Origin of the sequence: Streptomyces sp. NPDC058632, assembly GCF_042717095.1 — a bacterium.
Lineage (GTDB): Bacteria > Actinomycetota > Actinomycetes > Streptomycetales > Streptomycetaceae > Streptomyces.
In genome coordinates, this window is record NZ_JBHXQZ010000065.1 from 1 (window position 1) to 46,790 (window position 46,790).

Annotated in this window: 36 protein-coding genes and 4 pseudogenes; 16 read left to right on the forward strand and 24 right to left on the reverse strand. The window is 72.1% G+C overall.

The window, feature by feature from the left end; all coding sequences use genetic code 11:
• The 4 genes and pseudogenes from ACFWVE_RS23495 to ACFWVE_RS23510 form a co-directional block, all read right to left on the reverse strand.
• Nucleotides 1–188, reverse strand: a pseudogene (locus tag ACFWVE_RS23495) (IS1380 family transposase); the annotation flags it as partial.
• Nucleotides 189–1,595: 1,407 nt separating this feature from the next.
• Nucleotides 1,596–2,030: pseudogene (locus tag ACFWVE_RS23500) on the reverse strand (DUF4158 domain-containing protein); the annotation flags it as partial.
• Between the two features lie 65 nt (nucleotides 2,031–2,095).
• Nucleotides 2,096–2,527 (reverse strand): annotated as a pseudogene (locus ACFWVE_RS23505) (MBL fold metallo-hydrolase); the annotation flags it as partial.
• Nucleotides 2,528–2,630: 103 nt separating this feature from the next.
• Nucleotides 2,631–3,602 (reverse strand): serine hydrolase, encoded by a 972-nt coding sequence (locus ACFWVE_RS23510; RefSeq protein WP_384017216.1) that lies wholly within the window; start codon nucleotides 3,600–3,602, stop codon nucleotides 2,631–2,633.
• Between the two features lie 114 nt (nucleotides 3,603–3,716).
• On the opposite strand from ACFWVE_RS23510, the gene ACFWVE_RS23515 reads away from it, so the two are divergent.
• The gene (locus tag ACFWVE_RS23515) at nucleotides 3,717–4,691 is read left to right on the forward strand and encodes a LysR family transcriptional regulator (RefSeq protein WP_384017219.1); all 975 of its coding nucleotides are present in this window, start codon (nucleotides 3,717–3,719) and stop codon (nucleotides 4,689–4,691) included.
• A gap of 46 nt (nucleotides 4,692–4,737) precedes the next feature.
• Here ACFWVE_RS23515 and ACFWVE_RS23520 read toward each other — a convergent pair whose 3' ends face one another.
• Both ACFWVE_RS23520 and ACFWVE_RS23525 read right to left on the reverse strand, forming a co-directional pair.
• Nucleotides 4,738–5,157, reverse strand: a complete 420-nt coding sequence (locus tag ACFWVE_RS23520) for a hypothetical protein (RefSeq protein WP_384017222.1) — start codon at nucleotides 5,155–5,157, stop codon at nucleotides 4,738–4,740.
• A 596-nt stretch (nucleotides 5,158–5,753) separates the two neighbouring features.
• Nucleotides 5,754–8,927 (reverse strand): BTAD domain-containing putative transcriptional regulator, encoded by a 3,174-nt coding sequence (locus ACFWVE_RS23525; protein ID WP_384017226.1) that lies wholly within the window; start codon nucleotides 8,925–8,927, stop codon nucleotides 5,754–5,756.
• Between the two features lie 229 nt (nucleotides 8,928–9,156).
• Between ACFWVE_RS23525 and ACFWVE_RS23530 the strand changes: the two genes are divergently transcribed.
• Nucleotides 9,157–11,670: a tetratricopeptide repeat protein gene (locus ACFWVE_RS23530; RefSeq protein WP_384017229.1), complete on the forward strand. Its 2,514-nt coding sequence runs from the start codon at nucleotides 9,157–9,159 to the stop codon at nucleotides 11,668–11,670.
• A 716-nt stretch (nucleotides 11,671–12,386) separates the two neighbouring features.
• On the opposite strand, the gene ACFWVE_RS23535 is transcribed toward ACFWVE_RS23530, so the two are convergent.
• The 4 genes from ACFWVE_RS23535 to ACFWVE_RS23550 form a co-directional block, all read right to left on the reverse strand.
• Nucleotides 12,387–13,625 carry a hypothetical protein gene (locus ACFWVE_RS23535; protein WP_384017232.1) on the reverse strand — a complete coding sequence of 413 codons (1,239 nt, stop codon included), beginning with the start codon at nucleotides 13,623–13,625 and terminating at the stop codon, nucleotides 12,387–12,389.
• A gap of 151 nt (nucleotides 13,626–13,776) precedes the next feature.
• Nucleotides 13,777–14,697, reverse strand: a complete 921-nt coding sequence (locus tag ACFWVE_RS23540; protein ID WP_384017235.1) for a CPBP family intramembrane glutamic endopeptidase — start codon at nucleotides 14,695–14,697, stop codon at nucleotides 13,777–13,779.
• A 152-nt stretch (nucleotides 14,698–14,849) separates the two neighbouring features.
• Nucleotides 14,850–15,548 (reverse strand): response regulator, encoded by a 699-nt coding sequence (locus ACFWVE_RS23545; protein WP_384017238.1) that lies wholly within the window; start codon nucleotides 15,546–15,548, stop codon nucleotides 14,850–14,852.
• Complete coding sequence (locus tag ACFWVE_RS23550; RefSeq protein ID WP_384017241.1) at nucleotides 15,545–16,864, reverse strand: sensor histidine kinase; 1,320 nt, start codon at nucleotides 16,862–16,864, stop codon at nucleotides 15,545–15,547. The genes ACFWVE_RS23545 and ACFWVE_RS23550 overlap by 4 nt, the downstream gene beginning before the upstream one ends.
• A gap of 370 nt (nucleotides 16,865–17,234) precedes the next feature.
• Between ACFWVE_RS23550 and ACFWVE_RS23555 the strand changes: the two genes are divergently transcribed.
• Nucleotides 17,235–18,566 (forward strand): lipase family protein, encoded by a 1,332-nt coding sequence (locus ACFWVE_RS23555; RefSeq protein ID WP_384017244.1) that lies wholly within the window; start codon nucleotides 17,235–17,237, stop codon nucleotides 18,564–18,566.
• A gap of 156 nt (nucleotides 18,567–18,722) precedes the next feature.
• Nucleotides 18,723–19,091, forward strand: coding sequence for a hypothetical protein (locus tag ACFWVE_RS23560; protein ID WP_384017247.1), 369 nt, complete (start codon nucleotides 18,723–18,725; stop codon nucleotides 19,089–19,091).
• Between the two features lie 47 nt (nucleotides 19,092–19,138).
• Here the strand turns inward: ACFWVE_RS23560 and ACFWVE_RS23565 are convergent, their stop codons facing one another.
• Nucleotides 19,139–20,281 (reverse strand): sugar ABC transporter substrate-binding protein, encoded by a 1,143-nt coding sequence (locus ACFWVE_RS23565; protein ID WP_384017319.1) that lies wholly within the window; start codon nucleotides 20,279–20,281, stop codon nucleotides 19,139–19,141.
• A gap of 498 nt (nucleotides 20,282–20,779) precedes the next feature.
• Between ACFWVE_RS23565 and ACFWVE_RS23570 the strand changes: the two genes are divergently transcribed.
• Nucleotides 20,780–21,730 (forward strand): hypothetical protein, encoded by a 951-nt coding sequence (locus ACFWVE_RS23570; protein ID WP_384017250.1) that lies wholly within the window; start codon nucleotides 20,780–20,782, stop codon nucleotides 21,728–21,730.
• Nucleotides 21,731–22,060: 330 nt separating this feature from the next.
• Nucleotides 22,061–22,390, forward strand: a complete 330-nt coding sequence (locus ACFWVE_RS23575) for an antibiotic biosynthesis monooxygenase family protein (RefSeq protein ID WP_384017253.1) — start codon at nucleotides 22,061–22,063, stop codon at nucleotides 22,388–22,390.
• Nucleotides 22,391–22,477: 87 nt separating this feature from the next.
• Here ACFWVE_RS23575 and ACFWVE_RS23580 read toward each other — a convergent pair whose 3' ends face one another.
• Nucleotides 22,478–22,681 (reverse strand): cold-shock protein, encoded by a 204-nt coding sequence (locus ACFWVE_RS23580; protein WP_004985680.1) that lies wholly within the window; start codon nucleotides 22,679–22,681, stop codon nucleotides 22,478–22,480.
• A 211-nt stretch (nucleotides 22,682–22,892) separates the two neighbouring features.
• Nucleotides 22,893–23,327, reverse strand: coding sequence for a MerR family transcriptional regulator (locus ACFWVE_RS23585; RefSeq protein ID WP_384017257.1), 435 nt, complete (start codon nucleotides 23,325–23,327; stop codon nucleotides 22,893–22,895).
• Nucleotides 23,328–23,764: 437 nt separating this feature from the next.
• Between ACFWVE_RS23585 and ACFWVE_RS23590 the strand changes: the two genes are divergently transcribed.
• A complete protein-coding gene (locus ACFWVE_RS23590) occupies nucleotides 23,765–24,136 on the forward strand; it encodes a DUF6479 family protein (RefSeq protein WP_384017260.1) in 372 nt (123 codons plus the stop codon).
• Between the two features lie 226 nt (nucleotides 24,137–24,362).
• On the opposite strand, the gene ACFWVE_RS23595 is transcribed toward ACFWVE_RS23590, so the two are convergent.
• The gene (locus ACFWVE_RS23595) at nucleotides 24,363–25,391 is read right to left on the reverse strand and encodes a nucleoside hydrolase (RefSeq protein WP_384017263.1); all 1,029 of its coding nucleotides are present in this window, start codon (nucleotides 25,389–25,391) and stop codon (nucleotides 24,363–24,365) included.
• A gap of 263 nt (nucleotides 25,392–25,654) precedes the next feature.
• On the opposite strand from ACFWVE_RS23595, the gene ACFWVE_RS23600 reads away from it, so the two are divergent.
• Nucleotides 25,655–26,464, forward strand: coding sequence for a hypothetical protein (locus tag ACFWVE_RS23600; protein WP_384017266.1), 810 nt, complete (start codon nucleotides 25,655–25,657; stop codon nucleotides 26,462–26,464).
• 33 nt (nucleotides 26,465–26,497) lie between these two features.
• On the opposite strand, the gene ACFWVE_RS23605 is transcribed toward ACFWVE_RS23600, so the two are convergent.
• Nucleotides 26,498–26,773 (reverse strand): hypothetical protein, encoded by a 276-nt coding sequence (locus ACFWVE_RS23605; protein ID WP_384017268.1) that lies wholly within the window; start codon nucleotides 26,771–26,773, stop codon nucleotides 26,498–26,500.
• Nucleotides 26,774–26,931: 158 nt separating this feature from the next.
• Between ACFWVE_RS23605 and ACFWVE_RS23610 the strand changes: the two genes are divergently transcribed.
• Nucleotides 26,932–27,099, forward strand: coding sequence for a hypothetical protein (locus ACFWVE_RS23610; protein WP_384017271.1), 168 nt, complete (start codon nucleotides 26,932–26,934; stop codon nucleotides 27,097–27,099).
• A gap of 222 nt (nucleotides 27,100–27,321) precedes the next feature.
• Here ACFWVE_RS23610 and ACFWVE_RS23615 read toward each other — a convergent pair whose 3' ends face one another.
• From ACFWVE_RS23615 to ACFWVE_RS23635, 5 genes are all read right to left on the reverse strand, one after another.
• On the reverse strand, nucleotides 27,322–28,764 hold the full coding sequence (locus ACFWVE_RS23615) for an extracellular solute-binding protein (protein ID WP_384017274.1): 1,443 nt from the start codon (nucleotides 28,762–28,764) through the stop codon (nucleotides 27,322–27,324).
• Complete coding sequence (locus tag ACFWVE_RS23620; protein ID WP_384017277.1) at nucleotides 28,764–31,496, reverse strand: caspase family protein; 2,733 nt, start codon at nucleotides 31,494–31,496, stop codon at nucleotides 28,764–28,766. The genes ACFWVE_RS23615 and ACFWVE_RS23620 overlap by 1 nt, the downstream gene beginning before the upstream one ends.
• Before the next feature lie 4 nt (nucleotides 31,497–31,500).
• Nucleotides 31,501–31,863 (reverse strand): hypothetical protein, encoded by a 363-nt coding sequence (locus ACFWVE_RS23625; RefSeq protein WP_384017280.1) that lies wholly within the window; start codon nucleotides 31,861–31,863, stop codon nucleotides 31,501–31,503.
• Between the two features lie 134 nt (nucleotides 31,864–31,997).
• Nucleotides 31,998–33,140, reverse strand: coding sequence for a hypothetical protein (locus tag ACFWVE_RS23630; RefSeq protein ID WP_384017283.1), 1,143 nt, complete (start codon nucleotides 33,138–33,140; stop codon nucleotides 31,998–32,000).
• Between the two features lie 70 nt (nucleotides 33,141–33,210).
• Nucleotides 33,211–34,464: a PP2C family protein-serine/threonine phosphatase gene (locus ACFWVE_RS23635; RefSeq protein WP_384017286.1), complete on the reverse strand. Its 1,254-nt coding sequence runs from the start codon at nucleotides 34,462–34,464 to the stop codon at nucleotides 33,211–33,213.
• A gap of 239 nt (nucleotides 34,465–34,703) precedes the next feature.
• On the opposite strand from ACFWVE_RS23635, the gene ACFWVE_RS23640 reads away from it, so the two are divergent.
• The 3 genes from ACFWVE_RS23640 to ACFWVE_RS23650 all read left to right on the forward strand — a co-directional run bounded on the left by ACFWVE_RS23640 (nucleotide 34,704) and on the right by ACFWVE_RS23650 (nucleotide 37,393).
• On the forward strand, nucleotides 34,704–35,144 hold the full coding sequence (locus tag ACFWVE_RS23640; RefSeq protein ID WP_384017289.1) for a hypothetical protein: 441 nt from the start codon (nucleotides 34,704–34,706) through the stop codon (nucleotides 35,142–35,144).
• A gap of 124 nt (nucleotides 35,145–35,268) precedes the next feature.
• Entirely contained in the window at nucleotides 35,269–36,333 is a 1,065-nt protein-coding gene (locus tag ACFWVE_RS23645; protein WP_384017292.1) for a hypothetical protein, read from the forward strand.
• A 46-nt stretch (nucleotides 36,334–36,379) separates the two neighbouring features.
• The gene (locus ACFWVE_RS23650; protein ID WP_384017295.1) at nucleotides 36,380–37,393 is read left to right on the forward strand and encodes an endonuclease/exonuclease/phosphatase family protein; all 1,014 of its coding nucleotides are present in this window, start codon (nucleotides 36,380–36,382) and stop codon (nucleotides 37,391–37,393) included.
• 146 nt (nucleotides 37,394–37,539) lie between these two features.
• Here the strand turns inward: ACFWVE_RS23650 and ACFWVE_RS23655 are convergent, their stop codons facing one another.
• Nucleotides 37,540–39,636, reverse strand: coding sequence for a PhoX family protein (locus ACFWVE_RS23655; RefSeq protein WP_384017298.1), 2,097 nt, complete (start codon nucleotides 39,634–39,636; stop codon nucleotides 37,540–37,542).
• Nucleotides 39,637–39,891: 255 nt separating this feature from the next.
• Between ACFWVE_RS23655 and ACFWVE_RS23660 the strand changes: the two genes are divergently transcribed.
• The 3 genes from ACFWVE_RS23660 (at nucleotide 39,892) to ACFWVE_RS23670 (ending at nucleotide 43,722) form a co-directional block, all read left to right on the forward strand.
• A complete protein-coding gene (locus ACFWVE_RS23660; RefSeq protein WP_384017301.1) occupies nucleotides 39,892–41,346 on the forward strand; it encodes a VWA domain-containing protein in 1,455 nt (484 codons plus the stop codon).
• A gap of 181 nt (nucleotides 41,347–41,527) precedes the next feature.
• Nucleotides 41,528–43,255, forward strand: a complete 1,728-nt coding sequence (gene metG, locus ACFWVE_RS23665) for a methionine--tRNA ligase (protein WP_384017304.1) — start codon at nucleotides 41,528–41,530, stop codon at nucleotides 43,253–43,255.
• A gap of 101 nt (nucleotides 43,256–43,356) precedes the next feature.
• A complete protein-coding gene (locus ACFWVE_RS23670) occupies nucleotides 43,357–43,722 on the forward strand; it encodes a PH domain-containing protein (RefSeq protein WP_384017307.1) in 366 nt (121 codons plus the stop codon).
• 258 nt (nucleotides 43,723–43,980) lie between these two features.
• On the opposite strand, the gene ACFWVE_RS23675 is transcribed toward ACFWVE_RS23670, so the two are convergent.
• Nucleotides 43,981–44,190, reverse strand: coding sequence for a DUF397 domain-containing protein (locus tag ACFWVE_RS23675; RefSeq protein WP_384017310.1), 210 nt, complete (start codon nucleotides 44,188–44,190; stop codon nucleotides 43,981–43,983).
• A pseudogene (locus tag ACFWVE_RS23680) lies at nucleotides 44,187–45,060 on the reverse strand (helix-turn-helix domain-containing protein). The gene ACFWVE_RS23675 and the pseudogene ACFWVE_RS23680 overlap by 4 nt, the downstream one beginning before the upstream one ends.
• 385 nt (nucleotides 45,061–45,445) lie before the next feature.
• Here ACFWVE_RS23680 and ACFWVE_RS23685 point away from each other — a divergent pair.
• Nucleotides 45,446–46,342, forward strand: a complete 897-nt coding sequence (locus ACFWVE_RS23685; RefSeq protein ID WP_384017313.1) for a hypothetical protein — start codon at nucleotides 45,446–45,448, stop codon at nucleotides 46,340–46,342.
• A 253-nt stretch (nucleotides 46,343–46,595) separates the two neighbouring features.
• Here the strand turns inward: ACFWVE_RS23685 and ACFWVE_RS23690 are convergent.
• Nucleotides 46,596–46,790 (reverse strand): hypothetical protein (locus ACFWVE_RS23690; RefSeq protein WP_384017316.1); only part of this gene is annotated, 195 nt, incomplete at its 5' end.

The window sequence follows — 46,790 nt, forward strand, 5'->3', positions numbered from 1 at the left end:
AGGAGTGCGAGCTGGTTGAGTGCGGTGGTGATGTGGCTGGTCCAGGGCCAGTGCCGGGCCGGGCGGAGGATCTGCCTGCGGCCGGTGGTGACGAGCTGTCCGGCCGGGGTGAAAAGACGGAGCCGCAGTCGGCGGGGCTCCCAGAGCCCGGCCTTGCCGGTCAGGGCGAACAGGGCCAGGAGGAGGCGTCGTTGGAGGACTGCGCGGTCGATGCGCTCGTACGCGGCGACCGAGGCGAACTCGTCGGTGAAGCCGGTGTCGAAGTCGGCGTTCTTGAGCACGTCCAGGAGGTCGAGCACGCCCCAGCGGCGTACGACCTCGTCCTTGAGCGCCGTCAGGCCGGTGGGCTCGTCCAGCTTCGGAACCTTGATCCACGGTTCCCCGTGCCGGGCGGTGACCTTCACCCCGCCCGCCGAACCGTCCGCGAGCGCCCCGGACAGCCGGTCGAGGGCCTCGGTCATCCGCCGCTTCAGGTCGATGATGAACGCCCCGGGGTCCGTGGGCTGGCGGATCGCCGCGTAGTGCACGGTGCGGGTGGCCTCGAAGTCTCCGGGCAGGTCGTCCTCCGGGTTGCACCACCGCCTCCCGCCCTCGACATAGATCTCCCGGCGCCGGATCGCGTCCCGCAGCGCCACCAGGACACACAGCTCGTACGGGATCCGCTCGACCTTGCCTTTGTCGTCCACGACGGCCTCATGCCAGTCCCTGCGAACGACCCCGTCCATCGGCACCACGTCGCCGGCGTCGTAGAAACGCGTCTTGCCATCGACGTCGGCGTACTTCTCCAGCAGCGCGAGCGCGTCCGTCACCGGCCGGTAGGCGGTGTTGTTGCACCTGAAGCCCAGCGTCCGCAGCAGCGGCGGCAGCATCTGCCGGTAGTAGTTGCTGTACGACGAGCGCAGCGTGGTGCGAACCTTGGCCTTGAAGACCTTCTCGTTCGCCTTCGCCTCCGCGACCAGGTCGCGCAGCGTTTTCTCCCCGACCACCGGATACAGGGCCGTACGCACGATCTCGTCCGGCTTGCCGATCGCCGCGTCCGCCAGCCGGAAGAGGATGCCCTCCTTGCCGCGGACCTTCTTCAGCTCGGCCGTGAGCTGCCTCTCCACCCGGCGCTCGGCACGGGCGTTGATCTTCTGCACCAGGGCGATCAGCAGGTCCACCAGGGCATCGGTGATCTCCGTCTGCCGGGACGAACACAGCGCCGCGAGCAGCGTGATCCGCACGTCCTCGGCGGTGTCACGGAAGTCCGAGGGGTACATCTTGATCGCCCGCGCCCGCCATGCGGCCAGCAGTTTCTCCGAGCAGTCCGCGAACAGCCCCTCTGGCAGCCCGAGTTTCCGCACGTCGTTCAGCTTGGTGATCTCCGTCAGCAGCGACTCCAGGCCGACCGCTCCCGGGTCCCGCTTGAGCAGCGCCAGCAGGGCGGCGCCGTCCTCGTTGCCGTCCGCTACCAGCTCCAGCAGCTGGGCCACCCCGACCTCACCCAGGCGCTCGATGGCCCGCGCACAGAACGCGGCCTCCCACCGGTTACGGGCCGCGACCAGTACCTTCTCGATCCGGGTCCGTCCCGGCGGCTCGATGCTCCGCGCCCGGCACTCGACCAGCAGGGCCTCCCGCTGCCGGTCCTCCACCAGCTCGACCGGACAGACCTCCTTGGCCAGCCACACCGCGAGCTGCTCTTCGTCCTCCAGCGTCGCCGGCCGGAACCCCAGAGCCTCCCGGACCTGCGCCCGGTGGTACTCGGCGGTCCGGCCCGTCAGGAAGTACTTCCCGAAGTCGGCGGCCGGGACCTTCACCAGCCCGGCCACGTACTCCACCGCGACCTGCGGGACCTCTTCCAGAAGATTCGGGAACCGACCCTCCAGCTCGAAGAACTTCAGCAGCAGACTGAAGCCGAGCCGCGTCGCCCCGGTCTTGTTGGCCACCAACTTCCAGTCGCCGTCCACCAGCGTCCAGCTCGCCAACAGCTCTTCCGGCGACCACTCCTGACGCACGCCCGCCCCTCCCCGTACCAACCTCGATCGAGTCACTCGATCGGCCCAATGAGGGGCCCGGTACCAGGGAAACGGGCTGTCTGACGACGCGAAAGCTACCCGCCGGTTACCTTGCGGCCGGTGTCTGAGCTAGGACACCGGGGCCTGGTCCGGGCGATGTGCGGCACGTCGCCGAGGTGGTCCCAGTGGGAGTGGCTGACCAGGACGAGCTCGGGGCGGCCGATGTGCGCGTCGACGACCTCCGGCAGGGTCCGCAGGCGGGTTCCCGGGTCGAAGGCGCCGTCGAAGAGGCCCGTGGAGAAGCGGGTGAGGTACGGACCGAAGAGCACGGTCCGGTCGCCGACGTCGATGCGCCAGCCTGCGGTACCGAGCCAGCGGAACGACACCGAGCCGGCGGCCGCCTTCCTGCTTTGGGTTTCGGACGCGGCGGCCGTGGCGGTCGCGGCCGGGATCAGCGGGGCGGTCGCGCCGAGCGCGGCGCCGCGCAGCACCGTACGACGGTCGAGGCCTGCGAAACGTGTTTCCCTGGTCATGGCGCCAGCAGATCAGGGCGTGAACTCCCGTGTCCAAGACCGGAATTCGGCTGGACCGATAGGCGAACACATATGCGCCCCGGTCGGGTCGGGTCGGGTCGGGTCACCGACGGTCGCCCCGGAGGAAACCGACCGCGATTTCGGCGGCCCTGCCCATCGCGGCGTCCACCGTGGGGCGGGACGCCGCCAGGTCGTGCGTCCGCGCGAAGACGGCGATCGCGTAGCACCCGCCGTCGGGGTAGCGGACGACGCCCGCCTCCATGTGCAGCCCCGGCAGGGTTCCGGTCTTGGCCGCGACCGCCACGCCGTCCGGGAAACCCGACACCAGCCGGTGCCGGAAGACCTGACGCTCCATCAGATCCTGTACGAACGCGCAGGCCTCGGACGGGCCGGCGGCGTCGGTCCAGATGAGCCGGAGCAGCCGGGTGATCTCGCGGGGAGTGCTCGCCGTGGTGTGGCGGGGATCCAGCACGGCCAGCCGCCTCTTGCGATCGTCCGGCAGGGCGGGGTAGCGGACGGCGAAGTCCCGCTCGTCGCGCGCCCCGACCTCCGCGAGCATCGACTCCAGCAGGTCTCGCGGTCCGCCCACGATCCTGGTCCGCTCCAGGCCGAGTTCCGCCGCGAGCAGCCGTACGGTGTCCAGGCCCACGCGGCTCAGCAGCAGGTCGGCCGCCGAGTTGTCGCTGACCGACATCGCGAAGTGGGCGAGGTCGCGCAGTGACAGTTCGACGTCGTCCAGGCAGCCGGCGGTTCCCCAGCCGCCGAGCCGGTCGGCCGCGGTCACCCGTACCCGCTCCCGCGGGTCCAGCTGGCCGGCGACGGCCTGCCGGGCGAACTCCAGCACCAGCAGCACCTTGAAGATCGAGGCGATCACGACGGGGTCGTCGGCGCCGACGCCGACCTCGCACCCACCCGACTCCGCACCGGCCCCCGCGCCGGCGGCCTCCGCACCCGCGTGCACCGGGATCCCGTGCACCGGGATCCCGTGCACCTGCCCTTCGGCCCGCGCCTCGGCGAAGACCTGCCGGATCCGGACATCAGTGCGGGCAGGGACACGGGAATGGTCGTCGGTCACTGCTTCCCCCCGGCCATCGGCCTGCTCCGGCGCGGCCTTCCCGTACGGCCCTGCGTGCGGCCCTTGCGTGCCGTCTTCGCGTGCGGCTTTCACCTGCCGCCTTCGCGTAGGGTCATGACCGTGGATCTCTTGCGCCACTTGCGTCTTTTCATCACCGTAGCCGACGAGTTGCACTTCAGCCGGGCCGCCGAGCGGCTGGGCATGGCGCAGCCGCCGCTCAGTCAGGCGATCCGCAGGCTGGAGAAGGAACTCGGTGCGGAGCTGTTCGACCGCTCGCACCGCGGCGTCCGGCTGAGCGCCGCAGGGGCGGCGTTGCTGGACGAGGCCCATGAACTCCTCGCCCGGGAGAAGAGGTTGCGCACGCTGGCCCGCCGCGCCGCCGACGGCGGCCTCGGCACGCTGCGCGCGGGCGTACCGCCGGACACCACGGCGGCCGTGCTGTCCGCCCTGCTCGCCGTCTGTGCGGACCACGCTCCCGGGCTGTCCGTGGACCTTCAGGAGGTCACCACCGAGGAGCAGGTGCGGCTGCTCTCCTCCGGCGGACTGGACGTCGGACTCGTGCACCATCCGGTCGACGCGACCGAGCTGCGGCTCGGACCCGAGGTCTCGCTGGACCTGGGTGCCGTCCTGCCGCGTACGTCACCGCTGGCCCGGCTGCCGGAAGTGGCACTCGGCGAGCTCTCCGGACACGACCTGGTCCTCTTCCCCCGGGCGCAGGCGCCCGGCTGGTACGACCGGATCCTCGAGGTGTGCCGCGCGGAGGGCTTCGTACCCGGCCGGATCCGGCACGCGTCGAACCCCGAGTTCCTGCTCGCGCTGGTGACGGCGGGGCACGGTGTCGCCTTCGACCAGGGCCCGGTGGCCCGCAAGGAACCCCGCGTCGCCTGGCGGCCCCTGGCCGACCGCCCCCTCACCCAGCGCATCGGCGGCGCCTGGCCCACCGGCCGCGGAGCGCACCCGGCCGCCGGCCGCTTCGCCGACCTCGCGGCCGACATCCTGGCCCGCAACCACACCGCGACCGCGTACCGCTCCCCTGCCCCACGGCCGCCGGACGACTACCCGCGGCCTTGGTCGGTGGTGTACGGCTGACCGTCCGGCACGTCCGCACGCACGTCCGCGCGAGGCCGTCGGCCGGTCAGGCTCGGGACCCGCCCGGCCCGTTGAAGGTGATCCCCGAGAAGTCGCGTCCCTGCAGCACCGGGCCGTTCACCGTGCCGCCACTGATGGTGTTGGTCGTCCTGCCGTCCCCCGTCCGCAGGGCTTGCGCCTGCTGGTGCCATTGCGTCAACGAGCCTCGGAAGGCGGGGTCGTGTTCCGCGCGGAGCGCGAGGGCGTCCCGCAGTGAGCGAGCCCGTTCGGGGTCCTGCGGCTCCCGGGTGAACAAGGCGAGCTCGGCCTCACCCGTCACCGTGGGTACGGCGTCGCCCTCTTCGGCTTCGTCGGCCCCACGCCCTCTTCCCACCAGGTCCGTCAACCCCGTCCACAGCTGCCTTCCCGCCTCACCGGCCGCTCCGGTCGCGAGGGCGACCAGCAGTCCCACGGAGATCGGATCCACGGCGACCTCAACCCCTTCCACTCCCAGGCGACATGGGAAGCAGTCAAAGCGCCGTCCTTCCCGGCGCACAAGCACAATTCCGGCAATGTCCTGAAGACCCGTCCCGCCGCGGACGTGTCTGCGGGGGTGCGGGCGGGACGCCCCCGAGGCGGCGGTGCCGGCCCGCGGGTTCACGGACCGGCACCGCCGCCCAGCGGTCAGCCGGCCATCACGGGACCCGCCGTGTCCCTCAGCACGACGTACCCCATACACACATAGGTGGTTGCGAGAGCAATGTACGGGCGAAACGCGATGCGCTTGCGCCTACGGGGTCCGCCGGTGCGGTTTTCATCTTGCGTGCGCAACACTTACTCTTTGCTCCTTGAGCCTGAAGTTCCTGGAGTGAGAGTGCCCCCGTCACACCCTCTTGTGCGACGGTTCCGCAGCCGCGCGACCCCTGGTCGGCGTCACTGTCGTCACCGCGTTGCACAGTAATAGCCGGATTCCCCTTCTCACGCAATTCGGCTCACGGCCGCGGCACCTGGGACATCGGTTACGCCGGGCGCAGCAAGTCGCACCGAGGTATCGCGCCGCCGCGCAACCGCGACGGCGGCGGACTACGCTTCGCGGGCGCCGAGCCGGTGGCACGCCTGCCCCAGCGCCCGCGACGCACGCTCCTCCTCGGCACGGGCGCCGATGCCTCGGCTGACCGACAGGCTGTCCTCCAGGTGGCCGACGGCCCGCGCCAGGTCGCCCAGGTCCTGCTCCGCCAGCGCCAGGTCGTAGAGGATGTCGGCTTCTTCACGTGCGGCTTGCGCTCGGCGCGCCAACGCGAGAGCGGCGACATGCGCGGGCAGGGCCCGCTCGGGGCGACCGGCCGCGCGATGGGCCGCACCCGTTCCGCTGAGCGCGATCGCCTCTCCCCGCAGGTCTCCTATGCTCCGCAGCACCCGCAGAGCGCTTTCGTAGAGCGTGAGGGCCTCTTCCGCGAGGGCGGGAGATCTCCTTTCCTCCCCGAGAATGGTCAGAACGCTCGCCAGGTTCATGTGGAGCGTGGCGTGATCCCCCTTGCTCCCCATCCCCACAGCCACACCGATCGCTTCTCGGTAGGTCCTCTCCGCGGCTTCGGGATCGCCCGTCCTTTGCTGCAGTTCTCCTATGTTGTTCAGTGTGCGATATCTTCCCCGGTCGTCTCCGATGCCGGTGAAACCGGAAAGGGCGGACCGGAACGATTCCATCGCTTCCCGATTCTGCCCCATGTGGAGTTCGGTAATACCCAACAGATTATGACTGCGCGCCACATGTAAAAGGTTTCCCGTTTTCAAGTGAAAAGGAAGAGTCTTCTTCAACAGGGACTGCGCCAGCTCGTACTGCCCTGTCTGCCACAACGGCATCGCCAGCTGACGCACGCACTCACCCTCGAGTTCGAAGTCCCGGAGGGCGCGTGCCACGTCCAGCGCCTCGCGGGCTGCCGCCAGGCCTTCCCCGAACCGGCCGCTGTGCGTGTGCACGACGCCGAGGTCGAGCAGGGCCCGCGCCCGCGCCGGCTCGTCGCCGACCGCCCTCCAGTGCGTGACGGCCCGGCGCAGCAGCGGTTCGGCCAGGGAGAGGTGTCCCTCCATGTCGAGAAAACCTGCCAACACATGGACTGTTTTGGCCAGTTGACGTTCCGAACCATGATGGCGCGTCCAGTCCAACGCATCCAGCAGATTGGCGCTCTCGGTGATCAGCCATTGCTCGGCCGCGTGGGGGGCGGATATCTCCGGTCCCCGCGTGACAGAAACACCGGTGGTGTCCACGTCGATGCGGGAACGGTACGGATAGGCCAGTCGGTCGGCACGGTCCGCGACGCGCACATAGTGATCCACCAGAGCACGTACCGCCTCCCGGGAGTCCTCCTCCGTATCCACGTCCGAATCCGCGTCCGAATCCACGTCCGATTCGGTCCCGGACAGTGATCGCGTGAACACCCGCAGAAGATCATGCATGGTGAAACGGTGCGGGGAGGGCTCGGAAATGAGGTGGTGGGCGAGGAGTTCCTCCAGGATGCGCTCGGCCACGTCGACGGTGAGACCGGTCAGCACCGCCACCGCGTCCGGCCCGAACTCCGCCCCGAAGTGCAGGCCGGCCCTGCGGAAGACCAGCCGCTGCAAGGAGTCCAACGAGCGGTACGACAGCGCGAACACGTGCGTGATCGACCGTTCACCGTCACGGATCTCGGACAGCCGTCCGTCCCCGCTGCCACCGGTCAGCTGTCCGAGGAGGTCGGATGTGCTCCATGAAGGACGGGCGAGGAGGCGGCTCGCGGCGATCTCGATGGCCAGGGGTAATCGGCCACAGATACGGACGATCTCCTCGATGTCGGACGTCCGGGTGTCGCGTCGCTCGCCGAGCCGCTGTTCGAAGAGGGCGACCGCGTCGCCGTGCGGCAGCACGTCCAGGGACACCGGTCGTACGCCCGGAAGCCCCGGGAGACGGTGCCGGCTGGTCACGACGACCACCGTCGGGGACGCCCCGGGAAGCAGCGGCCGCACCTGCGCGGCACCGGCCGCATCGTCCAGGATCACCATCATGCGGCGGTCCCGCACCCTGGTGCGCCAGAGCGCGACCAGTTCGTCGAGGCCCTGCGGGAGTTCCTTGGCGTCCATGCCGATCAGGCGCAGCAGTTCGGCCAGGGCACGCTCGGGAGCCAGTGCCGACCGGTCCACGGCATGTCCGCCGAGGTTCAGGAAGAGGCACCCGTCCGGAAAGCGGTCTCGCAGTGCGTGCGCCGCGTGGACGGCGAGCGCCGTCTTGCCCACGCCCCCCATGCCGTCGATCGCCTCGACGGTGACGACCACGCCCGGTGTACCGCTTCCCTCCAGGAGGGCGGAGGTGAGCCGCCGCAGCTCGTCGCGCCGCCCGACCCACGGAACGTCACGCGGCAGATTGTCCGGTGTGGGGGCGATGGCAGGGGTGGGGACCGCGGGCGCGGCAGGAGGACGGTCGTCCGGCCGGGGCGGGATGTGCCTGCCGGTTCCGGTGTGCTCCAGCAGTGCCGCCGCCGGGGCCCCGGCCAGAATTCCCTGCTGGACCCGGTGCAGCCGGCGGCCCGCGTCGATGCCGATGTCGCGGATGACCCGCTGCCGTGTCCGCTGCAGCAGCCTCGTCGCCTCGGCCGTGCGGCTGCTGCCGTGCAGCGCGAGCGCCAGCTGCTCGACCAGCGCCTCGTCGACCGGGTGCTCCCCGGCCAGGGGCAGCAGTACCTGCACCGCCTCGGTGAACCTGCCTGCCCCGGCGAGTATCCCGGCACGGTTCTTGGCCGCGGCCAGACTCTTCTCCCCGAGGGCGGCCCGCAGCTGTCCGGCCCAGGGAGTCGCGATCCCGGCGAGAGGTTCCCCGCGCCAGAGCTCGTCCGCCCGGTCGAGGAGGCGCAGGGCCGCCTCCTGGTCACCGGCAGCGGTCAGGGAACGGGCCTGGTCGACGCAGCTCGTGTAGCGGCGCAGGTCCACACACCCCGGATCGATGTTCAGGACGTAGGAGTTGGTACGGCTGGCGATCGCGGGAGCGTCCGTACCCGCGATCCGCAGGGCCCTGCGGATGCGCGACACATGGGCGTGCAGGGCTTCCCTGGCCTTGACCGGCGGATTCTCGTCCCAGATCCGGCGGATCAGGGTATCCACGCCCACGGTGCGGCCGGCGTCCCAGGCGAGGACGGCCAGGGCGAGGCGGGTCTTGGTGGAACCGAGATCACTGCTTCGGCCGGCGGCCCGCACTTCGACCGGTCCCGAGAGTCGAATCGAGATCTCCACCAGCGTCCTCCCGCCGGTACCGCCTCCCCCTGCCGGACTTCAAGGGTGTCATGACCTCACCAAAAGAGACCGCCTGGTGCCCTTTTAAGTCCAGAATTGAATGATTGCTCAGGGACCTTGTTCCGTTACTCCCCGGAGTGGGGAGGGGTTCTTCAGTACACCGCGGCGGGCAGCACCGCCGTGCATACGCCGAAAAGGCGCTCATCCGGCGGCGGAAGGAGCCACCTACGTGCCAGCCCCCCAGTACGACAGAGCGGCGGCGCTGTCGTCGGCCATGGCCGCGTGCGCGGCCGACCGGGAGTCACCGGCATGGCGCGAACTGACCCACGCCGTACGAGCCGCGGTCCGGGCGGATCGAGCGAGGGGCCGGACCGCGGCTCCGGCATCGGACCAGACCGTGGCCCTGCTCTGGTCCCTGGTGGCGCCGCCGGGCGCGGAGCCGGGCGCGGCTCCCACGGCGCTGCAGCGACTGGCCGCACGACTGGACGACCTGGCCTCGCGCGATCCCGACACCGAAAGGGCTCTGACGGACTGGTTACGACGCCACCCTCCCGCCCCGGCCGACTCCGGTCCCACCAACGTCATCGGCGGGACGGCCGTACTGCACGGCCCGAGCGTGCAGGCCCGGGACATCCACGGCGGTGTCCACATCCACCAGACTCCCGGACCCGCCGCCGCCGCCCGTCAACCGCTGCCCGTCCCACGGCAGCTGCCTCCGTCGAACAGACACTTCCTGGACCGCGAGGACGACAGGCGTGCCCTGGACGACCTGCTGGCCCGGCGTTCCCCGCATGCCTCCCCCCTCGTGGTGGTCAGCGGATTCGCCGGTGTCGGGAAGACCGCCCTCGTCTCGCGCTGGCTGCACCAGCACGAGAGCCGTTTCCCCGACGGCCACCTGTACGCCGACCTGGGTGGGCACGCTGCCGACGGGGAATCCGGTCCCGCCGCGCCCGCCACCGTCCTGGAGGGGTTCCTCTTCGCACTCGGAGCCCGCTCGATCCCTGCCCCCACCGCACAGAGGTCGGCGCTGTGGCGTTCGGTGACCTCCGGACTGAGGCTGGCCGTCTTCCTGGACAACGCCTTCACGGCGGCCCAAGTACGCCCTCTCCTGCTCGGTTCATCCACCGGGCTCACCGTGGTGACCGCCAGAAGCCACCTCACCGGACTGCGCGTCGACGGCGCGGCCGTACACCACCTGGACGCCCTCCCACCGGAGTCGGCCGTCGAACTCCTCGCCCTCGGCGGTGGCCGGCGCGTCGCGCACGAGCCCGCCGCCGCGCGCGAAGTGGTGGCGCTGTGCGGCCGGTTGCCGCTCGCCGTCGCCCTGGCCTCCGCCCAACTCGCCGTCCGCCCCCACCGTTCCGTGTCCGCCCTCGCCGAGAGCCTGGCCCGGGGCGGGGGACCACTCGACGCGCTGCACATCGAGGGGGAACCTGTGATGCGTACGGCACTGGACACCTCGTACGACCTGCTGCCCGACGACGGCGCGACGCTCTACCGGCGGATGGGGCTGCTGCCCACGGACCGCTACGACCACTTCATGCTGTCCGCGGTCGCCGACGACGCGATCGCCGCCGGCGCGGACGCTTCCACCGGCGTGGCCGTCGACCTGGCCGTCGACGCCCTCGTGGAGGCGAGCCTCCTGGAGGAGACCGGTCCGGGAACGTACCGCTTCCACGACCTGGTCCGCCCGCACGCCCGTCGCCTCGGCGAGGAGGAAGAGGCGAAGGAGGGGAACGCCGGGCGGCGTGGGCGCACGCTGCGCCGGTTCGTGGACTGGTGCCTCGCCACCGCGACCGTCGCGGAGGGCATGCTCACCCCCAGCCACCGCATGGCGCATCCGGACGGCGCCCCCGCCGCCGAGCCGGCCGTCGCCCCTACTCCGCTCGCCGGCCCGGAGGAAGCCCTGGTCTGGCTCGACACGCATCGAGGCAGTCTGATGGGCGCCGTACGGCACTGCGCCCGAGTGGGGTGGGACACCTCCTGCTGGCAGTTGACGGACCGGGCATGGCCGCTCTTCCTGCGGCTGCGCCCCTCCGAGATGTGGATCGAGGCGCACCGCCTCGGCCTCGACGCGGCACGCCGGAGCGGCTCCAGGCAGGGTGAGGGCCGCATGCTGACCTCCGGCGCGATCGGCCTGCGCGACGCCGGGCAGTACGACGAAGCGGCCGCCTGGTACCGGCGGGCTCTCGATCACGCCACCGCGGACGGTGACGTACGGCAACAGGCCCAGGCCGTCAACGGGCTCGGGCACATCGGCCTGCTGACCGGGCGTCTGGACGAGGCGCACGCGCACTTCGAACACGCCCTGCGGCTGCGGGAGTCGATCGGTTACCGGCGGGGAGTCGCGCTCTCCCGCATGCGTCTCGGTGAAACCGCCCTGGCGGGCAACGCCTTCGGTGCGGCGGCCGGGCACCTGCGACAGGCGTACACCGAGCTGGAGTCGCTGGCGGAGGACTACGAGGCGACTCGTGCACTGGCGCTCCTCGGCCATGTCCTGGTCGAGGACCACGACCAGGACGAAGGCACCCGGCGGCTGCGCGAGGCGCTGGCGAGGTTCCGTGAGGGCGGTACCCGGTCCCGGCACTGGGAGGGGCGCTCCCTGGAATGGCTCGGCCGGGCCGCGGAGTCCCGGGGCGACACGGAGGAAGCCGGCCTCTGTTACGAGGCCGCCCGCGACCTCTTCCAGCGGGTGAACCCCGTCGACGCCGAACGCGTCGAGGCCCGGCTGCGGCACCTGTGACCGTGCCGCAGCCGGTGCGTTCCGCCCGGACGGTCAAGGGACCCCGTACGGCCGCACGGAGCGCAGGGCCCGCAGCGACCCTCCCGCCGCGGACCAGGCGTGCACGGCCGACGCGGCGACATGCGGCGGAGCGCGAAAACAGCCCACCGCCGACGCCGGAGCCCCCTCTGCTCCCGCTCCCCCTCCTGCCTCTGCTCCTGCTCCTGCTCCTGCTCCTGCTCCTGCTCCCTGCCGCGCGTACCCCACACCGCCGGCCGCGTCCCGTACGCCGATCACACAGCCCCCGTCGCCGTCGGGCACGGCAGCGACGAGGCACCCCGGATGACGGATGAGCAGGTGGCTCACGCGGTGGCGGGCCGCCGCCACCGGCAGCGGCGTCGGGCTCACGAGCACATCGGCGCACTCCGCCAGGCCCGCCGCGCACGGAGCGTCGGGGTCGGCCCGCAGGTGCACGTCGCACGCCGCACCCCGGCCCGGCAGATACGGATACGCGTGCGGGCCCGGGAACCGGTGGTCCGACACCACGGGGACCAGGAGATCGAGACGGACCAGGGCCGGTACCCGTCCCGAGGCCGACGGCCGCCAGGAGACGGACGCGAGGACGGAGACCGGAAGCAGCCGGGCGTCCGGACGCGGTCCGGCACAAGTCCGTGCCGGTCCCAGACGCACGGTCGCCCACACGGGCTGCGGAGCCTCTCCCGTTTCGGTTTCCACCGCTACGCCACCCCCACGTCGGCGGCGGCCCACTGCTCCAGCGGCGGTGGCAGCGGCGGCGGCGGGACCGCGGGCGGACAGGCCGGCTCGCCCAGCTCCAGCAGCCGGTAGAGGACCGAGCGCATGCGCCGGTGGAACTGGCCCGGCGCCGATGACAGGAGGGCGGCCACGTGGTCGTACTGCCCCGGACGGCGCTGTCGCGTCGCGTAGTCCAACTGGTCGGCCAGTGGATGGGCGGGGGACACCACGGGTGCGAGAGCTGCCAGCCGTGCCGCCGGGGAGTACGCGGCGATCTCCCTCCCCGGACCGGCGGTGAGCAGCAGGGTGGCCTCCGTCAGGGTGCCGTATGCGGTGAGCGAGCCGTGATCGCCGATGATCCAGTCCGCCGCGATCAGCAGTGCCTGCCAGTCCGCTTCCGGAGGCACCGTCGCGATCCCGCGGGCGCGGCAGCCGGCGAGCCAGCTGTGCACCTGCCATGTTCCGTGACCGGCGAAGACGTTCGGGTGCACCAGCAGCGCCACGCGGTAGCCGTCTCCGGGCAGTTGGCTCAGCAGCTGCGGCAGCAGAGCGTCGAGCCGGCCGAAGGTGGAGGCAGGGCCCCAGGTGGAGGTGACCACCACGAGTCGCTGCCCGGCCTCGATGCCCAGCGCCCGGCGGTACTGCTCCCGCCGGGGCATGCCGACCGTGATCCGGTCGACGCACGGGTCGCCCACCACGTGGGCGACCGGCAGGGCTTCGGGGCAGGAACGCGTCAGCTCCGCCACGTCGCGCTCATGCGCGTAGACGATCGCGGCCGGGCCCACCCGTCCGTCGTGCACGAGGTGCTGACGACTCAGCATCCCCGGTGACCGCCTCTCCCCCCGGGCCAGGGACGCGGTGTCGGTGAGCAGCTTGATGTGGCCGGCCCCGTGCGAGATGCGTACGACCGGAGTCCGCAGTTCGTGCACGCCCCGCGAACCGGCGGTCAACGCCAGGTCGAACTCGGCGTGCAGGGCCTCCTCCCAGGGCACGGTGACGATGCCGAGGCTCTGCAGGTACTGCGGGACACCGGCGCCGAAGGCGTGGGGCGCGGCGGTGAAGACCACCTGGATGCGGAGGTCGGCCGCCAGCAGGCCGAAGACCTCCCGTAGCCGCTGGCCGAACGTGACCGTGTGGACGACCACCAGAACCCGTTTGCAGTCCTGTACGGTCAGCCAGTGCCCTTGCTCGATCAGCGCTGATTTCGTGGTTCCGACAGACACAACGATCCCCCATGATTCGTCGGCTGCGCACAGCAGTCGACAGGTGGGTTCCCGTCGCGGACGGCACTTTCCTTGCAGCCACCTTGCAACACCCTTGCGGCACGCCGGCGCCGGACCACCTGTGGGTCCCTGTGCCGGCTCCGTGGCTTCGTCACGCGGCGTCGGCCGGAGCGGGGCGGAGCGGCCGGCGGGGGCGGATGCGGCCGCGGCGCCCGGCGAGGCGCAGGCAGACGACCGTGGGGACGGAACAGGCGAGGATGGCCATGATGCTCGCCTCCGGGCCGAAGTCGCCCCCGGTGAGCGCCTCGGGGCCGGTGAGCACGCCCTGGAGCAGGCCGTCCGGGGTGCCCTCGCTGCCGGAGACCGTCGTACCGAAGATGCCGGTCAGGGCGAAGTTCCAGCCGAAGTGCAGGCCGATCGGGAGCCACAGGGTGCGGGTGGCGGCGTAGACCACGCCGAGCATCAGGCCGGCCTCGACGGCGATGGCCAGGGCGCCCCACACCGTGGCCTTCTCGTTCACCAGGTGGAGACCTCCGAACAGGACCGACGAGAACGCCAACGCGACCCACGTACCCGAGACTTCCTCCACCAGGCGGAACACGACCCCGCGGAACAGCAGCTCCTCGGCGACCGCGACCCCCGCCATCGTCCCGAGCAGCGTCAGCGCCCCGCCGACGGACACCCCGCCCCGAGTGCCGTACGCGCCGCCGAACAGGACGATCAGGAGAAGCGTCGCGGTGAACAGGCCGAGCCCGGCGAGGGTGCCGGTACGAAGGGCGGTGACCGCCTCCATGGGGTCCAGTTCGGACACGGGGCGCTGTTCCAGCCGCCGTACGACCGCGGCGTAGAGCGTCAGCGCGAGCGCCGCGACGGCGGCACCGGCCGGCAGGGCCAGAACGGGACTGTTGTCGGCCGCGCCCGTCACCCCGGCACCGAGCCCCGTCACCGCCACGAACAGCACCACCAGCACGACCGGGCGCACCCACGCCGGCCGTACCCGGCCCGTCGGTGCGAACGGTGCCTGCGAGAACGGGGCCTTCAGCAACTGCGGCACACTGCGCGCGAGTGGCATGACGTTCCTCCCTGTCGCCGTCGGCGGGCCGTCGCCGCCGCGTCCGCAGGAACGCTATGAGAGGGAGACCCTCCTGATCGTCGCCCTGTGGGGGACAGTCCCGTGTAGCTCTCACGGGGGACAGCCCACGGGGGGAGGACCCCTCGACGGGGTCAGTCGAGCGGGGTGACCAGGCCCACGCGGTGGGCGAGCACGACCGCCTGGACGCGGTCGCGCAGGTCGAGCTTGGTCAGGATGCGCGAGACGTACGTCTTGACCGTCTCGCGGGAGATCACCATTCGGTCGGCGATCTCGGCGTTCGACAGCCCCTCCGCGAGGAGTTTCAGCACCTCGGTCTCGCGGGGCGCCAGGGCGGACAGTGCCTCCGCGGCGGGATCCCTGCGGGGCCGGCGGATACGGTCGGCGAACCTGCCGACGAGTTGCCGGGTGACGGCGGGCGACAGCAGCGACTCGCCGGCGGCGACCGTGCGGATGCCGGCCACCAGGTCGCGCGGGGGTGAGTCCTTGAGCAGGAAGCCGCTCGCGCCGGCCCGCAGCGCCTCGTACACGTATTCGTCCAGGTTGAACGTGGTGACCACCAGGACCTTCACCGGCTCGACGACGCCCGGACCGGCCAGCAGACGGGTCGCCTCGATGCCGTCCAGCAGGGGCATCCGGATGTCCATCACCACCACGTCCGGGCGCAGCCGCCGCGCCGCGTCCACCGTGGCCCGGCCGTCGCCCGCCTCTCCGACGACCTCGAGGTCCGGCTGTGCGGTGAAGATGGTGACGTAGCCGGTGCGGACGAGTTCCTGGTCGTCGCCGACCAGCACCCGGATCGGCGCCCCGGAAGCGGTGGGGGGAACGGTCATGTGTGGCCTCCGAAGGGGATGCGGGCGCGGACGCCGAAGCCGCCGTCCGGCCGTCTGCCCGCCTGCAGTTCGCCGCCGAACACGCTCACCCGCTCGCGCAGCCCGACCAGCCCGTGCCCGCCGCCCCGGTCGAGCCTCCTGGGGTGCGGGACCCCGGTCCCGGCAGCGGCCGGCCCGGCGGGGGCTCCCTCGGTGATCACCTCGACCTCGACCTCGTGCGGGCCGTAGCGGACCCGGACGGAGGTGCCGTGGCCCGGCGCGTGCTTGAGCGCGTTGGTCAACGCCTCCTGCACCACGCGGTACGCGGCCAGCTCCACGGCCGAGGGCATCGGCCACTTCTTGCTCCCGGGGCGCGCGGTCGGGGTGGTGACGTCCGGCGGGTGCGGGCGTTCGGTCGGCTCCGTCGGCTCCGTCAGCTCCGTCAGTTCTACGGGCTGGCCCGCCGCTCGTGTCCGTGCGACCAGGTCGGCCAGTGTGCCCGCCCCGTCGCCCGCCCCGTCGCCGGGCCCTCCGCCGGGCTCTCCTCCCGACGCCTTCAGCACACCGAGCAGGTGCTGCAGGTCGGTCAGCGCGTGACGGCCGGAGTCGCTGATGGCGCCGAGCCCGGCCGCCACGCGGTCCGGTGCGTCGGCGAGCAGGAACCCGGCGGCGTCCGCCTGCACCACCATGGCCGTGACGTGGTGGGTCACCACGTCGTGCAACTCCCGGGCGATACGTGCCCGTTCCTGTGCCGTCGCCGCCTCCGCACCGAGCCTTCGCCGCTCCGCCTCCCCCGCCTGCCACGCCCGTACCGTCCGGCCGACCGCCCAGCACGCCACCAGCGTCAGGAAGATCAGGACGAAGTCGGGCACCCTCTGCGGCGATCCCTGGCGGTGCAGCCCGAGGGCGAGGAGTACGTACAGTCCGGTCCCGGCAGTGGCGGCGAGCGCGAGGCGCGCACCGTCGGCGCGCTCGCTGTGGGCGCCCGCGCCGTACAGGGCGACGTACAGGCCCGCACTCGCCAACGTCTGTGGGCAGCCGAGCAGTTCGTATGCCGTGAACGCGCTCGCCACCAGGACGAGGCACGCCCCGGGGCGCCGCCGCCGCAGCGCCAGGGGCGCCCACATGCCCACCGTCACCAGCACGCTCAGCGCGTCGTACGGGCGGTACGCCAGGTCGCCGAACTCCGCACCGAGCGGTGCCGACACCGGCGCGCACACCACCGGGGCGAGCAGAACGACACCCGCGGCGTCCCGTGCCGTCGCACCCAGCGCACGCCATCGCGCGCCGACAACCCGTCCTCGTGCCACCAGTGATGACACCGCCGTCTCGACCACGCGCCGAGCCTAGCCCGCGCTCCGCGGCGCCCCGTGGGCGATGGACGGCATCGGACCGCCCGTCACATTACCGAACCGTAACCTTCCGACCGCTACCGCGAGTAACTTACTGATAGGTAAGTTCAATTCGAACCACTTCCGAGCGGCGTGGGAAAGCCCGTGGGACGCGTGTGCCCCACCTCGCCGCCGGACCGCCGTGCCGTCGTAGCTCCGAAGCCCCGACGCCCCACAGCTCAGCCCCCACAGCTCGGCTCGGCACAGCAGCCCCACAGCTCCCCAGCACCGCAACCGCACCTCCCTGTCCGGACCGATCACGGGACGCCCCGGCACGGAGGCCGCTTCCTGACAGCCGCTTCACAGGAGGTTCGCCATGCCCGCACGCCCGCGCCCCAGGCTTCTGGCCGCCGCCGTCACCGCCGCCGCCTGCCTCGGCGCCCAAGCCGTCGCGGCCGCCCCCGTCGCGGCGACGGACGAGGTCGTCTCCCGGGGCGTCACGATCCCCGCGTTCTACACCCCGCCCACGTCCCTGCCCGACGCCGACGGCACCCTCATCCGCAGCGAGCCCCTCCCGCTGGCCCTGAGCCTGCCCAGCCTCAAGGGCCCGCTGCCGGGGACGGCGACCCGGCTGATGTACAAGTCCACCGACTCGGGCGGGCAGCCGGTCGCCGTCACCGGCGCGTACATCGAGCCGTCCGCCGCCTGGAAGGGCACCGGACCGCGCCCCCTGGTCGCGGTGGCACCCGGCACCATGGGGCAGGGCGACCAGTGCGCCGCCTCCATGGGCCTCGAGCACCCGTTGCGGCTCAACGGGCAAACGGTGTCCGTCGGTTACGAGGATCTGGCGATCTACCGCCTCCTCGCGAAGGGCATCGCCGTGGTCGTCACCGACTACGCGGGCCTGGGCGCGACCGACCGCCTGCACACCTACGTGAACCGGGTCGACGAGGCCCACGCGGTCCTGGACGCCGTCCGGGCCGCCCGTTCGGTCCGCGGGGCGTCGATCACCGCGGGCTCCCCGGTCGGGCTCTACGGGTACAGCCAGGGCGGCGGGGCGACCGCGGCGGCCGCCGAACTCCAGTCCTCCTACGCCCCCGACGTCACCCTGTCCGGGACCTACTCCGGCGCTCCGCCCGCCGACCTGACCGCCGTCACCAAGGCCATCGACGGCAGCGAGCTGGCCGGCGCGCTGGGCTGGTCGCTGAGCGGTTTCCTCCAGTCCGACCCGTCCCTGAAGCCCATCGCCGAGGCGCACCTGAACACGGCCGGCAAGGCGGCGCTCGCCGACCTCTCGACGATGTGCGTCGGCGACGCCCTCCTCGGCTACGGATTCGCCAGGAGCACCAAGTGGACCAAGGACGGAAAGTCCCTCGGTGACATCATCGCCACCACGCCCGCGCTCCAGACCTTCCTGGACAAGCAGCTCATCGGCACGATGAAGCCGTCCGGCCCCGTCCGCCTGACCACCGGCGTCAGCGACGACCTCGTGCCGCACGGACAGGCCCGCGACCTCGCCGTCGACTGGTGCGCCAAGGGCGCCGACGTCACGTACAAGGCCGTCGTCCTCCCCAACGTCGGCAGCGCGCTGCTCAACCACTTCGCCCCGCTGCTGACCGACCAGGGCCACGCCGTCGACTGGCTGACCGACCGGCTGTCCGGCGAGCGGGCCGCGTCCAACTGCCGGACCATGCCCCTGCAGCCCTGACCCGACAGCCGGCCCTGACGTCGGATGCCCTCCCGGCTCCGGCCCGCCCGCCCCACCGGGTGGGCCGGAGCCGGCGCGGGGCCGGCGGCCGCCACGTCGAAGTGATCCGGACCCGCACCGCCCTGCCGGGCCGGGGCTCGGCTACGCTGATCGACCATGTCGCACCCTGACGACCTGCTCGTCGCCGTCGCCGCGATGGTCGAGACGGACCAGGACAGCCAGATGTCACTCACCGTGGTGACCCCCGGCGCAGTCATCACCGGACGGCTGGCCCCCGAGGCCCTGTGGCGGGAGCGCGTGGCGGAGGTGCTGCGCGACTCCGCGCGGCTCGGCCACTTCGCTGTCCCGTTCGCGGAGGCCGGCCGGGGCAAAGAGCCGTCACACCCCTCCCACCTGCACTTCCACGTCGCCCGGATCCTCCAGGGAAGCTACGGCATCCCGGACACGGGGGGCATGTACCGCGTGGCGCTCGCCGACGTGAGCGCCTGGACGGTGGGAGACATCGGGTACTCCGACCAGCAGTGAGCGGGCCGGCGCCGTCCTGCCCACGGCGCCGGCAACGCCTGCGGCTCCTACGGCGTGAGGCCGATCGACGCGCAGGCCGCCCGGTACTTCGCCGTGCAGATGTCCTCGACGTCGTAGACGCCGTCCCGGACCACCGTGTCCTCGATGGTGTCCTGCGTCAGGGCGACCACCGGCACCAGCATCGACGGGATGTCCTTCTGCGTCGGGCTGTCGACCCGTTCACCGGCCAGCGAGTCGAACTGGATGTCCCGCCCCTGGACCCTGGCCACCGCCATCTCGGCGGCACCGCCGGCCTCCAGCAGGAACGACTTGTACACCGTCATGTACTGCGTGCCCGCGACGACCCGCTGCACGGCGGCCAGCTCGGCGTCCTGCCCGGTCACCGGCGGGAGGTCGGAGACGCCCGCCTCGTCCAGGGCCTCGATGACCGCTCCGGCCATGCCGTCGTTCGCCGCGTAGACGGCGGCGATGTCGTCGGCGCCCACGGCCTTGATCGCCTTCTTCATGTTCGCCTTGGCGACCGCGGGCAGCCATTTCTCGGTGTCGTACGACTCGGCTATGTCCACGTTGCCGTTCAACTCGCTCATCGCGCCCGCCTTGAACAGCGCGGTGTTCGGGTCGGCGGGCTCACCGTTCATCATGACGATCTTGCTGTTCTCCGCCTCGCCGCCGAGCGCGTCGACGATCGCACGGCCCTGCACCTCGCCGACGAGTTCGTTGTCGTGCGACACGTACGCGTCGATCGGGCCTTCGGCGAGCCTGTCGTACGCGATGACGGGGATGCCCGCCTTCTTGGCCTTCTCCACGTCCGGTCCGATGGCCTTGGCGTCCACCGCGGCCACGAGGATCACGTCGACCTCGTCGGCGACCAGCCGGCCGAACTGCTCGCTCTGCTTGGCCGTGCTGCCCTCGGCGTTGGCGTAGACGACCCTGCCCTCCTCGCCGGTGAGGACACCGACCCGTTCCTGGACGAGGGGACGGTCGAACTTCTCGAAGCGTGCCGTGTCCTTGTCGGGGAGGAGAAGGCCCACGGTGATGTCGTTGCGGTGGGCCGACGACGCGGCGTCCCCCTCTGCGCCGGTGGTGCCGAGCGCACCGCACGCGGAGAGCGAGAGCACCGACAGGGCCGCGAGGGCGGCTGTCAGGGCGGTGGTGCCCCGACGCGCCCGGGTCGTGCGGCGTGCGGGGATGGTGCGGCCGGCGCCGCGGGTGCTGCGGGTGTGGGTGCGGGTGGTACAGGGGTTCACATCAGGTGCCTTCCAAGCGAAGTGCAGCGTGGTGACCAAGTGGTGGGCAAGCCAACGCCGCACGGCCCGGCAGCGTCAAGCCGCGCCTTTCACGGGAACAGCCATGCCGTTTCCGGGCCTTGAGCGTCTCCCGCCGGTTCCGATTTCCGGTCGTGACGGCCCAAATCGACTCCGCGCACGGCCCTCGGCCGCCTTCGACTCAAGGGATCCCGACTGAATTGCATTCAGTCGGGGCCGCATTGCGCACCGAGGGGCGCACATGCTCACGGCATTCACGCGAAGCGGGCAGAGAATGTGCGCAGGAGTGACACACGGGCTGCACACAGCGGCTCGTGGGTGTCGTTAGCGTTGTTGTCCTTGCTTCACCCGCTCTCGCCGCGCAACGCGAACGGGCCGTCCCCGGCTCGGCGGGTACCTGCCTGCCAACCGGGAAGACAGCGGATGGACTACTGCTCCACGTGTCGTCGGCATCTGAACGGCGCCCTCGTGTGCCCCGGATGCGGCGCCTACGCCCCCGACATCGCGCCGAGCGTCATCGGCGGTCGCACCGTCCCGGGCGCGGCGACCTCGACCGCACCCGCGGCGGGCTTCGGCACGACGGCCGGTACGGGAATCCGTACGAGGTCGGAGTGGGGGTCGGGAGAGGAGAAGGGCGGGCCGGCCCCGAGCGTGGACGCCCCGGACCCGGTGTCCGCCTGCGGGTCCGCGATATCCGCGCCCACGGGGCGGGCGGCGCGGCGGAGGCAGTTGACCCGTTGGAAGAAGACCCAGCGCCGTGCCCTGGTCGCCACCGCGGTGGCCTTCGTCGGCGGTGGGCTCACCCTCGCCTCGACGGACCGGGGCTCCGGCGACCGCGCCCAGGCCGCCACGGCACCCGAGGTGTCCGGCATGGGCGGCGCGTACGGGCCCGCGGACCCGTACGGCGGCCCGGCGTCCTCCGTGAGCCCGCCGGACACGCGGCGCTCCCAGGACCGGCCCCCGCAGCCGGCCCCGGACGACGACGCGCACCGGCAGTCGACCGGCACCGCGTCGGCACCCGCCACCGCGTCGGACACCCGGCCGGACGACGCCGCCGGCGCCCCCGCGACGGCCACGTCCCCGTCGCGGACCACATCCTCGTCCGACGGCTCGGGCACGCGGGCAGGCTCGGACTCCCACGGCTCCGGTACCGGTGGCGGTACCGGTACCGCTACGGCGACCCGTCCGACGACCCCACCTGCGGATTCCTCCGGCGAAGGCGAAGGCGGCAGCGACGGAAGCGGCGGCTCGGGCGACCAGGGCGGCTCACAGCCCGCCGCCCCGTCCCCCTCGACACCCGCGCCGGAGTCACCGGGTTCGACCGGTTCCGGTTCCGGCACCGAGCTCTGCCTCCTGGTGATCTGCCTCGGCTGACGGCCGCCCGCAGGCCCCTGCAGGACCGGTGGGGCCGGCTGTCCAGCCGCCCGTCAGTGACCGCCGCCGAGCTCTCCGCCGAGCTTGCCGCGTCCCGATGACGTCGAGGGCGACGGGGGAGGCGTCCCGGACGTGGGCGGAGGGATTCGCCACCACCCTGCGCGAACGAATCGAACGGCCCGGGACGGACCGGACAACAGGCCGGACGGGTGAAGAAGGAGGTGAAGAAGGAAAGGACGGACCCCGTCTCCGGCTCACCACACCCGTCCGAAACGACGGCAACGGCCGCCCCGCCCTCGTCCCGCGCCACTGCTGCGGGACAATCGGGGCATGAGCATCGTCAAGATCAACGTACTCACGGTCCCGGAAGAGCAGCGGGAAACGCTGGAAAAGCGGTTCGCCGCGCGGGCGGGCGCGGTGGAGGGTTCGGACGGATTCGAGTGGTTCGAGCTGCTCCGTCCGGTGGAAGGCACCGACACCTACCTGGTCTACACCCGCTGGCGGACCGAGGAGGACTTCCAGGCCTGGATGGCCGGCCGCGGCCGGGCCGCGCACGGCGGTGACGGCGGCGCACAGGGCGACCGTCCGAGGCCCGCGGCCACGGACGCGACACTGTGGTCGTTCGAGGTGGTCCAGCAGACCGGCCCGAAGCAGGCCTGACCACGACAACAGGACAGCACGGAGCAGGGGCCCCGCACTGATGTGCGGGGCCCCTGCTGCAATCCCTGCGTACTCGCGTACTACGGGTCAGGCGGGAACGATGTTCTCGGCCTGCGGGCCCTTCTGGCCCTGCGTGACGTCGAAGGTCACCTTCTGGCCTTCCTGGAGCTCACGGAAGCCCGAGGTGGCAATGTTCGAGTAGTGGGCGAAGACGTCGGCGCCGCCGCCGTCCTGCTCGATGAAGCCGAAGCCCTTTTCCGAGTTGAACCACTTCACGGTACCGGTGGCCATATCAAATCTCCTGAGACAGTGCTGGGAAAGCGCACTTTACGAATTCCCTCATCGTCGCGATGATCACCTGCCCGGAGAACCGGTAGCAAAATGGCAACCACAACTGCAACTGACGTCAGCCTAGCACGGAACATATCCACGGCAAGCGAGGAAAATCACTGAGGAAAAGCATGGTCAACACGTTTGAAGAAAGAGATTTCCGCGACGGACGCTATATTTCTGCTCCAGTGACGACAGATTTTCGCTGGTGCTGGCGCACGGAATGCTCACCCTGCCGGCGCAGCTTCCCGTAGTCCCGCTCGACCTGCTCCAGCCACTCCTCCAGGCCGACGATGCGGCACGCGGCGTCGGCCGGGGTCCCCCGGCCGACGAGTTCGCGCACCCTGGCGGCGAGTTTCAGCTGATGACGCGAGTAGCGACGGTGACCGCCGTCCGAGCGTATCGGAGTGATCAGCCCCGTCTCGTCCAGGCCGCGGAGGAAGGCGGGTGTCGCTCCGACCGGTTCGGCGGCCCCGCCCATGGTGCAGGCCGGGAAATGGTCGTCGTCGAACCGGTCGGCAAGGGGGAGCCGGTCATCGACCGGCTGCCGGGCGTCGGCACACGGCTGACTCTCCGAGAGCGTGCGCACCTTCCTGTGGGCCACCACGGGGGCGGGTTCCCCGCACAGAAACTCCCATGGCCTCGGCGGAAAAACTGCTGCGGCCCAGGCAGATCTCTCCACCGAACGACGCAACGGGGCCGGGCGGTGCCGGATGGCGGCCAGGCGGGCGGGACGCGGGGGCCGTACCGGGTGACGTGCCGGCCGGGCGCGGCGCCGAGGCGCGAGACCGGGCGAGCGCACGCGCGGTGCCGGTGGGCGCGGAACATACAGGTGCGGACACGGGGAGGCCCGGGCGCGGGAAGGCCGGGGTGGGCCCCGAGCTGCACACGTGGGGACGCGACGGCCCGTCCCGGCCTTCCCGCCGGTCGCAATCTGTCACAGGGCGGGGAGCCGTGCCCGTCGGGGCGGCCGAACGGGAGGACCGAACGAGACGACTGGACATTCCGGGCGCTTTATCTCATTTCCTCAGCCATAATCAGAACATGAGTACGGCAACGTATGAACTGCTGGCCGCAAGTCAGCACGTACTGAATCTGGTCGCTGCCTTCGGCGGTGGGCTGGTCGTGGCCGGCGCGCTGATCTGGGCCGTACGCGTCGGGATGAAGGTCATGGACCAGGAGGAACGCCGCCCACGCCCCGAGGAGCAGCCGTGCCTGCCGGAGACCGGCGCGGTCCACGAGATGCGGGAGATGCGGGAGCCGGACGAGATGCCGATGGTTGCGAGGGACGGCGAACGGCTCATGCCCTACCAGCTCCACCACTCCTCCACCAGAACGGGGAAGGATCAGCAACGGAAGCGCTGGCTGCCCGGGTCGAGCGGGGCCTTCGGCAGTGGGGGCCCGGGACACGTGTGACCGGCGCGCGTCACTCGATGCCGTCGTTCCAGGAGGCGCGGGCGGGAGAACGGCGGACGGACGGGGTCCCTCCTGCCCCCGGTACGGGCACCGCCGGACCGGCCGTCCGGTGGCCCGGCGTCAGGTACCGCTGCCCGGTGCCGCCGGTGAGCCGCGCGGCCCGTACCCGCACACGGCCTGACCGCCCCGACCGCCACCTGGCCCCGATGCTTCCGGCAGCGGTGGTTCAGCGGGTTCCGCCGCCGCCCGCCTCGACGGTCTTCAGGTAGAGCTTCGCGTAGCGCGGGACGTCCACGTCCAGTCCCACGTCCACGAGGGCCTGCTCGCGCGTGCCCTCGTGGAGTTCGGACCCGCCGATGCGGGAGCGGCGGTCGACGACGGTCTGGCCGCGGGCCGGGCCGGGGGCCAGGGAGACCTCGACGGGGAGCCGGTAGGTGGTCAGGCCCTCCGGGTCGACGACCGCGCACAGCGCGCCCGCGTCGCCGAGTCCGCCCGCCGCCCCGCCGGGGCCGCCGGGGGCGGCGTGAACGGCGGTGCCGCCGGTGCCGCCCGCCGTGGTGCCCGGGGCCGCAGGGCGGTGGGCGAGCAGGTCACCGGCCAGGCGGGTGCCCGGTTCGGAGCTCGCGCGCAGCCTGTGCACCTCGGCCGCCGGGACGACGACCCGGTTGAACACGTCCAGGCCGTACATCGTGGTCGGCACCCCGGCGGTGAGCAGGATCGCGGCGGCCTCCGGGTCGTGCCAGACGTTGAACTCGGCGACCGGGGTGGCGTTGCCGGCGCCCGCCGCGCCGCCCATGAACACGATCCGCCCGATGTTGCGGGTGACCTCGGGGTGCGTCCGCAGCAGCAGGGCGATGTTGGTCAGCGGGGCGGTGGGCACCAGGGTGACCGGGCGTGGGGAGGCGAGGATCTCGTGGCGCAGCAGGGTCACCGCGTCCACGTCGGCCGGGGTGCGCCGCGGGGCGGGCAGGCCGAGGTCGCCCATCCCGTCGCGGCCGTGGACGTGGGCCGCGGACCGCGGGGCCTCGACCAGCGGGCGCTCGGCGCCCCGCGCGACGGGCACGGCGGGCGCCCCCGCCGTCTCCAGCACGGTGAGGGTGTTGCGTACGACGCCGTCCACGTCCGTGTTGCCGGCCACGCAGGTCACCGCGCGCAGGTCGATCCCGGGGTGGCGGACGGCGAACAGCAGGGCGAGGGCGTCGTCGACACCCGTGTCGCAGTCGATGATCACCGGAATGGGCAGACCGTTCGGCACGGCGAGGACTCCTTCGAGGGCGGGGCGCGGGGGGCGGGGGTCGGAGGCTGGGGTGCGGCACACAGGGGCGGGCGGGAACGGGGACATTTTCCCCGGTCGTCCTCACCCGGACGGACCGCCGCGCTGGTGGGGCGGGCGGCGCGGTGATGCCGTATGAGCACGTGTCGCCGCCCCGGACCCGAATCCGGACCCCGGCCCCGGGCGGCCGGTGCACAGCCAGCCGCAGCCACATCCACAGTCCGGCTCCACCAGGAGGCACTCCGATGACGCATGCCCCGGCCGCCCGCGCCCTTCTCGCCTCCGTGCTGTCGGTGTCCGCGCTGCTGACCACGGCAGCCTGTTCCGTCCTCGGGAACGACACGGCCGGGCCGGCGGCCCCGGCATCCGCCTCGGCCACCGCTCCCGCCCCGCCCGCCGCCTCACCGGTCGCCGAGCCGTCCTCGTCGGCGTCGCCCGACTCCGGGCTGAGCGAGGAGCAGCTGCGGGCCGCACTGATCACGGAGACGGACCTGGGGCAGCCCTGGGTGCCGACGCGGGGCGTGGCCACCTGGCGGGACGGGTTGCTCAAGTCGAGCACGAAGAACGCCGACTGCCGGCGTCTGCTCGACGTCCTCTACACCGAGGAACTGTTCGGCACGTCGGCCGGGCCGCGGGCCGTGGTCGCCCTGGACGACGCCTACAGCGGCGCCCAACTGCGGTACCAGGTGGCCGCGTACCGGCCCGCCGAGGTGGACCGCACGCTGAAGTGGCTGGGCGGACTGCCGGAGAAGTGCGGGGAGTTCACCGCCACGGCCAGGAAGGACGGCGTCCAGAAGGTCGAGGTCGACGCGCTGGCGCTGCCGGAGACCGGGGACGCCCGGCAGGCGCTGCGGATCACCATGACCGGCGAGACACCCGACCATCAACTGACGCGTCTCACTCTGGACCTGGCGGTGGTCCGGGTCGGTGAGGAGACCATCACCCTCACCAACGGCGGCTTCGGTGACGTCGCGTCCGAAGTCACCCAGGTGATCGTGGAGTTCGGCACCAACCGGCTGACGGAGATCCAGAAGCAGGGCCGGGTACGGGTCTGACCGCCACGGGCCCCACCGTCACGGGCCCGGCCGTCACGTCAGGCGGTCCACGGCCTGCTTGGCCTCGAGCAGGCCGGCCCCGGTGGCCTCGCGGTAGGCCTTGACCGCCTGGACCGTCTTTCCCTCCCGCGCGAGCGCGACGATCCCGTCCTCGCCCGGAATCTCCTCGCGCAGGTCCAGGTGCTGCAGCACCAGGTCGAGTTTGCGTTCAAGGCGCGCGATGTTCCGCTCGGCCCGGGAGACGTTGTTGTGGAGGGTCAGGATCCCGAGGATCACGACGAAGACGAGGAAGAGCACGGCTATGTCCATGGCCGGCAACCTTAGGGAATCCGTCGGGACTTGCCCACCCGCGCCTTCGGGATCGGCCAACCCCCTTTGTGCCCCTTGCCGTTCGAGTCCGGCAGCCCTTAGGTTCATCCGCGGATTCATCCTGCCCCACCCGTACCCGTCGCTGTTGCGAGGTCGCCGTGCTGGAACGCATTCGCACCACCAGGCGTTACGCGAGAGGCTTCGTCGCGGCTGTCGCCGCGGTCACCGCACTGGTCCTGGCAGCCAACGCGGGCCCGGCCAAGGCCACCCACCCCGAGGAGCCGGACCACCGCACCACAAGTCCGGTGGAAGCCGCCGTCCGCTAGGGCCTGTCCGGCGGATCATGCCGAAGACGTGGAATCCGGCACGCCCGTCCGCGGCGTTGTCGTCGGTTGCCGGCTCCCCCGGGCTCCCGGCCCCGCCCGAGCGGGGAGGGGCCCCATCGCGTCGGCGCCCTCCTCCGCCCTGCGGCCGAACGCACCGGACCCCACTCGCCCCGGCCGGACGGACACCGCCGACCGCCTCCGACCCGATCCGCCGGACAGGCCCTAGTGCGGGAGCGCCTTGCGCAGGGCCTTGTCCAGTTGTTCGGCCAGGTCCTCGTCCGACGGCACGCCGTCGCCGTGCAGCGGGCCGAGCCGCGTGGTGAACGTCTGGGTGAACGCGCCGTACAGCGGGGTCCTCGGCCGGTGGACCGCCTTTTGCAGGGCCGGCAGGAGGGTGTCGCGGGCGTAGGCGGGGCGGCCGCCCGCGTCCCGCGGGACCGGGTCGGCGCCCTCGCCCGTGGGGGACGCCGAGGGCCCGGGGCCGACCGCGGTGCACCGCTCGCCGTCCCCGCTGTCCTCGTAGGCCGAGGTGCGGGTCGCCGCGAAGCCCGCCTCCAGCAGGCAGCGCTCGCTCTCCTTCCCGGTGAGGAACCGGATCAGCTCGGCCGCCTTGCCCTTGCGCTGCGACACACCGGTGACCGCGAGGTTCTGCCCGCCGAGCACCGCCCGGCCGGGCAGCGGGGCGACGCCGAGCTGATCCTCGGAGAAGGTCCGGTACAGCGTGCGGTACTCCGACGGCCAGTGGCGCAGGAACGCGGTGCGCCCCTCGGCGAAGTCGCTCAGGGACGCGTCCTCGTCGGAGGAGTGGGCGTCCTGGAGGGTGTACGCCGTCTCCGTGCGGCGCCGCAGCTCCGCGATCCCGTCGGTCAGCTCGTCGACGTCGCCGGTGTAGCGGCCCTTCTCGTCGACCAGCTCGAGGTCCGGCACCGCGGACGCGAACGCCTCCACCGCGTTGACCGTACGGCCCTCGTAGGCGGCGAGCTGGGTGGTCCAGCCCTTCTCGTAGGTGTCCGGGGCGGTCTGGGCGTCCAGGGCCTCGACGAGGCCCCGCAGCCCGTTCCAGGTGAGGTCGTCGCCGAGGTCGGGGCGCTCGACTCCGGCCCGCTTCAGGTGGTCGCGCCGGTAGTACAGCAGGCCGACGTCGCTGTTGAACGGCACCGCGTACACCTCCCCGTCCCACCAGGCCGTGCCGGCCACGGAGGGGATGATGTCGGCGTCGACCAGGTTCCGGGGCAGCGGTTCGATCAGGTCCGCGGTGGCGAACTCCGGCACCCAGGTCACGTCCAGGTTGACCACGTCGTAGGCGGCGCTGCGGGACTGCAGGGCGCCGAGCAACTGGCTGCGCTGTTCGTCGGCGCTGCCGGAAAGCTCCACCAGGCGGGCCCGGAAGCCGGAGTTCCGCCGCTGTTCACGGAGGTTCCAGGCGTCGATGAGCTGCTGGCGTATGCCGTTCTTGCCGGTGACGTCCCGGCCGCTGGCGACCACGATGTGGCCGGTCACGTCGCCCGGAGCGGCGGACCCGGCGGCGGTGCCACCGCCGCCACCGCCTTCGTCCGTGCCGCGGGTGCCTCCTCCGGTACAGGCGGCGCAGACGACGACCAGCAGCAGGGCGAGCAGCGGGGCCACCGGCCCGGCGGTGGGGCGTCGGGTGCGGTTCCGGGTCATCATTCCTCCCCCGTTCCCGTGCGGGCGACCTCGTCGCGCAGGGCCGTGCCGGGGTCGTCGCCGCTGTCCAGGCAGCGCCCGCCGCTCGCGTCGGCGATCTCGCGGTCCGGCCGGCCCGGGTCGCAGCCGCCGTTCGTCAGGGACACCACGGTCACCGGCACGTCGGACGTCCGTGCTCCGGAGAGGACGTCGCCCAGACGGTCCCGGGAGAGCTGGTCGCTGTCCTCACCGTCGGTGATGTACACGATCATCCGCGGCCGGCTGTCCGTCCCGGACGGTTCCATCGTGTCGAACGCGGCGTCCAGGGCGTCGCGCGGGTCGGCCTCGGCGTCCCGGACCCGGGCGCGGGCGTCGAGGGTGCGCTCGGCGTCGGCCCGCCGGTGCGGACCGAGCCGCAACAGCGTCTCGTACGGCCGGTCGCCGGTGTCCGCCACCGCCCACACTCCGTACTCGTCCTGTCCGCCGAGGCCGCCCAGCGACTGCTTCAGCAGTCCGGGACCGCCGCTCGGCCCTTCCCAGAGGTCCGTCATCGAACCGGAGCTGTCCAGCAGATAGAGCACCCGTCCCGGGCCGCCCGCCTCCTTGTACTCCTTCAGGGCAGCCTCCATCGCGTCCCGCCCGGCGAACCGTTCGAGCACGGAGGGGGCGGCCAGCACGCCGTCGACCTCGGTGTCCGGGTCCATCAGCTCCCATTCGTACGGACGGCGGAAGCCCGCCCCGGCGAACACCGCTTCGCCCTGCGCACCGCTCAGCCAGTTCCGGAAGGCGGCGACCGACGCGTCACGGGCCTCCCCGTCCCGGTCCGCGCCCTGCCAGCGGACCCGTACGAACACCGGCGCCACACCGGGGACGTCCATGGGGTACTGAGCCATGCGGGGGGTGCGCGTGGTGCTGTCGCAGCCGACACCGCTGCGCATCAGGAACTCGGGTACCAGGGCGGCCGTGTGGTCGTCCACCTCCTCGTCGTCGGGCAGGGTGCACAGCAGCTCCGCGGCGGTGGGGGAGGGCGGGCCCGGCTGGGCGACCAGGTGTTCGGCGGCGCCGACGGGCACGTCCGAGCCGTACAGGCCGATCGTGGCGAGCAGTCCGGCATCGGTGAACTCCGGGTCGGGGCGCCGCACCACGGCCTTCTCGTCCCGCTCGGACAACTGCTCGATCATGCGGGTCAGGGGCAGGCCGGTACGGCCCTCCAGGTCCTCGGCGGCGATGGCCTGCGGGACGGCCAGCACGACCGGGGAGTAGGCGAGCGGCTTGTCGGCGGCCTCCGGCACGGCCACCGCGTCGGTGTCCTGGCCCTCCACGACCCGGGCGACGTCGGCACGGGAGGCGGGGATCCAGATGTCCGGCTGCGGCCCGATGTCCCGCTGCGGGTTGAAGCGGTCGGTGTCCACGTCGTGGGGCTCCCGCCAGGCGCCGGTCTGCTTGCGCAGCGCGGTGACCACGTCGGAGGAACCGGCGCTGTAGACGGTGATGCCGGTGCGCCGGCAACCGTCGTCCAGGGTGTTCGCCGCCGAGGTCAGATGGGCGTCGGCGGCGGCGCGGATCGTCGGCTCCAGGTCCGGGTCGGTCAGGACGCGCAGCTCCAGCGGCGGGGCGCAGACGGTGGCGGTGCCGCCGCTCCGGAGGTGTCCGACGAGCCCGAGGACGCCGTAGGTGCCGGCGGTGAGGAGGCCGAGGGAGAGGAGGCCGAGCAGGAGGACGGTCCAGGGGGTGCCCCGGCGGCCCCGCCGGCCCGTCCTGCCCGTTCCGCCCGCCCGTCGGCCCGTCCGGTCCCTCCCGGGGAGGCCGCGAAGGTGGCCGAGGAGCCGGACCGTGAGCGGGGCCCGTGGTGGGCCGGTGGCGTCGGGCGCGGGCGGGGGGACGGGCGTATCCGGGTCCGCGCCGCTTCTCTTCGGGTGCGGGTGCGGGTGCGGGGCCGCGTCCGGGTGCTTCTCGGGGGAGCTCTTCGCAGGGTGCTCCGCCGAACCCTCCGGCGTCTTCCGCTCCGGCGCACGCGGCTTCGCCGCCAGCAGGACGTCCTCGCCGGGTTCCGCGCGCCACTGCGGCTCCCACGCATCGCCGCGCACGGTGCTCAGGCCTCGGGCGGCCATCCGTTCCCGCATCCGCTCGGAGAGGTCCAGGAAGCCCGTTCCGCCCTCCTCCTCGAGGAGCCGGACGAGTTCGGCGGTGTACGGCGTCGGCGTCCGCGGGTCGCCCGCGTCGATACGGTGGTTGGCCTGGACGCTCATCATCAGCAGCAGGCGGTGCTTGTCGCTCAGGGTCTCCCGGACCCAGGCCGCGTTGCCCGCGAAGCAGCAGTCCAGGATCACCACGATCCGCCGGGCCGGGCTGGTCGCCAGCATCGTCAGCACGGTGGTGAAGGGCTCCGCTCCCGGGAACACCGCGTGCCCGCCCGCGACCACGCTCGCGTTGCGCATCTGCAGGAACAACTCGTCGCCCGCGCTGGGGATGGCGCCGTGCCCGGCGAAGTAGAGCAGCAGCACCCCCTCCGCCTCCGCGGCGGCCGAGAGCAGCGCCCGCTCGAAGTGCTCCAGGGACGGCGAACGGGCGACCGTGATCTCGTGCTCGCCGAACACCCGTCCACGCGTCAGTACTTCACGCAGGCGGTTCACGTTGTGCTTGACCGCCGGGAGGTCGCCGGGCACACCGTGCGGCGGCTCCGTCAGGTCGTACTCGGACACGCCGACCAACAGCGCCCTGTTGGGCAGCCCTCGCGGGTCGAGACGGATCACCGGCCTACCTGTCGTCGAGGTTCACCGGCTCGACTCTGCCCTGGGGCGGTTCGCCGTCCTCGACGTCGCGCCGGTTGGCCCGCCAGGCCGACACGGCCCTCTTGACCTGGTCGAGCAGCTCCGTGGCGATCGCGCCCGCACCCGCACCGACGATCAGGACGACGATGTCCATCCCGAGACCCATCGGGGCGCCGGACTCGTCCGTCCTCGGCCGCTCCTGGATCTGCAGACCGCCCGCACGCACCCGTTCGTCGAGCGGTTTCTCCCGCTCCAGCCACTTGCGCAGCGCCCCGATGTCGCTCGCGCTCGCGGTACCGTCCAGCCGGATCCGAATGCCCTGGTTGGCCACACCATCCCCCTCAGCCATAACTCACCATCATGGCACCGCCGTTGCCCCATGGGGAGGGTTGGGCAACGGTTGCGTCCTCCCGGGCGGAAGTGGAAGGGCACCGGCCGGTACGGAGGGGGCGGGAGCGGGTGCGGCCGGGCACGTCACTCGGTTCAGTTCTGTGTCTGCAACTGGCTCAGCTGCCGCCGCACATGGTCCAGGGCGCCTTCCCGTCGTCCGGGTACGCGGCTGCGCAACTCCGCGAGCAGCAAGCCCAGTTCGCGGGCCCGTACCGGGTCGCCGATCCGGCCCCACTGGTGGTGCGCCCGGTCCACGGCCGTCTCGACGGCGGAGGCGTCCACCGCCTGGCCGGTGTTGAGGCGTGCGGCCGCCACGGTCAGCCAGATGTGACAGCTGAGCGCCGCGTCCCCGGCCAGCATCGCCAGGTCCGCGCGGACCTCGGACCAGTGCAGCGCCTCCTCGGAGGCGGGCCCGTGGGCGAGGGCGGCGTTCTGCTCGTGCCGCGCGGCGAGCGCGTGGGCGTCGGCGTGGCGGCCGGACCGTACGGCCTCCGTGATGACCGTGTGCGGGTCCCCCGGCACGGGTCCGGGTCCGCTCCGTGCCAGGACGAATCCGGGGTGCGCGCCCTCAGCGGCGGCCCGGGCCAGCGCCTGCTGGTGCAACTCCTCGTCCGGCGGGCGCCTTCCGCTGCGCAGCAGCGTCGCGACCGCCTTCATGTACGCCGGTTCCGCGACCGTACGACGGGAGGAGCGGGAGGGCGGCGGCGCGATGCGGCCGTAGACGGCGGTGTCGCGGCCGGAGTCGAGCGCGGGCGGGAGCGCGACCGGGCCCGGGTCCGGCGCCGGACCCGGCGGCTGCGCGGTGCCGATGCCCAGTGCCTGCCAGGTCTCCTGGTCCGCGTGCAGGTCGAGGATCAGCGTCGTGAGGCCCGGGGGGCGCAGCCGCAGCTCGTCCCGGAACCAGTGCCACGGGAACGCCGTGTAGCGCACGGTCGACGCGGTGGTGCGGGCCAGTGCCAGATGGGGCAGGCGCTGGCGGCGGTCGAGCAGCAGTTGCCCCGCGACGTACAGGGTGAGCGGTCCGGGGGCGGTCGCGGCGGCACGCAGCCGGGTCAGGACCGCCTGCGGGTCCAGCGGGTCGGCGAGCTCGACGACGTTCGCGGTGTCCGTGCCGGACAGGACGGCGGGCGGTACGGCGGCGAGGACGGGGAGCACGGACGACGCGTCCACCAGCCGTCCTCTCCCCAACGGCGAGGACGCCAGCAGCAGTACGGTGCCGGGTGTGGTCCCGGGCATGTTCCCTCCCCTGTCGATCACGACCCAGAGCAGCACCGTAACCGGTGCGGGTGCAACAGGAGGTCTCGGATCAATGAACGTCCCACTTCGGGGCGTTCGCCCCCGGCCCGTCGGTCCGGCGCACCGCGAAGGCGGTGGTGTCGTCGTTCAGGTGACCGCCGCTGTGCCGGAGCGTCCCGTCCCGTACGACGACGGCCAGCCGCGCCGGTTCGGCGGCGCGCGCGTCCCGCGCGACCGCCCGGGCCACGTCCTCGGCGAGCGGGTAGAACGTTCCGTCGGCGTCGCGTGCCTCGGTCACGCCGTCGGTGACCACCAGCAGCGTCTCGTCGGCGGCCAGCGGCAGCCGGTGCACGCGCACCGGTACGGGGTCCAGCTCGCGCAGGCCCAGCGGGAGCCCGCCGGTGACCGGCAGCGGCCGTACGCCGCCGGGACCGACGACCAGCGGCGGTTCGTGGCCGAAGACCACGGCCTCCACCATCCCGGAACCCGCCGTGCCGGAACCCGCTGGGCCGGAACCCGCCGCGCCCGGCCGGTCCGACGGGAAGCTCAGCAGCACGGCGGTGGCGAAACGGTCGCCCTCTGCCCGGTCGAGGGCCGCGGTGTAGCGCCGGTGCCGCAGCATCCGCTCCTCCAGGTGCTCGGCCACGACCGCCAGTTCCGGCTCGTGGAAGCCCGCCTCGCGGAACGTGCCGAGCAGCGCCGCCGCCGTCTCCACCGCGCCCAGCCCCTTGCCCTGCACGTCCCCGACCAGGACCCGGGTGCCGTTCGGGCCCGGCTGGATGTCGTAGAAGTCGCCGCCGACCCGGGCACCGGCGTCTGCGGCGAGGTAGACGCCGGCGTGCTCCAGACCGCCCCAGGACGGCGGCAGGGGGCGCAGCACCGTCCGGCGGACCGTGTCGGCGACGTCCCGCATGTGCAGTGCGCGGCGCTCGCCGCGCACCCGGACCCCGCACGCCAGCGTCGACAGGGCGCCGCCGACGGCGACCAGGATGAAGTCGGGCATCCCCGTCCGGAACTCGTGCGGCCAGGCGTTGTCCACGAGCGTGAAGGTGGCGATCGAGAGGACTCCGAACACGGCCGTGCCCCACACCCCGCAGATCGCGACCGCGATGCCCGGCACCAGCACGATCCAGGAGACGATCCGGAACTCACCGGTGGTGTGGTAGTCGACCACGGCGATGGAGACCAGCAGCAGAAGCGGCGGCACCCACGCGACACTGCGCCCCCGGACCTGCAGCATCTCGTGCCGGTGCACGACGTTCCGGCGGCCGGTCCGGGGGTACCGCCGGTCGAGCGGGCCGAGTCCGCTGCTGCCCTGGCGCACCGCCCCAGCGAAACACGCGGGCGCACGACCCGCATCCGTTCGGTACGGAATGCGGGAAGGGACGCGGGTCCGGGAAGGGACGCGGGTCCGGGAAGGGACGCGGGTCCGGGAAGGGACGCGGGTCCGGGAAGGGACGCGGGGGTGAAGGCAGAATCAAACGCACGTTCGGGTGGCCGAGTTGCCGGGCGACCCGCACGGGTGTGCGCTGGAGGCGGGGGCGAGGAGAGAGGAGTGCGCCCATGGCTCATGCGGCACCCAGACCCCGGATCACGTCCAGGCGGCCGGGCGGCATCCGCGTCTTCAGCGAGCGGGCCCATGCCGCCGCCAAGCTGGCGGTGCCCGTCGCCCTCGGGCTCGTCTACGGCTACTGGGCGGCGGCAAACCGGCGCGAGGGCGGTCCCCTCACCGGCTGGAACATCCTGTTCGGCTTCCTCACCGCGCTGGCGTTCGCCGTCCTGTGCATGGCCCTGCTGAGCGTCGCGCCGAGGCTGCGGCGCGAGGAGCACGCCGTGCTGTGGGGCGCGTTCTCCGGCACCGCGATCGGCTTCCTGGTCAACCAGGCCGATATGAGCGTGCTGCGGTCGACGGCGCTGGGCCTGGCCGTCGCGGCGAGCGTCTTCGCCTTCCTGTTCTACCGGTACTACACGCACGAGGATGCGATGGGTCACCGCATCGAGTGAAGCGGCCGTCCCTCCGGTCCGACGGGCGCAGAACGCAGAGCGCGGGCATCCGGGCGGCGGCCCCGGTACTCCGGATGCCCGCCCTGCGCTCGCGCGTGCGTCGCCCCGCGCCTTGCCTGAGGGGATGCCTCCTCACGCCGTACCGCCCGAACCGCCGGAATCGCCCGCACCGCCCGCACCGTCCCGCCGCGAACGGACGCCCGCGCGCCTGCGCGACGCCCTGTCGGCGGCGCTCGTCGTCCTGGCGTGCCTGCTCGTGCCCTGCGGTGCGCTCGCGGCCTGGGCGGTGCACGGGCTGGCCGACACCGGACGGTACGTCGGCACCGTGGCGCCGCTGTCCGCCGATCCCGCCGTGCGCGACGCGGTCGCCGACGCCGTGGGGGACGGGGTCGTACAGGAGCTGGACGCGGGACCGGGGCGCGACCTGGCCGGGCCGTTCGTACGGGACGCGGTCCGCTCGTTCACCCGCACCGAGGCGTTCGGCACGGCGTGGGAGGCGGCGAACCGGGCCGTGCACGACGCGGTCCTGCACGCCCTGCGCGACGGCCGGGCGGTCCCCGGCCCGGTCACCGTCGACCTCGCGCCCGTCACCGCCGAGGTGAAGCGGCGACTCGTCGCCGACCGCATGCCGTTCGCCGACCGCATTCCGGTCGAACACACCCGGGTCGCGGTGGTGCCGGCGACGGAGGTGGCCGGTCTTCGGACGGGGTACCGGCTGATGGACGCCGCCGCCTTCTGGCTGCCCCTCGCGGCCGTCGTCCTGGCCGTCGCCGGGATCGCCGTCGCCGTCCGCCGCCGCCGCGCGCTCGCCGCGACCGGGCTCGGCATCGCCCTGGGCGGCGGCCTGCTCGCCGTCGCCGTCGCGGCCGGCCGCCGGCTCACCCTGGCCGACGTGCCCGAGCCGGTCCACCGCCCCGCCGCGGGCGTGGTCTACGACGCCCTCACCGCCACGCTGCGTACCGCGTCCTGGACACTGTTCGCCCTGGGCCTGACGGTGGCCCTCGCCTGCCTGCTGACCGGACTCCGCGGGCGCGGACCCGCCGCGGTACGGCGTGGGCGGGCACGGCGTCCACGGACCCGCCGGGCGGAGGCCCGAACCGGTGTCGAGTCGTCGTCACCGGCGTCACCGGCCTGTGACGAGGCGCGGAGCGGATCGCCGCAACCTCCCGTCGTCGGCCCTCGTCTTTGAGGGAGGATCTTCACGGACCGATCCACCGCGAGCGGAAGGCCGGACGTTGGACACTGCGACTGCCGGAACGGCCGAGTGGGCGGACACCGGGGAAGGGCCAGGACGCCGTAGCGCGAAGCGACGGTTCGGCAACTGGTCGGCGGCGCTGCTCTTCGCCGGGGTGAGCGTGATCGTCGGCTGCCGGGCCGTCGGCACCGACGCGGTCACTCCCGTGCCCCAACTGCTCGCGTTCCTGCCCTGGCTCCTCCTACCGACCGCCCTCGGGCTGCTGTTCACCGTGCTCGCCCGGTGGTGGACCGGCGCGGTGTGGGGCGTCGCCCTGCTCGGGCTGCTGGCCTGGTTCATCGAGCCGTACGGGAAGACCGGTGTGCCCGTCGGGCCGCCCGTCGCCGAGTTCCGGGTGATGACGTCCAACGTCGAGTTCGGCCGGGCCACCGACGGACTGGTCGACGCGGTGCGCCGCCTGAAGCCGGACGTGGTGTTCGTCCAGGAGTGCGAGTACACCTGCGACGCGCGGCTGCGGCGGGAACTGACGTCGGACTACCCGCACCGCCGGGCCGTGACGGGCGGCGGCTCCGAGGGCTCCGTCATCCTCAGCCGCTTCCCGCTCAAGGGCACCGACGGCGTCCCCGGCAGCAGCATGGGCATGCCCGGCGCCGTCGCCGACGTCGACGGGCACGCCGTACGGCTCCAGCTCGCCCACCCCATGCCGCCGATCCCCGGCCAGGTGGACGTCTGGGAGCGGGAGCTCGGCCGGCTGCGCGACGTCGTCACCGCCGACCCGACGGCCCCCGTGGTGCTCGCCGGGGACTTCAACGCCTCCCAGGACCACGCCGCCTTCCGGCGCCTCCTCGACTCCGGGCTCGGCGACGCCGCGCGGCTGGGCGGCGCCCACCGGGTCCCGACCTGGCCGGCCAGGACCGCACCGAGGTTCGGCGTCCAGATCGACCATGTACTGGTGTCCCGGCAGTTCGCCGCGGACCGGCCCCGCTTCCTCGACCTTCCCGACACCGACCACCGCACCCTGGTCGTCGACCTCGTACTGCACCGCGACGGCTGACCGCGGGCCGGCGTCCTGCCGCCCCCGGAAACGGCGGACGGGGTGCAAACGCCCCACCGGGAGCCCGCACCCCGCCCGTAACCGGTTCCGTGACCGATGACGAACCCGGAACCGGTTGTCCGAATCCGTCTCCCTACGGGGCGACCTCAGACACCGATGTCCCGGCCGTCCTTGCGCCACACGGCGACCACGGCGGGCCGGGGGTAGGTGCCGGGTCCGTCGGGCCAGGTGCTGCCCGGGTTCTCCGCCGACGCACCGTCCACCTCGCCCGGGTGCTGCACGGCGACGAGCACCCGCCGGTCCTGGACGATCGGACCGCAGGTCTCCGCGCCCTTCGGCACGGTGAGGAACTGCTTCAGCTCACCTCGGCGGTCACCGCGCGTGGCGACGCCGAAGAGTCCGTCGTGCGAGCCGAGGGCGGCGCCGTCGGTGGAGATCCACAGGTTGCCGTGGTCGTCGAAGGCGACGTTGTCCGGGCAGGAGATCGGGCTCACGGAGTCCTTCGGGAAGCCCGCGAAGTACGTCGCCGGGTCCTGCGGGTCGCCCGCGACCAGGAACAGCGACCAGGCGAACCGGGTGCTCTCCGGCCGGTTCCAGCGCTCGGTCAGCTCGAGGACGTGGCCGTGCTTGTTGGCGTTGCGCGGGTTGGCCTCGTCCGCCTTGGGGTTCGAGCCGACGCCGCGGTTGGTGTTGTTGGTCAGCGCGACGTAGACCTTGCCGGTGACCGGGTTGGGCTCGACGTCCTCGGGGCGGTCCATCTTGGTGGCGCCCGCCTTGTCGCCGGCGAGCCGCGTGAAGACGAAGACCTCCTCGGCGGTCATGCCGTCGACGTGCGAGACGGCACCCTTGGCGGTGGCGGTGGCCAGCGGGATCCACTCGCCGCTGCCGTCGAACTCGCCGTCCTTCGGGAGCTTGCCGGTGCCGTCGATCTCGATGGCGGGCGAGTCACCGGTGATCCTGGCGACGTAGAGCGTGCCCTCGTCGAGCAGCGTGAGGTTGTGCTCGCGCGCGGCGCGGCTGTTGCCGTGCTTCATCCGCTTGCTGCCGACGAACTTGTAGAGGTAGTCGAACCGCTCGTCGTCACCGGAGTACACGACCGGACGGCCGTCGTGCGTCAGGCGCACGGTCGCGCCCTCGTGCTTGAAGCGGCCGAGCGCGGTGCGCTTGCGCGGGACGGAGTCCGGGTCGTACGGGTCGAGTTCGACGACGTAGCCGAACCGGTGCGCCTCGTTGGGCTCCTGGGCGAGGTCGAACCGCTTGTCGAACCGCTCCCACTTGCGCCCGGTGGCGCCGGTGCCGATGCCGTACCGCTTGTCGGTCGCGCTGCTGCCGTTGGCGAAGTACTGGTTGAAGTTCTCCTCGCCGTGCAGGGTCGTGCCCCACGGGGTGGTGCCGCCGGCGCAGTTGTTGAGGGTGCCGAGCACCTTGCGGCCGGTCGGGTCGGCGGAGGTCCTCACCAGGTCGGACCCGGCGGCGGGGCCGGTCAGCCGGAACTCGGAGGTGGCGGTGAGCCGCCGGTTGAGGTGGTGCCGGGTGACGGGCGTGAGCTTGCCGCTCCTGCGGTCCTCCTCGACGACGACGATGCCCAGACCGTGCGCGGCCCAGCCGATCTCCACCTGCTCGCGGGTGGGGTTGTCGGAGTCGTAACCGCGGAACATCAGGACCTCGTCGCTGTACTCGTGGTTGGCCACGAGCAGCTGCCGGTCGCGCTCACCCTTGAGGGGGAGCAGCGCGAGGAAGTCGACGTTGTACCCGAACTGCCCGGCCTGCGCCTTGGCCGTCTGGTTCTCCGGGTCGAAGGCGGGCGCGCCGCGCAGGATGGGCTCGCCCCAGCGGATGACGACGTTCTGGCCGTAGCCCTCCGGCACGGTGACGGCGTCGGCGGTGTTGGGCGCGACGGGCGTGAACCGCAGACCGCGGGCACCCTTCGACTTCTGGCTCCCGTGGCCGTTTCCGTTCCCGTGGCCCCCCTTGCCGGCGACGGGGGCCGCCTGGGCGTCGGGGGCACCGGCGAGGTTGACCGCGCCGGCACCGGCCGCGACGACCGTGACAGCGGCGGCGGCCCGCATCATCGACCGGCGGCTGAGGGCGTCGGAGATGACGTCACCGACGTATTCGTTGGAGCTGGTGTTGGGCACCTCGTGGAAGCAGGCGTCACCACACCGGAAACGGCAGGTCAGGGCGGACCGGCCGCCAGGGTGCGAACTGGACGGCGTCCCGATCAACGGAAGCAGCTTGCGCACGTGTTCTCTCCTTGGATAACCGGGGTGTCAGCGTGACCGTAGGAGTACATATGTGCGGCAGCCGGGCGCCAGGGTGAACGGAAAGTGAACCTGCGGCAGAACAAATGGAGTTGCCGGCATCACGACATGATCATCTACAGGGGCCGAATGGTGCCCTTGACACCCTGCCCAAGATCACCCACAAGGGCCGCTAACCTTACGTGTCCGTCCTGGCCAGGGATCGACGGGCTACAACTCACGCGAAGGGTTGCGCACATGGGCATTCTCACTCTCCTGCGGAACGCGTTCGGTCGGTCACGCAAAGCGAGCACGGCGGAGGCGGAGGGTGCGGCGCCGGTCGCCGAAACGGACGGTGCGGAGCAATCCGCCCGTCCGGACGCCGCGACCGCGGCCACCCCGACGCCGCCCGAACCGGCCGACGAGTCCACGGCGGCCGAGGCTTCGGCCCCCCGGCTCCCGTCCCCCTCCCCCGAACCGACGCCGGAGGCCACCACGGCCTCCGTCCCGGAACCCCGCAACGACGAACACGACCTCGTCTCAGCGGCCTTCAACAACGTCACGCCCCCCACCTCCACCTCCCCGACCCCGGAACCGAAGGCAGCCCCCGAGCCCGCAGCCGAAAAGCCCGAGGCGGAGCCGAAGGCGGCAACGCCCCCCGAGGCCGAAGCGGCCCCCGAGCCCGACGCCGAACCCCAGGCCGAAGCCACCCCCGAGCCCGAGCTCAAGGCCGACGCCGAGGCGGACGCCGACCTCAAGACCGCGGCCAAGCCCGAGGCCGAAGCCGAGCCCGAGCCGGAAACACAGCCGGAACCCGCGACCGAGGCCGCCCCGGAACCCGAGCCGGAGCCGACGTCCGAGCCGGTGGCCGAGGCCACCCCGCAGGCCGAGCCCGAGCCGACGCCGGAGGCGGAGGCGCAGTCGGCCCCCCAGCCCGCGGCCGCCGACGACGAGGACGCCCCTCAGGGGCCACCCGCACCCGACAACGAAAGCCGCACGGGTGGTGCGGGTGGGAACACCACCGAGGCCGAAGGCGAAGCCGAGGTCACCCCCACCACACCCCCCACCGCCCCGGAGGCGATCCGCACCGCCTACGAAGCGGCCGCCGCAGCCCTCGCGGAGCACAACCTCACCGGCACCCGCGCCCACGTCTACCTGGTCCTCGACCGCTCCGCGTCGATGCGCCCGTACTACAAGGACGGCTCCGCACAGGCCCTCGCCGAGCAGACCCTCGCTCTCGCCGCCCACCTCGCCGCGGACCCCGAGTCCGTCACGGTCAAGGTCGTCTTCTTCTCCACCGAGGTCGACGGGACCGGCGAGCTGACCCTCGCCGACCACGAGAACAAGATCGACACCCTGCACGCGTCCCTCGGCCGTATGGGCCGGACCAGCTACCACGCGGCGGTGGCCGAGGTTCTCGCCCTGCACGACAAGGCGGCCCCCGGCCCCGGTGCCCCCGCCCTGGTGGTGTTCCAGACGGACGGCGCCCCCGACGCGAAGACCCCCGCGACCCAGTCCCTCACGGAGGCCGCGAAGACCCACCCCTCCGTCTTCTTCTCGTTCGTCGCCTTCGGTGACCCGGAGAACAAGGCGTTCGACTACCTCCGCAAGCTGAAGACTCCGAACACGGCCCACTTCCTCGCCGGCGAGTCCCCGTTGGAGCTCACCGACAAGGAGCTCTACGAGGCCGTACTGAAGTCCTGGCGCCCATAGCCGCAGCCCTGCCCCACAGCTGCGGCCCACAGCCGCGACCCACAGCCGCGGCCCGCAGGCGCGACACTCACGGGCATCCCACGCCGCCCGCTTCTCATCCCCCAAAACGAGAAGCGGGCGGCGTACCCGTGTCGGCTACGATTTGGAGGTTCCGTACGTTTCAACCCGGGAGCAGCCTCCGATGGCTCGACACCTCATCACCAGCGCCCTTCCGTACATCAACGGGATCAAGCACCTGGGCAACATGGTGGGGTCCATGCTCCCGGCGGACGTCTACTCCCGTTACCTGCGCCAGCGCGGCCACGACGTCCTGTACATCTGCGCGACGGACGAGCACGGCACCCCGGCCGAGCTGGCCGCGAAGGAGCAGGGTCTGCCCGTCGACGTGTTCTGCGCGCAGGCGCACGACGCGCAGAAGGCGGTCTACGACGGCTTCGCCCTCGCCTTCGACCACTTCGGCCGCAGCTCCTCGCAGCAGAACGTGGAGATCACGCAGCACTTCGCCCGCCGCCTCCGGGAGAACGGGTTCATCGAGGAGCGCGCGATCCGCCAGGTCTACAGCCCGGCCGACGGCCGCTTCCTCCCGGACCGCTACGTGGAGGGCACCTGCCCGCACTGCGGCTACGACAAGGCGCGCGGCGACCAGTGCGAGAACTGCACCCGCGTGCTGGACCCGACCGACCTGATCGACCCGCGGTCGGCGATCTCCGGCTCCACGGAGCTGGAGGTCCGCGAGACCAAGCACCTCTTCCTCCTCCAGTCGAAGCTCCAGCACGAGGTCGAGGAGTGGGTGGCCCGGCACGAGGAGGAGTGGCCGCAGCTGGCCGCGTCCATCGCGCGCAAGTGGCTGACCGAGGGCCTGCACGACCGCGCGATCACCCGCGACCTGGACTGGGGCGTCCCGGTGCCGGCCGACACCTGGCCGGAGCTGGCGGCCGAGGGCAAGGTCTTCTACGTATGGTTCGACGCCCCGATCGAGTACATCGCCGCGACGAAGGAGTGGGCGGACTCCGCGCCCGGCGGTGAGACGCGCGACTGGAAGTCGTGGTGGTACGAGGCGGACGACACCGTCCGCTACACGGAGTTCATGGCGAAGGACAACGTCCCGTTCCACACGGTGATGTTCCCGGCCACGCAGCTGGGTGTCCGCGAGCCGTGGAAGAAGGTCGACTACGTCAAGGCCTTCAACTGGCTGACGTACTACGGCGGCAAGTTCTCCACCTCGCAGAAGCGCGGTGTCTTCACCGACCAGGCGCTGGACATCCTCCCGGCGGACTACTGGCGGTACTTCCTGATCGCCAACGCGCCGGAGTCGGACGACGCGTCGTTCACCTGGGAGCACTTCACCGCCACGGTGAACAAGGACCTGGCCGACACCCTGGGCAACTTCGTCAACCGTGTCCTGTCCTTCTCGAAGAAGCGCTTCGGCGAGGAGGTCCCGGCGGGCGGCGAGCCCGGCGAGGCCGAGAGCAGGCTCGGGGAGGAGATCGCGTCGCTCCTCGCGGAGTACGAGTCCCAGATGGAGGCGCTGCAGTTCCGCAAGGCGGCGGCCGCGCTGCGCGCCCTGTGGTCCGCGGGCAACTCCTACCTGGAGGAGAAGGCCCCCTGGCTGGAGATCAAGACCGACCAGGACGCCGCGGCCCTCACGCTGCGTACGGCGATGAACCTGATCCGCCTGTACGCGGTGGTGTCGGAGCCGTTCATCCCGTCGACGTCGGCGGCGATGCGCCAGGTCTTCTCCCTGACCGGTGACACCGCGACCTGGGCCGGCGCCGAGGAGGCCCGCACGCTCACCTCGGTCCCCGCCGGTACCCCCTTCACCGTCCCGCCGGTCCTGTTCGCCAAGCTGACGGACGACGACCTGGAGGCGTACAAGGAGCGCTTCGGCGGCGAGCCGCAGCCCGCGTAACGGCCCCGCACCACCGACGTCAGGGCCCGGGAACAGAGGTTCCCGGGCCCTGACGCGTTCGATAGCGTCTCGGGAGATCACTTCACGCAGGGGGAGCATCCATGGCACTGTTCGGCAACGCGCACAGCATCAACCCGTCGCAGGCGCAGCAGGAGTACGCCCGCCTCCTGGGCCAAGGCGAGCAGGTGCACGCCGCCTACCTGCTGATCCGCGACACCATCCTCTTCACCGACCGCCGGCTGATCATGATCGACAAGCAGGGCATCACCGGCAAGAAGACCGAGTACCACTCCGTCCCGTACCGCAGCATCACCCACTTCGCCGTCGAGACGGCCGGCACCTTCGACCTCGACGCCGAGCTGAAGATCTGGATCTCCGGCACGCCCACCCCGGTGCAGAAGACCTTCACCAAGGGCGTCGACATCTACGAGGTCCAGGCCATCCTCACCCAGTTCGTGGCCCGCTGACCCGCACTGAACCCACCGCCCCCACCACGACCACGGACCAAGAAGGGGCTGCACATACCGGAGGCAAGGCGGCGGCGGGCTGCGGCTCATAAGGCAAAGGCGCGGGCCACTGCGCACAGCCCCCGGCGCGCCACCGAAGACTTCGCCGACGACGGCCTCTTTCCCAACTCCGACGCGCTGTTCTGAGCCGCACACCCACGCGCCCCGCATCCAGCGACAACCAGGTGCGGGGCGATGCGCAGGTGAGCAGGTGAAGGGTCAGCTTCCCGACACGTCTGCCACGAAGTCCGCCCGCGCATGGTGCGTAAGCACAAGCTGAGGGCCCTCCATGTTCTTGGAGTCGCGGACGTGCACCACGTCAGGGGCCTTAGCCGTCTCGATGCAGTCGTTGCCGTCACCACTGCTGCTGCAACTGCTCTTGAACCAGACCAGCGCTGGACTGTCTTGGCCGGTGGAGGTACTGATCATGTCTCCCCAAGCATCTGCTCGATGAGGGTCCGCGACTCTCGGGGCGTGAGAGCTGCGCCCGGATCATGCCATAGCGCAGTTCAAGGATCCTGAGCTGCTTCGGCTCGGACACCGGGCGACCGCTGAACGCACCTTCGAAGCGCCCCACCGCCGTGCCGTCCGGAAACTTGAGCACCTCGATCAGTCCGCCCGTGCCGAAGTGGTCCTCGCAGTCAGTCGGCATCCCCTGAATCGAGACGTTCAGCAACTGCCCAAGCTCCAGCAGGCGTTCAAGTTGCCGCCGCCAAACCACTCTCCCCCGACCGGGCGGCGCAGCGTCACCTCTTCCTGGACAAAACTCGGCGTCGGTGCCGGTGACCGTTCCAAGATCGAATGACGGGCCATCCGCGCGGCCACCATGCGCTCCGTTTCCTCATCCGAATAGGCAGGAAGCCAGGCATCGAAAAGTGCCCGCATATGCTCCTCGGTCTGCAACAGACCGTGGATGTTGTGGTTGCTGTACAGCGCCACCTCAACCGCCTGCGCCTCCCGCTTCCCGAGCTCCCGCACCCTCTTCGGATACCGGACCTTCTTCACGTCCTCCCAGGCCGCCGCGATGAGCCCGTCCGCGTCCAACACCTCGTCGGCCCTGTCCAGGTACTCCTGCCGGGGAATCCGCTTCCCGCCCTCAACCTTGCAGACCAGGTCCTCCCCATACTTGACCGCCGCCGCGAAGTCGGCGACCCGCATCCCCACGGTCTCCCGCCGCAGCCTCAACTGCCGTCCCACCGTGGCGAGAAGAGCCACGCCCCACTCGTCGTCCGGGTCCACCTCCCACCCCGGCTCGCCCGCCTCGGTCCGGAGCCGTACCCCCTCGCCGTCCACCGACATACCGCACTCCTCTGTCGTTCCGCCGTGCCGTAACGCCCGTACTCGTAAGCCGGTTTCCGACGGTCCGGACAGCGGCCGACAAGCTTCGACAGTCACCCTGCGTACCGACACCGTCACTGCTCACGGTAAGCACGCCGGGCCACGCCCGGTCACGTGAACAGCGAAAAGTCCACCCCACTTCTCTCACCCGCCGGCCAGTACCCGGCGCCCGCCGGAGACCGGCTCGCAGCCGCCTTCACCCGTCCAGGTGAACATCAACAACTGCGCTCCCGTCGGGCCTGGTCACAGGCCTACGCTCTCCACGGAACACGCATCGGCATGTGCCAGAGGCATTGTCTTTTCCATCCTCACCCTCACCCTCACCCTCACCCTCACAGGAATCCGTATGGTCAGCTCGCCCCACGAGGCGATGCACCGCATCTTCCAGGAATATCCGGGCCTCTTCTCCGGGGTCTCCGAGGTGCTCGGCGTCGACTTCCCCCCGCCCACCTCGGTCACCGTCCTGCCCAACGACCTCACCGAGACCAGCCCCGTCGAACGCCGCGTGGACACCCTCCTGCGGCTGGAGGCGGAGGACGGCGAGCCGCTGCTCCTCGCGGTCGAGGCCCAGGGCGGGAAGGATCCGGACAAGCCCGCCAGCTGGGCGTACTACGCCTCGTACCTGCTCACGAAGTACCGGCTGCAACCGCTGCTGCTGGTCGTCTGCCAGGACCGGGCCACCGCGGAATGGGCCGCGCGCGAGGTCAGCTTCGGTCCCCGCCAGTGGCCCCTGCTGACCCTGCGGCCGCTGGTCGCGGGACCGCACAACATGCCGGTGATCACCGACCCGGCCGAAGCCCGCAAGGATCTCGCCCTCGCCACGCTGGCCGCGATCACGCACGCCGCGCATCCGGACGCCGGGGCCATACTCAAGTCAATGACGACCGTTCTGCGGGACACACCGCAGAGCATCGCCGACCTGATCATCGAACTCATCGCACAAGGCCTGGGCAAATACCCGGCCGCACACCTGTGGAGGCAACTGGTGGCCGTGGACCTCTCCTTTTACAAGTCACCCCTCTCCGAGGAAATCCGCGACGAGGGCCGGGCCGAGGGCCGGGCCGAAGGCGAGGCGCGCCGTGCCGCCGAGGACGTCCTGGACATCCTGGAAGTACGCGGCATCGACGTCCCCGAAGCGGTCCGGGAACGCGTCACCGGCTGTGGCGACCCCGAGATCCTGCGCCACTGGCACCGGCGGGCCGTCACGGCCCCGACGGCCGAAGACATCTTCGCGGACGAGTAGTCACGGCTGACGGAGGGACCCACCTTCGCCGCCAACGGATTCCTCCCCCTGGGCCGGTACTCCGTCTCCCTCGACGAAGCGGAGTCCATACTGGTCAGCGCACCGGAATTCCGCGACTCCGCGACGCGCACGGCGCTACCGGCGCGCGGCTACCTGGAGGTGCGACTGTGACCGGCGACAGCTGGCGCGAGCACAGGCGCGCGCTCCTCCGAGACGCCCCGGCCGAGGCCGAGCGCTCCGCACGTCTCCTTGATCAGTTGGACACCGAGGACCGGGACGACGAGGAGATCGAGGCGGAACACCGCGCGAGCCGGCCGGCGGCGGCGCAGGAGTACGCCCGCGCGCCCGGCTCGACGAGGAACTGCAGCTCAGGCGGACCGGACCGGACACCGATCCCGCATCGCCACACGCGAGGGGCCCGGAACCGATAGCGGTATCGGTTCCGGGC

Excerpts from the sequence above, each read along its gene's own strand:
- ACFWVE_RS23660 (WP_384017301.1), top strand. The coding sequence starts at position 39,892 with ATGGGCATTCTCACTCTCCTGCGGAACGCGTTCGGTCGGTCACGCAAA.
- ACFWVE_RS23685 (WP_384017313.1), top strand. The coding sequence starts at position 45,446 with ATGGTCAGCTCGCCCCACGAGGCGATGCACCGCATCTTCCAGGAATAT.
- ACFWVE_RS23640 (WP_384017289.1), top strand. The coding sequence starts at position 34,704 with ATGGCTCATGCGGCACCCAGACCCCGGATCACGTCCAGGCGGCCGGGC.
- ACFWVE_RS23545 (WP_384017238.1), bottom strand. The coding sequence starts at position 15,548 with ATGACCGTTCCCCCCACCGCTTCCGGGGCGCCGATCCGGGTGCTGGTC.
- ACFWVE_RS23615 (WP_384017274.1), bottom strand. The coding sequence starts at position 28,764 with ATGACCCGGAACCGCACCCGACGCCCCACCGCCGGGCCGGTGGCCCCG.
- ACFWVE_RS23575 (WP_384017253.1), top strand. The coding sequence starts at position 22,061 with ATGAGCATCGTCAAGATCAACGTACTCACGGTCCCGGAAGAGCAGCGG.
- ACFWVE_RS23580 (WP_004985680.1), bottom strand. The coding sequence starts at position 22,681 with ATGGCCACCGGTACCGTGAAGTGGTTCAACTCGGAAAAGGGCTTCGGC.
- ACFWVE_RS23625 (WP_384017280.1), bottom strand. The coding sequence starts at position 31,863 with ATGGCTGAGGGGGATGGTGTGGCCAACCAGGGCATTCGGATCCGGCTG.
- ACFWVE_RS23590 (WP_384017260.1), top strand. The coding sequence starts at position 23,765 with ATGAGTACGGCAACGTATGAACTGCTGGCCGCAAGTCAGCACGTACTG.
- ACFWVE_RS23670 (WP_384017307.1), top strand. The coding sequence starts at position 43,357 with ATGGCACTGTTCGGCAACGCGCACAGCATCAACCCGTCGCAGGCGCAG.
- ACFWVE_RS23540 (WP_384017235.1), bottom strand. The coding sequence starts at position 14,697 with ATGCCACTCGCGCGCAGTGTGCCGCAGTTGCTGAAGGCCCCGTTCTCG.
- ACFWVE_RS23570 (WP_384017250.1), top strand. The coding sequence starts at position 20,780 with ATGGACTACTGCTCCACGTGTCGTCGGCATCTGAACGGCGCCCTCGTG.
- ACFWVE_RS23675 (WP_384017310.1), bottom strand. The coding sequence starts at position 44,190 with ATGATCAGTACCTCCACCGGCCAAGACAGTCCAGCGCTGGTCTGGTTC.
- ACFWVE_RS23600 (WP_384017266.1), top strand. The coding sequence starts at position 25,655 with ATGACGCATGCCCCGGCCGCCCGCGCCCTTCTCGCCTCCGTGCTGTCG.
- metG (WP_384017304.1), top strand. The coding sequence starts at position 41,528 with ATGGCTCGACACCTCATCACCAGCGCCCTTCCGTACATCAACGGGATC.
- ACFWVE_RS23645 (WP_384017292.1), top strand. The coding sequence starts at position 35,269 with ATGCCTCCTCACGCCGTACCGCCCGAACCGCCGGAATCGCCCGCACCG.
- ACFWVE_RS23605 (WP_384017268.1), bottom strand. The coding sequence starts at position 26,773 with ATGGACATAGCCGTGCTCTTCCTCGTCTTCGTCGTGATCCTCGGGATC.
- ACFWVE_RS23515 (WP_384017219.1), top strand. The coding sequence starts at position 3,717 with ATGACCGTGGATCTCTTGCGCCACTTGCGTCTTTTCATCACCGTAGCC.
- ACFWVE_RS23630 (WP_384017283.1), bottom strand. The coding sequence starts at position 33,140 with ATGCCCGGGACCACACCCGGCACCGTACTGCTGCTGGCGTCCTCGCCG.
- ACFWVE_RS23560 (WP_384017247.1), top strand. The coding sequence starts at position 18,723 with ATGTCGCACCCTGACGACCTGCTCGTCGCCGTCGCCGCGATGGTCGAG.
- ACFWVE_RS23555 (WP_384017244.1), top strand. The coding sequence starts at position 17,235 with ATGCCCGCACGCCCGCGCCCCAGGCTTCTGGCCGCCGCCGTCACCGCC.